This window comes from Helicobacter sp. 13S00401-1 (genome assembly GCF_002272925.1).
Lineage (GTDB): Bacteria > Campylobacterota > Campylobacteria > Campylobacterales > Helicobacteraceae > Helicobacter_I.
On record NZ_MLAR01000005.1, the window covers coordinates 1 to 57671 of the forward strand.

Here is a 57671-nt window from a genome sequence, read left to right on the forward strand (position 1 = left end):
GCTTATAACACTTAATATTTTTTTAGATTCTTTAATTATTTAATTTTTTTAGTTTTTAATTCTTCTTTCTTTTTTAATACTTTTTAGTATTTTAGTTATTAACAAGCTTTGGGCTTTTTGGTTGTACTAAGTTTTAGATTCTTCTCTAAAGTTTTATGTTTTTTAGTTTTTCCTTGAATCTTTTTAATACTTTTTAATCTTAAAACTTATTTTTTATCGTTTACCTCTCTTTTTTAATTTTTCTAATTCTTTTTAGACTTATTGATTTTTTGATTTTTAGTATGATTAATACACCTTTTATTTTCATCCCCTCTTAATATTTTCATGCTCAATCCTGTCAACTTTGTGACAAAAATATTCAATGTAACTTATGAGTAGCTGATGCTTATATTAGTTTATTTAAAGATATTTTTAAAGCCTAATGACCTTTGTGCGTGTCTGCGCTTTTGATTTATTTTTTTTTTTTTGGACAAACTCTGCCATTTGCCACTAAGGGCAGAAGTCTAAGGTATGGATTTTTGGTATTTTATATAAGTTCTTTTCGAAGATATAGGCAAAAGAAATGCAGTAGAAAAAACAAAGGAGAGGGCAGAAGAGTATTATAGATATGCACTAGAGTTTGCAAAGAAGAATGATTTAAGATAGCGTTTTAAGTGTGATATCCATGATAATAATGGGCTAGATGCCTATGCTGGCCATGTTGCAATAGTTAGTAAATAAACTAGAAAAGTAAAATAATAAATAGTCTCCTTAGTTTTTATAGAGATAAAGTTTTAAAACCACATATTGCGTTTTAGTTTATTTGTAGAATTTATAGCCGACTTTCAACAAATATATAAAATGCATCTAGTGGGCAAGTGTGATGGCTCTATAAGAAATGAAAAACTAAGAGAGTGCACGCGTAATAAGGGCTACAAATATACAGTTTCTTTTGTAAAAAACCACTATAAATTTATGGAAGTAAAAAGTTTAGGTGAGTATATTTTTTACCTTGCCATTTTTTGAGCAGAGGTAGGCACGAAAGGCATTTTTGTTTAGTTTAGATGAGTGTATCCCGCATGATATTATAACCAAGCACTATGAAGAGGCATATACACTTAGGAATGACATCTTTATATCTATGTGTTTTATGAGCATGATGGTTTTAGAGGCTGGGGAAATATATCTAGAGGGATGTTTGAGGCTAGATGGTAGTAAGTTTTTTAAATGTAGTGAAGAAGAAGCGTTAGAGCATCTAACAAAAATCGTAATGGAGTATTATAAGGATTGTGATGGTGCTTTGGATTTTTATGGGAAGATTCTAAAGTATTTTATTTTTATCAGCTATCATGAGTATGAGATAAGCACAAATACTAAAGCGCTAGAGTGTAAAGAAAATGTCTATAAGTGTATACTTCATACAACGCAAACAACTAGACTGGAACTTTTAGAATCTTATTAATAGAATCAAAAGTGAAACGATGCCGTAAGACAAAAGTAGCCATAAGCTATTATGGCATTTTTAGATTATACATCTATATCCCCACACCTGGGAAAGCTATGCAAACTAAAGGAAACAAGAGCATGAAAAATGGGAGGATCAGGACGATAGGGCTTTCAGCGAGCATAACCCTTATCTAAAACAGTAGCGTAACAATATATCTAGGACCAAATAAGAGTCCCCTAAATTCTTATGTGTTATACTACCATCATAAATATATGTACTTCCTAAGGCGTTATAAGAGTCCCCTAAATTCTTATGTGTTATACTCTAGTAGGATTTAAGTTACTTAAGTTTTCAGTTATAAGAGTCCCCTAAATTCTTATGTGTTATACTCTTCTAACTATGTGTTCACCACTTTGAAAAGTTATAAGAGTCCCCTAAATTCTTATGTGTTATACTCTTAAAAAGACATCGCCATACTTGGTAATTGTTATAAGAGTCCCCTAAATTCTTATGTGTTATACTCTAGTAGCACTGAAGTAGATGCTAAATTAGGTTATAAGAGTCCCCTAAATTCTTATGTGTTATACTGAAAAAAATATCAAAGAAAATGTTCCCGTAGTTATAAGAGTCCCCTAAATTCTTATGTGTTATACTCTGGTTAAATTTAGGCATATATTGAACATAGTTATAAGAGTCCCCTAAATTCTTATGTGTTATACTATTAGATAGGTTTAGAGCTCTATTTTAGGGCCTTAAAAGTAAGTTTTGAAAACTTAAGACAATATTAATCATTTATATTGTAGTATTTCAGCTGATAGGGATTCAGAGGACTCTTATAATAAGACTAGGATGCACGTCCTAGTTGTACACACCGGTTAACTCTGTTAACTGTGGCTTCCAAAAGCCGAGATTTTACAAAAGTCTTGTCTTGCGGATATTTAATATTTTTTTTGTGCAGGCGCGCACCGTTTACATTTGTCCAAATTAACGATTAGGTCTCATAGAAGCACATCTAAAAATTTCTTTCAACAGTAAAAAATTCATAGCAATCTCAATATTAAAAAATCACTACAATACCAATATGTTTAATGCATCATAAAAACTATGATATATGGTTGAGAAAGGGGACTCTTATAACATAAATAAATTTAAATCTATTGGGAGTGGGATTATACTCCATAAATAGTCAAAAATCATTTATATAATAAAGTTTTACCTACACTTTTAATTTATCTTTAAAACTTAGAAGTCAAATAAACTTCTACCTAAATCTATCTTTTCGCTGCGTTTTTTAGGAGCTCCTATAAGTATGTGCATATTTTCATACTGTCTATCAGTTATCTCTAGCATCTTAACGTTTCCATTCTTTGGTAGGGCAGTTTTTATCTTAGCGCATAGTCTTTTTGAAGATTCCACACCTTTTATAATCCTACTATAAACAGAAAACTGAATCATTAAAAATCCAAGTCTAAGCAAGTGTGCCCTAAACTTAGATGCCTCGCTCCTTTCTTCGCTAGTTGTAACTGGCAAATCAAACATAACCAAAACCCTCATTAATATTTCTCCATTCACAAAGTTCTCCAATAGTCTTTTTATAAGAATAAGAATTAAATCTTATAACTATATTTTTAGAGTATAATAAATAAATTTATATATAATACTTAATTAATAAAAACAAAATTAATACATAAGGTTCAAGCATGGGTAAGGATAACGTAAAGACCAAAAAAGTACTAGGACTTGATATAGGGACAGAATCTATTGGTTATGCCATAGTTGAGATTCATGAAAGCACAAAGAAAGATAAAGAAAGAGAAAGAGAGTGTAAAGAAAAAAGCCACATAGTGTTGTCTGGCGTTAGGCTTTTTGATAAACTAAGTGAAGATAGGTTTAGCGTACCTTTAAGTGCTGTGCGCAGAGCCAATAAAAGTAATCGCAATCGCTTTGTTCGCCGCCATAAACGTATGCAAGAGATGGAATCTATCTTTAGAGATATAGGTTTTTTAAACTCAGACTATGACCATGATAGTTTCTTTATAAACTTCCTTGGAAAGATAAGAAAGACAAGGGATAACAAAACGCTAGTTCCATATAACCTACGCGAACTTGGAATCAAAGAAAGGCTGGAAAAAGATGAAATCTTTGCCATTATGTATCATATATGCAGGCACAGAGGCTATCGTTCAGGTCCAGTGTTAGAGGAATCTAAAAAAAAGAAAGACACAGATAAAGAAGGCAGTAAAACTAAGATCATAAATGCTAAGAAACATATGGGGGATTCTACATTTGGAGCGTACTTAGTAAAAAAGGCTGCAGAAGTAGAAACGCAACCTGCTTATAAAAAATATAGAAATGTATCAATGGCAGATAAGGATATGATAGAAGATGAAGTGAGGAAGATTCTGCAAAAACAAGCAGAGTTTTACAAAGAGCTAGATTCTAACTTTATAGACAAGGTAGTAGATATTATAAACTATAAAGCCCCAGCCCTAAGTACAGAACAGCTTATAAAGATGCTAGGCAAGTGTACTTTTGAGAAAGATGAACTCCGTGCACCTAAACATGCCTTAACTACTATACTTAGCGTCCTCTTGCAAAAGTTAAATAATCTTAAGTTTGATGATAAAAGTCTTAGCACAGAACACTTAAGTATCCTAACAAGTCTCTTTTTTGAAAAAGGATGTCAGCTAACCTATAAAGACTTAAGGGATGTCTTAATATTGCAAGCTAAGTTTAAGGATATAAACTATGCACAAAAATGCCAAGAGTTTATAAAAAAAGGCTTAGAAGGGTGCAAGCTTAGTGATGAAAGCACTATTAAAACATTCCCTGCCTTACGCTATCAACTAGCTAGTAGTATAAATGATGAAACAAACTTTATATCCTTGCTTGAAAGCAGCCTTGATAAAAATGGAAATATTCCAGATTATAAAAAGTTTTATAGCAAGATTAAAAAAGATTATGAAGCTATAGAAAAAAATGAAATTTTTTATAAGCAAGATAAGATAAAAAAGATTTTAGAACATTACTCTGTAAATGATTTAGCTTCAGCTTTAGGTAATAGAGAATATGTAGATTCTATAGTTGAAATCTTTAGCATACAAAAAGACTATGTGACTTTTCAAGAAAAGTTACAAAAAGAGTTAGATAGCCAAGGTAGACTAGAGCTAGAAGAAAGCCTTATAGGTCTTTTTGAAAGTGGCATATTAGGCACCTCTAACCTAAGTCTAAAAGCCCTAAAAAATATAGAGCCCTTTTTATTGCAAGGGCAAAAGTATATAGAAGCTTGCCAGAGTGCAGGCTATAAACTCCAAGATAACACTAAAAAATATAAACACTTACCAACTATAACAAAGGCTCAAAAAGAAAACCTTATCTTTGCAACTAATCCAAAACTTAGAAAGATAGCCAATCAAGTAGTGATACTAATAAATACTATCCTTAAAAAGCGCCATAAATTTGACTATGTGCATATAGAGCTAGCACGCGACTTGCCAAAAACTGAAGAGGAAAAAAGAAGAGAGATAGAGCAAAATAAGTTTTTTAAAAATGAAAATGAAAATGCAAAACAGCTTGTAGATAAAAACGCAAGTAAAAAAACTTGGCTAAAAGCAAGACTGCTTTTAAATCAAGACTATCAGTGTCCATACTGTAAAGATGAAAACGGAAATCCAAAAAAGCTAAATAAGCACGAACTTGATAGCTATGAGATAGATCATATTATCCCTTACTCCATAAGTTTTGATAATAGCTTTTCAAATAAGATTCTAGTCCATAGAGATTGTAATCAAAAAAAGGGCAACAGGATACCTATGCTTATGTTTACTAATGATGAAGACAAAGAAGCATATATAAGCGGGGTTAAAATATTGCACCTACAAAAGACAAAAGAGGCAAACTTGCTTATCACAAAAGAAGAGCTTGAGACTAAACTTGAAGATAGCTTAAAAAGTGGGCGTGTGTTAAGTGATACAAGATATGCAGGCAAGTTTATAAAAAACTATATAGAGCGCCATCTTCAGTTTGAAGGCAACTGTAGTGATCTTACAGATAAAAATGAAGATGGCACAACACGCCAAAGGGTGTATGTTCGTAATGGCAACACAACCACTATCATGCGTAATCTTTGGCATATAGGAACGCAAGAAAAAAATGAAGATTCTGTTAGCATAGAGCGTTATAAAAAAGATAGAAAACTTCATACTCACCACGCAGAAGATGCCATAATCATAGCTTGTACCACTCAAAGCATCATACAAAAGGTATCAAACGAAGCAATCAAGCATGAAAGTGACTTTACTAACGGAGAAGAAGCTAAGTCTAAAAACGCCAAGATAGAAAAAGCACTTTTAAAAGCACTGCATAATAGCGAACCTATCTTAAACATGAAAGAAAAAGTGCGTCAAAACTTACAAGAAATCTTCCCAAGCCGCAAGGTAGATAGACTAAAAGAGCACGGCGATACTCACGAAGAGACTATAAACTCAATACGTTATAAAAAAGATGGAAGGTATCTTAAAGTAACTAAAGATATGTTTCAACAACTTAAGATAAATCCTATACCAACATTATCTATACCTCTTGAAAGCCTAAATATAGAATCTTTAGAACTTTTATATGGTAAAGATGATAATAATAAGAAGCTATATAGTTTACTAAAAGAGTTTTTACAAAATGAAAAGAAAAAAGATTGTCCAGCATATAAAAAACTACTAAAGATTTTTCAAAAAAAAGAGGAAGTTGAGCTTTTAAAGTGTGAGATAGTCATAAAAGATCTAAGTAAGTACAGTGCAGAAAATCTAGTGGTGATAAAAAGAGTTTTACTTAGAGATCTACTATCAAAGCTAGATATAAAAGGCGAAAAAGATAAAAGTAAAATCAAACAAAACATAAATGAAACTTTGGAATCTCTAGTCCAAAAAGATAGTGGAGCTAAGTATCTATATAACTTGCTAGTAACTTATATTATAAGAGATGAAGGAGATGAAAACTCTACTAGTTTTAAACCTTTACTAGATTACTTCCATAAAAAAAATAAGGTAGAGCTTTTAGAGTGCAAGATAAGTATAGAAGATAAAGGAACTGATAATAATATAGTTAATAAACTATTTGTGCGTGATGGCGTGGCCAATAAGGGATCACAACAAAAATTTCTTCTTTATAAAACCAAAAAAGATACTTTTCATATAGGTGTAGTGTATTTCTCAGACAAGATTAAAGATGATAAAACTGCTAAAGTTCAAATAGTCGCAAAAATACCTTACGATAAAAGAGATATGAGCAATAAGATAGATGAGAGTGGAAACCTAGTTTATAAATACGTAGATACACTTTATAAAAATGATCTTATATATTATGAAATTAAAGAGGATAATAAAACAAAAGAGTATGTATATTACCTAAGTGGCATCGACATAACAAATGCACAAGTCAATCTTATACATCCAATAATACATCAAAAATTAGCATTAGTAAAAGGTGGTAAATTAACAGAGCAGATAGAACAAAAAACACCAACTATAGGCGGCTTACAAGCTAAGATAGTTAGACTTGAAAAATTGCAAGTTGATGTTTTGGGAAAGGTTTATAGAAGAAATAAAGAAGGCAGATACGTCTATTTCCCTAAAGCTAAGAAAATCATGCTAAGAGACTTAAGAGAGTATGGAGAGGAGCAAGCAAAGCTTATAAGATCTTACAAAGCAAAGGAGTGATAAGTGGCAACTTTAAACGTCTATGTAAGTACAGATACTATACTAAGCATAAAACATGGGAATCTTTTACTCTGTGATAAAGATAAGCTAAAAGAAGAAGTTAGTCTGCCTTTAGACTTGTTGTCATCTGTAGTTATAGATTCTTATAATAGTGTGCTTACTAAGCACGTTTTAGTCTCCTTAGCGCAAAATAACGTGCTTTTAGTGCTTTGTGATAGCACGCACATGCCAACTTCTATCTTACTTCCCTTTCAAACACATAGCACAGCTTCTTTGCACATACGCAAGCAGGTAAAGATGCGTCAAAAACAGTTAGGACTTTTGTGGCAAGAGATAATCAAAGCAAAGATTACAAACTCTGCAAACTTTCTGCATTTAAAACAAAAAGAAAGCTATAAGATCTTAAAGACCATTGCTTCAAAAGTCTTGCCAGATGATAAAGGTAACAAGGAAGCAGTTGCCGCAAAGGAATACTTCAAAGCACTTTTTGGGGCTAGGTTTAACAGACGAGATGAAAACCCAGCCAACATTATGCTTAACTATACCTATGCACTGCTTCGTGCAAAGTGTGCGAGAGTTTGTGCTGCTAAGGGTTTGCTTCCTAGTCTTGGCATACACCATAACTCTTTTTTAAATAGCTTTAATCTTGCTGATGATTTTTTAGAAGTTTTTAGGGCTTTTGTGGATGCCTATGTTACTAACTATCTTGAAGTTTGTGGAGTTGCTAATAGCATAGAAAGTCAAGAGTTTATACTAAGCCCAAGTGATAAAAAGCATCTACTTAGAATCTTTGATCACAAAATCTGTGTGGATGATAAATATTATTTGATAGATACTGCAATAGAGCAAAGTATAGGGTCTTACTTACAAGTTATCTTAGGAGAGAGGGAACATCTGCAACTACCTGTGTTAGATGAAAGATATATAAAAAATATAGCTAGTTAGTGATAGGTTGATGAACAAAAAGCGTGTCTATATGAAAAATGTTTTATATATTTCTTAAGACAAGACCCAGAAGATCTTGGCTTTAAGAAAACCGTGGTAAATCCACGTGTGTACGACTTAAGACTTTAAAATCTTAAGTCTTATTATAAGAGTCCCCTGAAATCCTACCTTCAGAGATTTGAAGTATAGCATTTTAAAGTTTAAAACTTTTTTAAGCTCTAAAAATATGCTTTTAAATCCCTATATTACGGGCCCAATCCCATCACGTATTATAACATGTAGGATTTTAGGGGACTCTTATAACATTTAAGTACTCTAAAAACTACTAGTATAAATTATAACATGTAGGATTTTAGGGGACTCTTATAACGCGTTTGAGTGGTGCGGCAAATCCTTTGGAATTATAACATGTAGGATTTTAGGGGACTCTTATAACCTTACTAGCTATATCAAATCCAAAAATTGAATTATAACATGTAGGATTTTAGGGGACTCTTATAACAAAACAATCTAATAACGGAATTATTGCAATATTATAACATGTAGGATTTTAGGGGACTCTTATAACAAAAAATATAGCTGAGTTTGCAAAAATTGAATTATAACATGTAGGATTTTAGGGGACTCTTATAACTAGCTGATATTTCAGTTAACGGCAATGATTATTATAACATGTAGGATTTTAGGGGACTCTTATAACTGTTTTTATTTGCGTCTTTGCTGAAACGCGATTATAACATGTAGGATTTTAGGGGACTCTTATAACCTCTAATAAGCTTAGCCCTACTTTAATAGAATTATAACATGTAGGATTTTAGGGGACTCTTATAACTGGATTTACGAGTGGCTTTTATATCAAGTGGATTATAACATGTAGGATTTTAGGGGACTCTTATAACTAAATCACTAGCCATAAATACACGTTTGTATTATAACATGTAGGATTTTAGGGGACTCTTATAACACGAGATAGCTAAAAAGCTTTATGATGCTAATTATAACATGTAGGATTTTAGGGGACTCTTATAACTTTTATTCTTATGCAGCAAAGAAAAGCATAATTATAACATGTAGGATTTTAGGGGACTCTTATAACATAAAAGTGAAGCACCCAAAGTAGAGACTGATTATAACATGTAGGATTTTAGGGGACTCTTATAACTTTTTTGTTTTTTAAATTCATAAACTATTAATTATAACATGTAGGATTTTAGGGGACTCTTATAACACAAGAACAAACTGAAGAAGAGACAATAAGATTATAACATGTAGGATTTTAGGGGACTCTTATAACTGTTGCTAGTACTCCAACGATTGCAGGGCGATTATAACATGTAGGATTTTAGGGGACTCTTATAACTAAAGATAATGAAACAGCTTTAAAGTACTTATTATAACATGTAGGATTTTAGGGGACTCTTATAACAAATAATTTCTAAGAGTTTCATCTGTTATGATTATAACATGTAGGATTTTAGGGGACTCTTATAACTTGGTGTTCCAATAGCCATAATATTTTTGTATTATAACATGTAGGATTTTAGGGGACTCTTATAACCCTATATTCCTTGCCTGATGATGAGGTAGGATTATAACATGTAGGATTTTAGGGGACTCTTATAACCAGAAAAAATCATAAAAGATTATCAAGATAGAATTATAACATGTAGGATTTTAGGGGACTCTTATAACCCATAAAGTGTATGTTTTATAGCTTGCCTCATTATAACATGTAGGATTTTAGGGGACTCTTATAACTTGTTTCCTTCTAAAGTTAGTATCTTTACAATTATAACATGTAGGATTTTAGGGGACTCTTATAACTAGTTGATAGGGCTAGGATAGTTAAAGACTATTATAACATGTAGGATTTTAGGGGACTCTTATAACTCTATAACTTCTAGACTAAAGTTTTCTACTATTATAACATGTAGGATTTTAGGGGACTCTTATAACCATTCAAAAAGCACAGTTGACTTATAGACTATTATAACATGTAGGATTTTAGGGGACTCTTATAACTCTATAGGCCTAAGAGAGTATGACTACGAGATTATAACATGTAGGATTTTAGGGGACTCTTATAACTTTAAAGCGAAAGATTAAAGGCTAGGCACAATTATAACATGTAGGATTTTAGGGGACTCTTATAACCAAAAACCACTACTTCATTTGGGTAGCAAGATTATAACATGTAGGATTTTAGGGGACTCTTATAACTATTGAAAGTATAGGTTTAGACATATTTTAATTATAACATGTAGGATTTTAGGGGACTCTTATAACGTAAGACATTATTAGCAACTAAGCGCCTATATTATAACATGTAGGATTTTAGGGGACTCTTATAACCCAAAAGCTCCCCAAAACAACAAACCACTAAATTATAACATGTAGGATTTTAGGGGACTCTTATAACAGAAATTACCAAGTACGGCGATGTCTTTTTATTATAACATGTAGGATTTTAGGGGACTCTTATAACTAAATCGCTAGCCATAAAAACACTTTTTTTATTATAACATGTAGGATTTTAGGGGACTCTTATAACCTCCTTCAATGAGCCTTTATAATGCCCTTGATTATAACATGTAGGATTTTAGGGGACTCTTATAACCGCAAGTATCTAAAGTATCTAATATCATCTATTATAACATGTAGGATTTTAGGGGACTCTTATAACAAATAACCACTAAACCCATTTTGCAATCTAATTATAACATGTAGGATTTTAGGGGACTCTTATAACACCTTTGTTCATATCGAACAACCTAATCTAATTATAACATGTAGGATTTTAGGGGACTCTTATAACTAACATAAATCCATTTGTAAAATTTTTAGAATTATAACATGTAGGATTTTAGGGGACTCTTATAACTAAGTTTTGAATTTGGGCTCTTGCTTGCTTTATTATAACATGTAGGATTTTAGGGGACTCTTATAACCATAGCATAAGCTATATCTCGCTCGCCTATATTATAACATGTAGGATTTTAGGGGACTCTTATAACTAAAAAAACTGGGATAAGTGTAGGTGAGGCATTATAACATGTAGGATTTTAGGGGACTCTTATAACTCCCTTAAGCGGTCGTTTATATAAATAGTTATTATAACATGTAGGATTTTAGGGGACTCTTATAACAAAAGAGGATAGATTATAACTACTTTAGAATTATAACATGTAGGATTTTAGGGGACTCTTATAACTCTTTTAAAAGATGTCTTATCCTACTATCAATTATACCATGTAGGATTTTGGGAGAATCTTATAAGCTTTGCTACACTCACTAGCTTATCTTCCCTATACCAGTTCCAAGACCTTGAGGAGTAGTAACGCTTGTATTTACAACGCCTGCAGTTGTGATGTGTTCTATAAAAGCTTCGGCTAAACTTTTTATAAAAACTTCATTTTCTTTTGTTCTTTTAAAGCCTTGGGCCTCTATCTTTAGTAAAACCAATTCTTTTAATGCGCTCGCACTTAACATCTTTACCCTTATGTTGTTTTTTTAGTTATAAAGATTTAAGGGATAAAAAGATTCTGAAGTATAAATATATCGTTACAAGGGTGTCCTAGACCCTTGGTAACAAAACTAACTATAAGGCTTGAAGATGAAAATCTTAAAACTTATGTGAATACGTTTTTAAGTATAGTAGCATCTATAGTTACTATTATAGCATTTTTTCTAAACGTTCTCTAAGATAACCCCCTAGCTTTTGCTAGGGCGGCTTAGAGAAAAGTTTATTTAAAAGGATAGATATGCAAGATGTGGGATACATAAAAGAAGTTTGTATGAGATTAGACATAACTCAAAAAGAGCTAGCGCTTAAAATAGGTGTTTCACAAAGCATTATAGGGCAGTGGAGCAGAGGTGCTACGCCTTTGCCTAGGATGGGCTATAAAAATGTTTGATTTGCTTTTAAAAGAGCAAGAGCTAGAAAGGCTAAAAGACACTAACTTTAAAGGCTAATTTAATATGAATTAGGCTTTTTACCTACTTCATATCCCCTAAACTAAGGCTTTTAATCCTAACTTAAAGCTTTTTTGCACATAAACCAAGTGATAAGCAGTATATTTATAATGTAAACCTCTCTTATAAAGGCAGCATAAATGGATATTAGTTTGTCTTGTGGGGGACTTATTGATACTAGTAGGGATACAAACATAATGGGGTTTTTAAGAATTACAGGTATGCATACAACCTTAAAAAAAGCTATCACTTTTAAAATGAACTTCTTACCTTAAGCCCTCTTAAAAACATCAATTTAGCATCTAAATGCTTCTTACTTTTTTACATACTTATCAACCATATTTAATACTTCATCAAGCTTTTTAGACTTCTCATAGTAAAGCAAAAAGGGCTCTACCCAGCTAGCTACACCCCTAGTACTCCAGTTTGCTACAGAGTGATAGTGCATATTTACCAGTTTTGCAAAGTCCTCTTTACTTAAATTTAATTCTTTTAATTTATTTGAAAACATTTCATAAGTCATAACATAGCCTTTTTTAATATTTTAAGTATATTAACATAGTTATTTTTAATATTTTATTAATAGAAGTCTTGACTTATGTACGTAATTTATGTATAATATTTTTATGTTTTTAATTAATAGTTAAAAACAAATTCAACATGGAGCAGAAGCGATGGAACTAATTACCTCAATAATTAACCTAGTTTCAGCGATTATCACATTACTCAGTGCGATAATCCTGATAAAAAAGAAATAGCAAAAAAGCTAGCGTAGATTACCACGCTAGCCCACAGCTTTTCTTTTTTACCAAAGCTTCTATTAATATTTTACTACAAGGAGTTAAAAAATGTTAGAACTAGCGCAAAGTATTTTGATATTAGCCTTATGTGTACAAGTGCTTTATCTTAGTATAAAGATAAAAAAACTAGATAAGCACTAGCTCCATAGTCCTTCAACCCACTCTTTACCGCTAGTAGGTAAAAGATGGGCGTAACGCATAGTCTTTTTTATGTCTTTATGATTTAGTAGCTTTTGGATTATCTGTATAGGTGTGCCTTTTATGGCTAAGTGACTAGCAAAGGTGTGGCGCAAGCCTCTTTGTTTGGAATCTAAAATATTTTTTTTAATTAAGTTTTAGTTTTATGTTGTTACAATTTTAATATAACGCATAGGCATTTATAGGGGATTCTTATTGCACAAAGATTAAAGGCGTATAGGTCTTAACTTTAAGCATAAGGATTAATCTTGCCAGAAGAACATAAAAGCAATAAAAAAGATGAAACATCTACTACTAATCTAGTCGATAAAGAAAAGACATCACAAGCTTTAAAAAAACAAAGTCCTATCTTTGTCTCTATTATCATCCCAGTTTTTAATGTAGAAAACTATATAGCGCGCTGCTTAGAATCTTGTATAAATCAAACCTTAAAAGATATAGAGATAGTAGTAGTAGATGACTGCTCATCTGATAACTCTATGGACATAGCCACAAGCTACTCCACTAAAGACGCACGTATAAAGTTAGTGCGTAATGTAAAAAATCTTGGTACTTTTCACGCACGTTTAGAAGGTATAAAGCAAGCAAGTGGAAGGTATATGACATTTGTAGATGCTGATGACTATATAGATCTAAAAACTTGTGAAGTTTTAAAAGCAAAGATTTTAGATTCCATAAGTAAAGATGGCGTAGTAGTTGATGTTGCATTTTTTGGGATGGAGTATGACCCTAAGACTTGGAAGAAGGTCTCTCCAAAAATACCAGCACACACTAGATATAAAGATGATGTATTAAAAGCAGTATTTTTAGACTATAGCACTCCTCCTTGGCAGATATGTGCTAAGTTTTTTAGAAGTAGTTTTTTAAAAGATGCTTTGGTTTACATGGAAGATGTGCCTAGATTAAAGATGGCAGAAGATGTGCTAGCAACTTTTATGCTTTTATCTTTGGCTAAAAAAAGTATAGGGATAAAAGAAAGATTTTATATTTATTGTGAAAGCTCTAGTTCTATAACTAGGAAAAAGGACGCAGTAAGTACGCTAACTAGGATAGAAGACTTGAAGGCAGTTATAAAAGAGTTTAATAAACTAGATTCTATACTTCCACTAAGTGCTAATAAGTACTTTTTGGAATCTAGTGCAAGATCACAAAATATACTTAAAGCAGTCATAGAGTTAGAGTATAGATATGATATAAGGAAAAGCAAATCTTTTTCTCCTTACTTAAAAGCTTGCTTTAAGTCTTTAAAGTACTATGTGAAGTGGCAAACTTTCATGCGTATGGCCTTATATATCATAAGCCTTGGCAAGGTTGCTTTATAAGCCAGTAATTACTCACACATCAAATACTTCTAAGTTTTTAGAATCTCTGCTTTTAGAATCTTTACCCTTAGAGTCTTTCCCCCTAGAATCCTTACTTTTAGAATCTTGCCCTGGTAAGGCGCAAAAAGATTCCACTATACAATCTTTTATAATGAAGTAGTTTGTGCCATCTTTATAGCTATAGTCTATCTTTAGGTCTTGTGCATCAAGTGTGTTTTTAATGATATACATTCCTAGTCCAAAGCCTTTTGAGTTTGGATTTTTCTTTTCTTTAAAGTAGGGCTTAAAGTACTCATTTAAGCTCATCTTCAAAGGCTCGCCTAGGTTGGAGATGATTAGATCACACTTTGAGCTTTGAACTTTTACTTTGCCATTTGTGCTGTATTTGATAGCATTATCAAGTAAGTTTTTTACGCTTAGTGCAAAAAGCTCAAAGTCTGCTTTTACAAGGTCACTACTTTCTACTAGCTCTATAGGATCATTAAGAGCATCTATTAAAAGCATCTTTTTTACAAAGTTTATTAGATCAACTAATAAAAACTCGCTTTTATTTAGGTTATAGCTTTTGCTAGCTAGCTCTTCTACTCGTGCAAACTCATCTATAAGCTGATTAAGCCTCTCAAAGACTTTACAAAGCCTTTCTTTTTGCTTTTGGTCTTCTAGCATCTCAGCAGTTATCCTACCTACTGTGATGGGAGTTTTAAGCTCATGCATTATGCTACGTAAGAAAAGTTCGCGAGATTGATTAAGTGCTTTTATCCTACCTACTGCCATGTTAAAGCTTAGGGCAAGTTGGCCTATCTCATCTTTTTGATAAAGGCTCATATCTACTTCTTTTAAAGTTCCACCTTTTGAGGCCCGCACTATATCGTGTCTTAAGATTCTTAAAGGAAGTAGTCTTTTTACTAGTAAAAAGTAGGTTAAAAGAAGGGCTAAGACGCCTATAAGCGTTATGATTTGATATCTAGACCAGGAAAAATGCGTGGAATCTTTATACACAAAGATATCCCTATGAGTTTGTATCAAGATGTAGATGTCATTATAAACTTGTAAGATTTTTACACTTGCGCGCCTATCAAGAGAGTAGGGCATAACTGAAGGAAGTTCAAGTTTCATCTTATCTCTTATATCTTTTATCTCTACAAAGTTAATATTTTTAAGATAAGCCCTTATCTCATCTATGCTGGCGTCATACTTTAAAAGACGGTTTATTGAGGCTGCTATGTTGTTATACTGCCTTAGGCTTTCAACTTCTGGTTGGACGTGGGCATAAAAGTAAGAAAAGGTTAAAAAAAGCACTAAGGCCACTAGGAATAAAACATTAATGGTGAAAAATATAGAGTGTCTCAAAACTAGCCTTTTTTAGTTACTTTTGCTTTAGTGTTTGGCTTGCTATCTTGTTTAGTATGTTGTATGTTAACTTCTATGTTGTCTTGTAGTCTATCTTGACCACTTACAACTACTAAGTCGCCACTTTTTACATTGCCTTGTACTACAGCTATCTTTTCTTGCAAAGAAAGCAAGTTTACATTAACTGCCCTTGATCTGCCATTTTGCACTATAAAGATTACAGTTCTTCCTTGATACTCTACTACACTATCTCTTGGCACAAGATAGCCTTTAACTAGCCCTTCAGTATTAAGCCTAACCTCTACTGCCATGCCATCTAAAAAGTTTGGCCTATAAGGCAAGGAGATGTGTATAGGAAAGGTGCGAGAAAGCTCATCAGCCTTTGGTATAAGGGCTGTTATTCTACCTACATAGTGTTTATTATCTATATCCATATTAACTTTAGAGCCCATCCTTTGAAACTTGGCTATATCGCTAGGCACATAAACTATAACTTCTATATGAGAAGTATTTAGTATCAAAGCTACAGGGTCTCCTACTTTTAGCCACTGGCCTATGTTAGTTAGCCTATTTATCACTATGCCATCAAATGGGGCTTTTATATCCATCTGGGTTAACTCTTCTTTAGAAAGGTCATAGTCAGCTTGAAGACTAGCTATATTTGCCATCTTAGCTTTTAACTCAAACTCTAAGTTTTCATACTGCTGAAGTGCTATAGCATCTTCATCTAGTAAGTTTTTATAACGTGCTACTTCATTTATAATCTTTTGGGCTTGAAACTTTGCTTCTTCAATCTTTGCTTCTTTGACTTCTAGTTCTTTTTGAAGCACATCAGTATTAAGACTTACTAAAATTTGCCCCTTCTTAACTCTTTGGCCAACATTAAACCTTAAAGCTTGTACTACTCCTTGCCTTTGAGAGGCAACTTGTGAGCTTTCTTTATAGTTTATAGTCCCTATAAAAACGCTTTGCTTTTCTAGGGAGCCTTCTTTTATGGGAGTAGTTTTTACTAGAACTGGCCTTGCAAGACCAAAGCTAAATAATAATAGTGCTAAGAAAAATACTTTCATGACGCCTTATGTTCTTTAAGTTAATTTCAATTTTTTGCTTGCAAGAAGTTTAGCTTTTTTTTGCTAAACTTAACGCCCCTAGGAGTAGCAAGCAATCGCTATTTATATAGAGGAAAGTCCGAGCTACAAAGACTTAGGATTCCATTTAACAAATGGCTAGTGTAAACTAAGGGAAAGTGCAACAGAAATATACCGCTTTTATAGAATCTAGATTCTATAAAAGTAAGGGTGAAAAGGCAGGGTAAGAGCCTACCGATTTATAAGCAATTATAAATGCCATGTAAACCCAATCCGTAGCAAGAATAGCAGGTTAAATAAGTCTTAATATTAAAGCTATTCGCTAAAGCTTTATCGTGAGATAAAGAAAAAGATAAATGATTGCTTAGTACAGAACTCGGCTTATAGCTACTCCTAGGGCCTTATAAAATCTAGATTCTATAAAGTTAATCTATCTTTAAAACCGCTAAAAATGCCTCTTGAGGTATGTCTACTTTACCTATAGCTTTAAGTCTTTTTTTACCTTCTTTTTGTTTTTCTAAAAGTTTTCTTTTACGCGTTATATCCCCACCATAGCATTTAGCTGTGACATTTTTACCCATAGATTTTACTGTCTCTCTAGCTATGACTTTATTGCCTATGCTTGCTTGTATGGCCACTTCAAAAAGTTGTCTAGGGATGATTTCTTTCATGGCTGATACTAGATTTCTTCCCTTCTCATAAGCTTTAGATTCTTCGATTATCACGCTTAGGGCATCTACTACTTCTCCAGCTACTCTAATATCAAGCTTTATAAGATTGCCAACTTTATAATCTAGTTCTTCATAATCAAAACTAGCATAGCCTTTAGTATGGCTTTTTAGCTTGTCATAAAAGTCCATTATTATCTCATTGCTTGGGAGGTCATAAGTTAGCATAACGCGGGTTTGATTAAGATAACTCATATTAACTTGCACACCTCTTTTAGAGCTAAGCAGTGAGATGACATTACCTAAAAACTCACTAGGTGTTATGATAGTAGCCCTAACATAAGGCTCTTTTATATAGGCTATAGTATTTGGTGCAGGGAGTTCATAGGGGTTACTTATAAATATAGTTTCGCCATTAGTTAGTCCTACTTCATAAACAACTGAAGGCGCACTTGCTATAAGCTCTAAGTTAAACTCGCGCTCTAGCCTTTCTTTAACCACTTCCATGTGCAAAAGCCCTAAAAAGCCTACCCTAAAGCCAAAGCCTAAAGCCACTGAAGATTCTGGTTCAAAAACTAGGGCGCTATCATTAAGGCGTAACTTTTTAAGTGCCTCTCTTAAGTCTTCAAATCTATCTGTATCGATTGGATAAATGCCAGCAAAAACAAAAGGTTTAGCAGGCTTAAAACCTTCAATGACAGTTTTAGTAGGATTAGCAGCATCAGTTATAGTATCTCCCACTGCTAAGGAATCTAAAGTCTTAAGACCAAGATTTAAGATACCTATCTCGCCAGCTTGCAAGCTTTTAGCATTTTCTTTATAAAGTGGGTGAGGGTAGGTTAAAGATAGCACTTCATGGCTTTCTTTAGAGTTTACAAGCATAACTCTTTGCCCTTTGCTAATCTCTCCTTCAAAAACACGCACTAGCGCAAGGGCGCCTAGATAGTTATCAAACCACGAGTCATAAATCAAAGCCTTTAAAGGTGCCTCTTTTGGACTAGCCTTAGGAGGTGGTATAAGCTCAACTATAGCTTTTAAAAGCTCTGGTATCCCTCTGCCATCTTTTGCACTAACTAGTACTGCGTTAGAACAGTCTATGCCTAAAGTAGATTCTATATCTTCTATGACAGCTTCTGGATTGCTAGCTGGCAGGTCTATCTTATTAATGACTGGGATAATCTCAAGGTTATTTTCTATGGCTATGTAGACATTAGCTATAGTTTGGGCTTGCACGCCTTGACTTGCATCCACTACTAGCAAAACGCCTTCACAAGACTTTAAAGAGCGAGAGACTTCATAGCTAAAGTCAACGTGCCCTGGAGTATCTATAAGGTTTAAAATATATTTTGTACCTTCTAACTCATAGTTTAAGCGCACAGACTGGGCCTTTATGGTTATACCTCTTTCTTTTTCTATATCCATAGTGTCCATAACTTGTGAAGTCATCTCACGGCTTGATATGCTGCCGCAAGTGCTTATTAGACAGTCTGCTATGGTGCTTTTACCGTGATCTATATGGGCTATGATAGAAAAGTTGCGTATATTCATTAAAAGGGCTTCCTTTATATGTGAAAGTTGCTTGTGATTCAAAGCTAGTGTATCAAAGTAACGCTTTTATAAAGCTAAATGGTAGAATCTAACTTACTTTTACTAAAGACATATAAGGATAAAAAATGGAAAAACAATACGTAGTAGCCATCGTTGGAGCAAGTGGCGCAGTTGGGTTAGAGCTTTTAAAGCTTTTAGATTCTGAACATTTTCCCATCTCAAAGCTAGTTTTGCTAGCAAGTAGCAAAAGTGCAGGCAAAAAGTTAAAGTTTAAAGGCAAGGACTTAGAGATAAAAGAAACTACAGAATCTATCTTTGCAAAAGAAGGTGTAGAGATAGCCTTTTTCTCAGCAGGTGGTAGTGTAAGTGAAAAGTATGCAAAACACGCCGCAGATGCTGGAGCTTTAGTTATAGATAACACTAGTTTTTTTAGGATGAATCCTGATGTGCCTTTAGTAGTCCCTGAAGTTAACCCTCAAGATATCTTTGAATACGAAAGTAGGATAATAGCTAATCCAAACTGTTCAACCATACAAATGGTGCATATTTTAAATCCACTTCATAAAGCCTTTGGTATAAGACGTGTTGATGTAAGCACTTATCAAGCTGTAAGTGGGGCTGGACTAAAAGGCATGGAAGAGTTGCTTAATCAAACTAAAGAGTACTTAGAAGGTAAAACTAAGCTAACTCCTAGTGCTTTTAAACACCAAATAGCTTTTAACCTCATCCCCCACATAGATGTATTTTTAGATAATAGCTACACAAAAGAAGAGATGAAGATGGTTAATGAGACTAAAAAGATCATGCACTCTAACTTTGAAGTAAGCGCAACTTGCGTGCGTGTGCCAGTGCTTAGAAGCCACAGTGAAAGTATCACCATTAAGTTTGATCAAGTTGTAGATGCAGATGATGCAAGAGAGATTTTATCTAAGGCTGAAAATGTAGTAGTTATAGATGAGATACAAAAAGATTCCTACCCTATGCCTACTATCTCTACTGATACTGACTTTACTTATGTTGGTCGTATCCGCCAAGATGTAAGCGATAAAACTATTATCCATCTTTTCTGTGTGGCTGATCAAATAAGAGTGGGTGCTGCTACTAATGCCCTTCGTATAGCACAAAAATACATAGCTAAAAATATATAGCTAAGATTTTGTATTTTAAGTAGCTATTACATCTAGAGATAAGTTTTTCACACTAGATAACTAGTGTGAATCTAAACTATAAAAATGTTCTAAAAAGACCTTATTAGCCCTTCCTTCAAACTTTCTTACACCTAAGTCTTGCAAGGCTAGCTCTATGGCGTTTACAACAAAACTTGCTTCATTAACTGGCACATAACCCATGTGATTAATCCTGCAAACCTTGCCTTTTAGTCTATCTTGCCCATTTGCCAAAATAATTTTGTACTTTTTAGCTAGAAGTTTTATTATCTCATTAGCATCATCGCTTTTAAAAACTGTCATACAGTTAGCACTTACTTTTGGGTAAAGCTCTAAATCTATAGATTCTAAAGCTTTCTTAGTAGCTTGAGAAAGCTTTAAAGTATGATGATAGATAGAATCTAAACTCACTCCATAAGTATCAAAATAGGCTTTAAGACCTACTATAAGAGAGGTTGCTGCAGTGAAGGCTGTTGTGTTATCTTCTTGGGATTTTATCTCTTTAGCTAGGTTAAAGTAGTAGTGCTTAGAGTTTGTTAGTGCGTAGTTTTTAGCCTTTTTGCTTAGCCCTAAAAGTGCAAGACCTGGTGGTAGCATAAAGGCTTTTTGCGAGCCTCCTATTAAAACATCTATGTTGGTAGTATCTATCTTTTCTACACCTAGGGCAGTTATGGCATCAACTATTACAAATATATTTTTATTAATGCTTTTTACAAAAGCAGCTATTTCTTTATAAGGGTGTTCTAGTCCACCTGAAGATTCACAGATCTGGAAACTTATAGAATCCATATCTGGGTACATATCTAATGCTTCTTTTATGGAGTTTAGGCTTGCTGGAGTATCCCATTCATTAGTTATCTCAATATGGGGGATATTAAAGGCTTTTGCTATTAAAGAAAAACGCTCTCCAAACTTTCCACTATTAATAGTTAAAAGACCTTTTTTACAAAAGGTGTTAAGAGCTGCTTGCATGGCCCCTGTGCCACTGCTTGTTAGCATGACAACTGTTTCCATTCCACACATGGCTTTTAAGGATGCTTTTACACTGCCAAAGATGGCCTCAAACTCCTTTGTGCGGTGGTGCATAGTTGGCTGTGCCATGGCCAAACGAAGTGCTTCTGGTGTAGGAGTAGGGCCGGGTGTAAAAAGTAATGTAGAAGAAAAATCTATAAAAGCCATTCAATTGCTCCTGTATAAAAATGTAGTATTATTTTACATAGACAAACATAAAAGTTTGTGAAAATATTTATAAGGATTTTTTATGGCCATAGGTTTATTTTTCGGAAGTGATAATGGTACAACTACAGATGTGTGCAACAAAGTAGCTAAAGAGCTAGGCGATGTACAACTATTTGACGTGGCTAATGCTACAAAAGAGCAATTAGAAGGTTTTGATAAGCTAATACTAGCTAGTTCAACTTGGGGTGATGGTGAGTTACAAAGCGACTGGGAAAGCTTCGCTGAGACTTTAAAAGGTGTAGACTTCAGCAAAAAAACAGTTGCTTTAATAGGGCTTGGAGATTCTGATAGTTATAGCGATACATTTTGTGATGCGCTAGCTGATCTTAAAGCTGTAGCAAAGGGCGCTAAGTTCATAGGTGAGACTTCAACTGATGGTTATGAGTTTGAAAGCTCAAAAGCTGTAGAAAATGGTAAGTTTGTAGGTCTTGCTATTGATGAAGTTAATCAAGATGATTTAACAGATGAGAGAATTAAAAATTGGGTAGCAGAGATAAAAGGTAAATTCTAATCTTTAAAGGCCAAGATTTAAGATAGATCACAAGCTTATAGACACTTAAAGAGCTTGCTTTTTAAGTGTCTTGAGTAAGCTTTTATAGCATTTCTTTTATAGCTTTTTATATCTTTAAGCATTTAGTTTCATTCTTTAACTATCAAAAAACTTTACTTTTTATAACAAGCTGCTTACTTAAAATGTTTGTTCATGCTTGCAATTTAAGTTCATTTAGTTTGTGAAGTAAAGTTTAAATTACTTATATTTTTTATTTTGCCTTGTTGGAATCTACCTCTTTTTTATGCTTTCTTTTTATTTAAATTTAAAAAGTTTAAGTATTTTTTACTTTTTATAGCCTATATTTGATTCTAAGTGGGACTTATATTATCTAGATCTTCTAGAAAAGTGCTTCTATTTTTTCATAAATTTAAAAACACATATTGTAAATATAATTTTATGTTATATTTTCATCCTATATTAAAAACCAAAAGAAGATAGATGAACAACAGACGAGATATTTTAAAGTTAGCCTTAAGCCTACCTTTAATAAGCCCTTTACTTGCTACCTCAAAAAGCAGCACTATTTCAGTGAATGGCTTAAAAAAAGGCTTAAAGTTTGGCTTTTTACCTATAGCAGATCACTTACTTATCTCCGCACAAGGCTACTTTACTAACCCAGGCTACAACCTAGTGCCTATAAAGTTTAGTGCTTGGAGTGATTTAGCAGAAGCCTTTAAGGCTAAGGCCATAGATCTAGCTTTTATCTTAGCACCCATAGCTTTAGAGCTTCGCGCACAAAAAACGCCTATAAAGGCTTTAGCAAGGGCGCATAGTGATGGATCATCTTTAAATGTAAGATTAGATTCTAAGATAAGCAACTTTAGTGAGTTAAAAGGCGCTAGGATAGCAGTACCTTCACGTTTTTCATCCCAGTACTTTTTATTAGATAGGATTTTGCACTCTCAAGGTCTTAGTCTAAAAGATATAAAGCCTATAGATATGTCGCCTCCTGAGATGCAAGCAGCCCTTTTTCATAAAAGCATAGATGCTTTTATCGTTGCTGAGCCTTTTGGCGTTATAAGTAATCTTAGAGGCATTTCAAGAACTCTAGTCTATAGTAAGGATGTTTACCCAAACCATAGCTGCTGTTTGCTTTGTGCTAGGAGTGAGATATTAGATAGCACACTTTTAGAATCTTTAAAAGTAGCGCTTTTAAAAGCTAGGATGCATCTTTTGCCAAACAAGATAGGACAAAAAGATTCTATTATAAATCTAGTGCTTGATAAGCATTTAACACGCTTTGATGACTTAGCATTAAAGAAGGAGCATTTAGTAGAGCTTAAAGACTTTATAGTTAGAGAAAAGCTTTCTCGCAATATTAAGAACTTAAATATAGATGACTTTATGGAGGATATCATATGAAGATAAGGCTATTAAGCATACTAGTTATTATCATTTTTGGAGGCATATGGCAGGCCTTTAGTAGTGATATCATACCAAGCCCTTGGCAGGTAGCTATATTTTTAAAAGATTCTATATTAGATGGGAGCTTGCTTAATAATATAGAATCTAGTCTTATACGCTATGTTATAGGCTTTGTGGTAGGTAGCCTTATAGCTATAATCTTAGCTTTTATCATCTCTAGTTCTAAGACGCTAAGCAAAGCACTAGACCCACTTATACAAATCCTTCGTCCTATATCACCTATAGCATGGTTTCCTATCATAGTTATAGTCTTTGGTATAGGTGACTTGCCTACTATTTTTATCATAGCCTATGCCATCTTCTTCCCTATGTTGCTACTTACCTTAACTAGCATTTATCAGATAGATAAGATCTATTATGATGCTAGTAAGAATTTTGGTGCTAGTGTAGTTAGCCGTTTCATAAATGTGACTTTACCAGGAAGTTTTATAGGTATATCAAGTGCTTTAAAAATGAGTGCCTCTTTAGCTTGGATAAACCTAGTAGTAGGTGAGATGGTAGGTGCTCAAAGTGGTCTAGGCTATATGATAATAGATCAAAGAAACCTACTTCAAACTGATGGGATAATAGCTGCTATGGTGGTTATAGGTCTTATAGGCTACTGCTTACATCTTATTTTTGAAAAAGTAGAGAGGGTTATAAAGATAAGGCTAGGAGCTGTGGTTTGATAGAGATAACTAATCTTAAAAAAAGCTATAACAAGCATTTAATTTTAGATTCCATAAATTTGCATATTAAAAAAGGTGAGTTTATAACTTTGCTAGGTGAAAGTGGTTGTGGTAAGACTACACTTTTAAATATTATCTGTGGTTTTACTGGCTTTAGCTCTGGAAGCATACGTATAGATGAAGCCTTTTATAATAAGCCTAACAAAGAAGGAGAGATCTTTACTCCTATAGCAAAAGATAGGATAAAGATCTTTCAAGACTATGCACTTTTGCCTTGGAAAAGTGCTTTAGATAATGTAGTTTTTGCCTTAAAGGCTAACAACTTCCCTAATCCTACTAAAACTGCTTTAGAGTACTTAGAGATAGTTGGGTTAAAAGATCATGTTAAAAAGTTCCCGCGTGAGTTAAGCGGTGGACAAGCCCAAAGAGTTAGTATAGCTAGGGCTTTGGCACTAAGTCCTAAGATCTTACTTTTAGATGAGCCCTTTTCAGCTTTGGATAATTTTATAAGAGTTAACTTGCAAGTATTTTTACAAAAGATGGTACAAAAAACAGCTATGACTGCTATTTTTGTAACTCACGATATACAAGAGGCTATAACCTTGGGGGATAAGATAGTAGTTATGAGTGGGGGGCATATAGATAGCATTATAGAAAATAAGATTAAGCCTGCAAGGGATACTAAAGACTTTATAGACTTAAAGCATAGAATTGAAAGTTTACTTCAAGGCGGTAAGTCTATGTTTTATGATATTTAAGATTTTTCTATCTTTTTTGTGCCTTCATCTGACCTAGCATGGACATAAAGTCAGATGCGCCTTTTTTGCCACTAAACTGCTTAGCCATCTTTGCTGCCATGTCAAACTGCTTTAAAGCCCTATTTATATCGCTTACTTCTAGGCCACTTCCTTTAGCTATGCGTTTTCTCCTTGAGCCATTTAGTATGCTAGGATCAAGGCGTTCTTTTTTAGTCATAGAGTTCACCATGCATTTTATGTTTTTTATCTCTTCACTGTTATCAAAGTCCATGTTTTTTAACCCACTTGCCACATTCCCAAGTCCAGGTATCATGCCCATGATAGAACTCATAGAGCCAATTTTCTTGACATTTTCTATCTGAGCTATAAAGTCTTCAATAGTAAAGTTTCCTTTTTTAATCTTTTTTTGTATATCTTTTACTTCTTTATCACTCATAACTGAAGCGGTTTTTTCAGCCAAAGTTTGTATATCTCCAGCGCCCATAAGACGAGAGATTATCCTATCTGGTAAGAAGACTTCTAAGTCTGGGAGTTTTTCACCAACCCCTATGAAGCGTAAAGGAACTCCTATCTGATAGGCAATTGAAAGGGCTATCCCACCTTTGCTATCACTATCAAACTTAGTTAAGATAACACCAGTTATGCCAACTTTTTGATTAAAAGTATCAGCACTCCTTACGCCATCTTGCCCACTTAAAGAATCTGCTACATAAAAGATATCATGAGGTTTAACTAGCTTTTTTATAGAATCTAACTCATCCATCAAAGCTTCATCAATGGCTAACCTTCCAGCGGTATCAAAGATTAAAACATCATAGTTTTTACCTAACTTTAAAGCCTCTTTTGCTACTTCTAAAGGCTTTTTACTTTCACTATTAAAAACATCTACTTCTATGCTTTCTCCTAGTGTTTTTAGCTGGGTAACTGCTGCTAGTCTTTGTAAGTCACAAGGCACTAAAAGTACTTTTTTGTTTTTACCTTTTAGATAGAGGGCAAGTTTGGCTGAAGTTGTAGTTTTACCACTTCCTTGAAGCCCTGTCATTAAAACGCAAGTTGGTGGCACACTAGAGTAAGAAAAACCGTAGTTTAGATTAGTCTTAAGTATAGATTCTAGACTTAGTGATAGGGCTTTTAAAAAGTTCTCTTTACCTATAGGATTAGTTTTAAAATAGTCTTTAGTCTGAGATAATATCTCTTTAGTGGTCTTATGATAAACGTCATTTTTAAGTAGAGTTTTCTTTAGCTCATCAAGGGCCTTGTCTAAGGCTTTAGAATCATCACTAAAACGTATCTTGTTTAAGACTGTTCTAAAACCGCTTCCTAGGGTGTCAAACATACTCAGTCCTTTACTAATTGTAGTTGTAATTTTTAATTATAACTTAAGCAAATACTAAAAACATAAGTTTAGGATAAAATAAAGTCTAAGTTTATAACTACCTATTTTTTTCTCAAGGTTTCAATGATGACTAAAATAACAAACTATGAAAACGAATTAAAAACTAAAAACTTAAAAGTTACGCCGCAAAGAGTAGCCATACTAAAAGAGATAGAAAGTAGTGGTCATATATCCATAGAGGACATATATGATAGGATTAAAAAAACTTACCCCTCAATCTCGCTTGCTACGGTTTATAAAAACATCAACACCATGCAAGATGCCCACATCTTAAGAAGCGTCAAAGCCCCTTCACAAAAACAAAAGTTTGAGCTTTGTGATGATAAGCACGTACATGTATCTTGTCAAAAGTGCGGAAGGCTTGAAGATGTAAGGCTAGATATGAGTGAAGTTATGAAAACATGTGCTAATGAAACAGGTTATGACATCTATGATGTAAGTACTATTTTTATAGGTATATGCCCTGAGTGTAAAAAAGAACTACCTTAAATTCTAACCTTTAAACCTACATCTAATATAAAGGAAGATTATGAAGTATGCACTTTTAAGTGTAAGCGATAAAACAGGCATCACAGAGTTTGCAAAAGGGCTAGTAGCTAAAGGCTTTAAGATTCTGAGCACTGGTGGCACAAGAAAGGCTTTAAATGCTTCAAATATAGAATCTATAGAAGTTTCTAACTTCACTAAAAGCCCAGAGATTTTTGATGGAAGGGTTAAAACACTGCATCCAAACATCGCTGGAGGTATACTTTATAGAAGAGATAATGAAAAAGATTTAAAAGTTGCAAGCGAGCTTGATATCAAAGATATAGCCTTAGTTTGCGTTAATCTTTACCCCTTTAAAGCCACTACCAAAAAAACTACTGATTTAAATGAGATTATAGAAAACATAGATATAGGCGGGCCTAGTCTCTTGCGCGCTGGAGCTAAAAACTATAAGCACGTTTATGTAGTTTGTGATTTTAAAGACTACTCTAAAGTTTTAGAAGCACTTAGCAAGGATGAAAAAGAGCAAGCTAGTCTAAGATCTAAGCTTATGTTAAAGGCTTTTACTCACACTGCAGATTATGACTGCGCTATAGCTTCATTCATGCAAGGGCAGTTTGGAAGTGAAGACTTACCAGAAACTTTACTTTTAAGTGCAACTAAGGCTTATGACCTAAACTACGGAGAGAATCCTCATCAAAAAGCAGCCCTCTATACTCAAGAAGTGTCAAATGACTTTGCAAGCTCTTTAAAAGCCCTAAAAGGCAACCCAAGTTTTAATAACATAGGCGATATAAACGCTGCTTTAAAGATAGCTTCTTACTTTTTAGATTCTAAAATCGCTGTAATCATTAAGCATGCTAATCCTTGTGGGGTAAGCTTAAAAAACACTCACCTAGAAAGCTTTAAAGAGGCTTTAAAGTGTGATAGTATAAGTGCTTATGGAGGAGTTTTGGCAATAAATGGCGAGCTTAGTTTAGACCTAGCTAAAGAGATTAATAAAGGCTATATGGAAGTTATAGTTGCTAAAAGTTTTTCACAAGAGGCCTTAGATCTTTTTAACACTAAAAAACGTATCAAACTTTTTACCTATGACTTTAAACTCCCTACTCCAAGACTAGATATTAGAATCTTACAAGGAGGCGTGTTAGTTCAAGAGGCTGATTATATAAAAGATAGCGAGATAGAAGATGCTAGATTAGTTAGCAAGACCTCTTTACCAAAGTCGCGCTTTTTAGATCTAAAACTAGCCTATGTCATAGCTGGTCTTACTAAGTCTAACTCTATAGCTTATGTTAAAGATGCCTCTTTGGTCGCCATAGGTATGGGGAACACTAGCCGCGTAGATGCCGCATTTAACGCAGTTAAAAAAGCAAGCGATATGGGACTAGATATAAAAGGAAGCGTTATGGCAAGTGAGGCGTTTTTGCCTTTTAAAGATTCTGTAGAGATAGCAAGCAAAAATGGCGTAGTAGCTATAGTACAACCTGGTGGCAGCATAAGGGATGAAGAAGTTATAGAATGTGCTAATGCTAATAACATAGCCCTTTACTTCACAGGAGTAAGACACTTTTTGCATTAAGGTTTATATAACCAGATCTTATTAGAGTAAGATTTTGGTTATTATAGTTTTTATAATACGTAAATACGAACTCCTATTTTTATATTTAGTAATAAAAATTTATCCTGCTTTATCTTCCATCTTTTTTTCCTTCCATTCCCCCAAAATCTTTTTTGCTCTAATTTTTATATCTTCAATGATATTATTCGACTCGATATTTTCATCTATTAAAGGACTTTTTGTTTGTTCGGGATAGATTCCATATTCTCTTAACTCGCTTATTACTCTTTCTACAGCCTTTTCTTTATCGAGATAGTATTCACTTCCTCTTAGACGTATAAATTTAAACTTTGTCACTCTTTCTATAATGCTTTGTCTTTCCATGTCTTGCAATATTTGCTCTTCCCCGCTGTGATACTCTTCTCCATCGCATTCTATAGCAACTTTTTTGTTTTCAAAACACGCGACCATATCTATCCTATAGGCCCCAACTTTAAATTGCTGCACAACATTAAAGCCTTTTTCCACAAGAGATAAACAAACCTCTTTTTCAAACACAGAATCTGACTTCTTTTTGATTTGTTCTATTTTTTTAGAATAATTGTTTGGATTTTGAACGTGCTCAATTAAATGTCTTCTTATATCATCCTCTTTCAAATCTTTGATTGGATCTAATGAGTGGATTAACCATAATTGATCTTTAGCCCTACTTACAGCAACGTTGTAGCGTTGTTTGTCCTCTTTTGTGTCATAGCGTATTATTCTAAGTTGTTTATCTTTATCTTTTTCTCTACTATGCACCATTGATAAAAATATAACATCTCTTTCATCTCCTTGAAAGTTAGAAGGTTCCCCAAAAGAAACCTTATGCTTTTCTAGCTGTAAATCATCTTCTACCATGTCTAGTAGAATTGTTTTGATGTGTTCTGATTGTGAGTTTCCAAGTAAAGATATAACTCCAAAGGTAGAGTTCTTATATTCTTTTCTTTCCATGCAAGCTGCTATTAAGCTGGCTATGGCTTCAGCCTCAACTGTGTTTAATTTTTCATTTTCCCTATATCCATCAACTCTGTGCTCTATTACTGATGGTTGTAATTTTGAACTGCTTACATCTCTTAGAGGTAGTATCTCTCCATTATAAGACAAGGTGTTGCTAAAATTAATAATATCTGGAACACACCTAAAATGCTCTCTTAATGTCAATGTTCTAAATGCAATTTTGGCTAGATCGTATAGTGATGTACTTGCTTCATAAAAAAGGGAATTGTCAATCTTTCCTTCCAAATGTGTTTTGATAAGGTTGTTTACTTCACCCATATTTCTTCTCATAGCACTTGGACTTACTTGTTCATCATCTCCAACTATTATTATTTTTTTTGCAAGGTATACTATAGCAAGAGAGGTGATATCTGCTTGACTTGCTTCATCTACTATGACAATATCAAATTTATCTCCATTCATAGAGAACATTTCTAATGCCTTAGACATCGGCATAATCCATGCTGGTATAGCCTTTTGGCACTTAAGCATTTTTCTTTTTAGTTCATTTAAATATTTTGAATTATTTTTGCTACCACCTTTTCCAATCTTTTTAACAGTTGCAGCAAAAGCGTTTAAAGCTGTTCGTATTTCCATATCTTTTTCTATAGCATTAGCTAAGAAAAACCAGGCTTTATATTCGCAAAGTTCTGATGTTTGCTTTTTAAGTTCAGCTTCTAGTGTGATGACATCTTTTTGTAGTTGCTCATAAGGTTGTGAATGCAAGTTTTTAATTATGTTTTTAAACTGTTTTAACTTCCAAGCTTCATTTATATTAACAGGAATATAGCCTTCTCCATATATACCAACTCTATTTCTAATAGATTCTTCCCATTTAGGTGCGTATGGTTTTAGTTTATTAAGTAAGTAGTCTCGCTTTTGCTTTAGGGTAGTTTTATTGTATATGATACAAATCTCATCAAATGTTTTTTTATATTTTTCTATATCTAGCTTGTCTATTGCATCTGCTAAGTCCTTATAAAACTTTGATCTTATCCCATCTTCTTTTAATACTTCAATCTTGCAAAGTTGCATTTTTTGCTTTATTAAGATGATTTCATGACAAGACTTAAGCAACTGCAAATATCTTGGCAAGATATTTATGGAGAAATCTAAAATTTTTTTTATCGCAACTACTTCAGAATCTAACTCTTCGCTTTTTATGGTTTCTTCTAGGATAAAACCAATATCTTTTAGATGCTTTTCAAACTCCATATAATCTTTTTCATGCCAAGCTAAATATTTCTCTATAGTGGGTATAAATTTTTGTGCACGATTTTCTGGTTCTTCATCTAGCTCAAAAAACTTCTTTGCTCCATGAAGACCTATTAAGTTGTCCCATTGCCTAGCCACATCTAACCTTTTTTTATTAAGCTTGATTGTATTTATAGCAAGAAGACAGTCTTTTGGGCTTTCTATTCCAGCACCATTTATCCTAACTTTTTCTTTTATAGTTTTTAAGTCACTATTAAAAAAAGTATTAATAATGCTTAGCTTACCTTTTTGCTCTACTATAGATTTCATTTTTTCTAGTGAAGCTAAGATTTTTTGTTCTTGATTTTTATCAAATGTAGAAATTTTCTGATTATTTTGATAGAAATCTACATTCTTCCCAATTCTATCTTTTGCAAAGGATGCAGAAAACTCATATGTATGACTTATAAGCTCTATTAATTCCATCCAACCTTGCTTATATCCACCACCTTTTTTGCCATCTGCTGCAATATATACCATCCAGTCATCAAATTTATTAAACTTCACCATAAAGTCTTGCAGTTTTTCAATGTTTTTTATATTTGCATTAGCAATAAGAGGCACATAACTTCCATCTATCCTTCTTATTTTTATAGATATTGCATCTTGTGTATCTTCTACAAGTAGTTCTATTTTTGATGAAGTTAGAAACTCTTGTATTTGAGAAATCTTTTCTTCCTCTTTACAGACTAAATTTACAAGGCCTTCAAAATCACTGGTATTTATAAAATTACTGGGATTATTTAGGTTTAAATTTAGCTCACACTCTTCAGCTTTAGATATTTCAGTATTGCTTTTATACAATACTTCAAGCTCTTCATTTGTCATAGGAAGCAAGGAGGATTCTTTTATAGTGCCAGGAATATATGATAGTTTATCTTTGTTTTCAGATATAAATTTAGCAATCTCAACCGGAGAGTAGCCATTTCCATTATAAGAAATTGACTTGTATTCTTCATTCATAAGCTGAAAGATTTTATGTCTTATTTTGTTTAAATTAGAGGTTGTTTCTTTGCGTATTTCTTCTGCATTTTTTATCTCTTTATCAATTCTGTCTAGATTACTGCTCTCTAAATATTGATTGATTTGTTTTATTGACTTAATCATATCAGCATTACCATCATCCAAAGCAGATATACATAAAGGCTGTAAATTATTTGGAATTTTTTCTTTTAAAACTTTTAAAGCCTTCAAGGTAGAACTTGTAACTAAAACTCTTTTCCCTTGGGCCAAGAAGTGCCCCAATAAATTAGCAATAGTATGACTTTTGCCAGTTCCTGGAGGACCTTGAACTAATATAGCGTCATGGTTTTCTATCCTCTTTGCAATATGTAGTTGTTCTTTATTAGAGTCTTTAGAAAACAAGATTTCAACACACTCTCCACTAGTCTCAGATAACCTCTCATCTATAGATAGCTCCTTATGCTCTTCTTTGACGTAGGAATCTCTACTTCCAATTAATGTCTGCAGACAAGATGGAATCTCTCCGCCATGCTCTATATCTTTTATGATCTCTTCAATTGATTTTGACAAGCCATCATTTTTACTGCGAATATGAAATACTGGATTTATGATTATAAATATTTTGTCATCGCCCTCATTAGGAAGATCTTCATTAAAATTTATAAATCTCCCATTTGGCGATAATTTATTAATAAAAGATTTAAGAAAGCCATAAGTGTCCCCTACATCAAGGGGGTGATAAGTCTTTTCTTTAATATCATTTTCAGCTTTACTTATGGCAAGTTTATTTATATCATGTAAGTCATTAAATAAAGAAGCCTTAAATTCACATGGCGCATCTCCACCATAAATTCTTATAATGTTTTTTGTAGAGTCAAACTCTGTGTAAACTTTTGCTGACAGGATTGGATAGTTTATTTCTTTATTATCTAGACTTTTTATAAAACCATTGGAAACAACAAGCTCATATATGTCTGAATGATCGCTTAAAAGTATATGTAATTCATGTAGTTTCTTAAAAAGATGTCTAGTTTTTTCTATACTTTTTTGTTTTTCTTGCCAGAATCTTCTTTTTTTAATCCAATCATTATATAAAAAAACTCTTTTTTCAGAATCGTGAAATTGTTCATCCTTATCATGATTATTAAAGATATCATTTTTTAACTCAGTAATTTCTTTGATGCTTGCCTCATGTTTATATTTATCCCAATCATTATTTAGCCAACTTTGGATTTCTGCTGGAGGAGTTGGACATTTTTCAAACTCAGGCTTTTTTACTGCAAGAAATTCTTCCTTAGTATTCCAGTCCTCATTTTCATGCTCTTCATTATAATTTTTGTATGAAAATAATATATTTTCTTTGTCATCAGGGATATCTTTTATCCTACTATGGAATGTGGCCCAGCCATCACTTTTTTCTAAATCTACAACTTTTTTGATTCCCAAACTATGGAATTTAGAAAGAAATTGATATAAACATAATGCCGTGTCTTTGTAGGGTAGATTTTTATTTTCTTGTGACTGTGAGCTCAAACTACGTCCTTTGATTTCTATCAATTTTAACATAAACATATTCTATGACTAAAATGTCTTTCGGTTTCATAGGTTTGGTATGAAATAGTAAAACTTGGTAACAAAAAGTTATCTTTTATACAATTACTCTCTCCAATACGTACTAAAATACCATCAATTTTAATTATCAAAAAGGAGCTATCCATGAAAACTGTGATAATAGCAACGGATTCCTTTAAAGGTAGCCTTTCTAGTCTTGAAGCCACCAAGGCTATCATGCAAGGGCTTTTACAAAACTCAAAATTTAATGAGTATGACTTTGTGTTTTTACCTATAGCAGATGGGGGAGAAGGTAGTCTTGATGCTTTAGTTAAAAAAGAACAACAAAAAGATATAACAGTTAGTGGACCACTTAGCAAACTTGTAAAAGCTAGACTTGGCTTTATAGATAATAAAGTCAAAGAGTATGATGATAATGGTGATTTAGTAGAAAAAAAAGAAGAAGCTAAAGAAGGAGAAAAGGAAGAAAAGATAGCTGTTATAGAAAGTGCTGAGGCTTGTGGTCTTACTCTTTTAAAGAGTGAAGAAAAAAACCCTATGCTTACTACGACTTATGGTGTTGGAGAGATGATAGCTTACGCACTTAAAGAAGGGGCAACTTCTATACTTTTAACTATAGGTGGAACTGCTAGTAATGATGGAGGAGCTGGCATGCTTGCTGCCTTAGGTGCTAAGTTTTATGATAATGACGATAAAGAGTTTATCCCAACTGGTGGCACGCTAATAGACATAAAAAAGATAGATATTAGTAGTTTAAATCCCCTCCTTAAAACTACCAAGATCGAGATAGCTTGCGATGTTACTAATCCACTCTTAGGAAGCACTGGGGCAACTTATATCTTTTCTCCTCAAAAAGGTGCTACTAAAGAAATGCTTCCTCTTTTGGAATCTGGCATGGAACACTACGCACATAAACTAGCCATAACTGCTGGAGTAAATATCAAAGCTATAGATATAACTGGAAGTGGTGCTGGTGGAGGCCTACCTGCTTCTTTGCTTGCTTTTTGTAAAGCAGAGTTAAGATCTGGTATAGACTGCGTGCTTGATGCACTAAACTTTGATAGTTTGCTTAAAGACGCAAAGCTAATTATAACAGGAGAAGGCTGTTTAGATACTCAAAGTATAAATGGCAAAGCTGTATCTGGAGTGGCTAGGAGGGCTAAGGCTAAAGGCGTGCCAGTTGTTGTGTTAGCTGGGTCTCATAAGGAGTTAGAAGAGAGTGTTTTACGATCACTTGGCATAGTTGGTTTTAGTACCATTATAGATATAGCTAAAGATCAAAGTGATGCTATGGCTAATGCTGCTAAGTATCTAAGCGTGCTTGCTAAAAAACTTTAATATTTGTTTATAGAGGAGGGGGATAAGTAAAATTATTTTTACTTTATATTTGGTTTTTTAAAAAAAGTACCATAAAAGATATAGAAGCGCTTACTTTTTTTGGCTTATATATATTTTGAGTAAAAAAAATCTTGCATAGATAATAGAATCCACCTAACAGTAAAAACTGTAAATCTTATGGCTAAGGAATCACTAAATATGAGTATCTCAAGAAGAAGTATATTAAAAGTAGCTTCACTTTTTGCACTTGTACCACTAGCACCAAAACTACTAAGTGCCACTGAAGCAGACATGGCAAAACACGCAAGCAAGATGGGCGAAGTCATGAGTAAAGCTAGTGAGATGAAGTATGTAACTAGTTTAGTAAAAAATGGCGAAGTTATAACTGGAGCGCACTGGGGGATCTTAAAAGCCAGTATAAAAAATGGCAAAGTTGTATCTTCAAGTGCCGCTTTAAAAGGCGTGCCTAATCCACTTCAAACTGTTACAGCTGATCTAATCTATACTAAGTCACGTATCAAATATCCTATGGTAAGAAAGTCCTACCTAGAAGACCCACATAACAATAAACCTGAGCTTAGAGGCAAAGATGAGTGGGTGCGCGTGCCTTATGAAAAAGCTATCAAGCTAATATCTAGTGCTTTAAAAGAAACTAGGGCTAATAAAGGGGCAAAAGGAGTTTTTGCAGGAAGCTATGGCTGGAAAAGTAGTGGAAATATGCATAACTCTATAACTTTACTAAAACGTTTTATGGCTATGAGTGGAGGGTTTGTAGATACTACTGAGACTTACTCAACTGCAGCTATAAGAGTTATCATGCCTTATGTTGTTGGCGGACTTCAAATCTATGATGCACAAACTACTTACCCAGTGATACTAAGTGATTCTAAAGTAGTAGTTATTTGGGGAGCTAACCCTATTAATACCTTAAAGATAGCTTGGACTATAAGTGATGGCAGTGGACTAGAGTTTTTTAATAAACTAAAAGCTAGTGGCAAAAAGATAATCTGCATAGACCCTATAGGAAGTGAAACTGTTAGATTCTTTCAAGGGGTTAAAAACTCAGAGTGGATAACTCCAAGACCTAATACAGATGTTGCTTTAATGCTTGGAATCATGCACACGATGTACACTACTAAAAAGTACGATAAAAAGTTTGTTGATACTTATACAACTGGTTTTGATAAGTTTTTAGACTATATGTTAGGTAAAACTGATGGTGTAGTTAAAGATGCTGCTTGGGCTAACTCTATAAGTAAAGTTGATGTTAAAACTATTAAGTATCTTGCAAAAGTTATGTTTGAAAATAGAACTATGATAATGGCAGGCTGGGGTATGCAAAGGGCCCATCACGGTGAACAACCTCACTGGATGCTAGTAACCCTAGCTTCTATGATAGGGCAGATCGGCCTTCCAGGTGGAGGCTATGGTTTTAGTTATCACTATGGTAATAATGGTAGCCCTAGAGCAAAGGCCGCGGTAGTAGGTGGTATGGATATGGGTAAAAATGGGAATCCTTCAAATGCCCACTTCCCAGTAGCGCGCATCGCAGATGCCCTTTTGCATCCAGGCAAAACTATAGACTATAAAGGCACAAAAGTAACCTATCCAGATATAGAGCTAGTCTACTGGGTAGGTGGGAATCCTTTCCATCATCATCAAGATATAAATAATCTACTTAAAGCGTGGCAAAAACCTAAGGCTGTTATAGTTCATGATCCTTACTGGACTGCAACTGCAAGGCATGCAGATATCGTTATGCCTATAAGTACTCAGTATGAGAGGGATGATATATCTATGAGTGGTGAGTACTCAAACATTAATATAGTGCCTATGAAAGCTTTAGTAGAAAGACAATATGAAGCTAAAGATGACTATGAAGTTTTTAGCGACCTAGCTAAAGAAGCTGGTATCTATGAAGAATACACTGAAGGTAAAACTCCAGCACAGTGGATAGAAGAGTTTTATAATGAAGCTTTAAAACAAGCTAAGGCTGAACATATAAATATGCCTGATTTTAAAACCTTTTGGAAGGCAAACAAACCTATAACCTTTGAAGTGCCAGAAGAAGCAAAAAACTTTGTTATAAGTGCAGACTTTAGAGAAGATCCTATCTTAAACGCCCTAGGAACTCCAAGTGGTAGGATAGAGATTTATTCAGAAACTATTGCTAAGTATAACTATGATGACTGCAGGGCCTATCCATCATGGTTTGAACCTGCTGAATGGCTAGGTATGAAAGATAAACCTGCAGAGTTTCATATGATAAGCTCTCATCCAGAGTATAGACTTCATTCTCAGCTTGATAACACTTCTTTAAAAGCAAAGTACAACATAGCAGGTCGTGAGCCTATATGGATAAATGAAGAAGATGCTAAAAGAAAAGGCATAAAAACTGGTGATGTAGTAAGAGTGTTTAACGCAAGAGGTGAAGTACTAGCAGGTGCTTATGTCACTAAGAATATGAGAAAAGGAGTGGTTAATCTAAGTGAGGGTGCTTGGTATAACCCAGATTCTAAAGGGCTTTGTAAAAATGGCTGTGCTAATGTTTTAACACTTGATATACCTACTTCAAAGCTAGCTGATGGAAACTGCGCGCATACCGCACTAGTTAATGTTGAAAAGTATAAAGGAAAGGTGCCACAAGTAGATATCTTTGAAGAGCCAAAAAATATGAAGGTTTAAATCTATCTTTGCTTTTTTACTACTACAAAAGCTACAAAAGTAGCCTTTGTAGTAGACTAGTTTTTTGAAGTAATCTAAAAGATTAAAATATAGCAAGCTTGGAAGTGTTAAAGCATCCGTATAGTATAAGCAGGATTGCCATTTCTGCAAGTTTGATTAGATATCCATCCCAACACTTTCTTTTTCACATTGCTTATTATTTATTTGTGTGTTTTCTTTAACCAAAAAGGGGTTTAACCCCTCCCCGCTCCCCTTAACCCCGAAAAAGGCTCTTTTTCGGCAATCAAGGGGAGGGCCTCGCTGTTTCCGTTTCTAGCAAAAATCGTGCGGTCGCACTACTGCTCCCTTTTCTCACGATTTTTACACCACGAAACGGGCGAGCTAACGGGCACGTTTTAATGGAATAGTTATGCCTATATACTTTTTATTTTTAAGGAAGCTTCGTTTTCAAGGAAGCTAGAGCTTTCAAGGAAGCTTCGCTTTGGTTAGAAAAAACACACAAATAAATAATAAGCAATGTGAAAAAGAAAGTGTTGGAATAAAGATTTAGTTAATAGCACAAAGAGATTAGAACTGTCTATATAAAAGGATTATATTAATAACTATAGTTTCTTAGCAGTTTATATTAGTAGTTAGTAATATCTTATGTTAAGCCTTTTATAAAAAGACTTAACATGCCATAAAGCTTTTTTAGTTTTAGAATCTTGTCCCCATAGTAAACTCAAAGTAGCTAGGGTAGTCAGTTAGGAAGTTTTGATTCTGTCTTATTTTGGCAGCTCCTGGGTAAGAAAAGACTGAAGTTCCGTTATACCAAAGGAAAGGGAAGACTAAAACTATAGGGCCCATAGGAGATACCCACTCTATAGCTGCTCCTGCAGCACCTCTAGGCAAGAGTGAAGTAGGACCGCTAAAGGTTCCAAAGTCTTGGAAGTTAGCTCTGTTGCGTGAACCTTGATAGGTTAAGAAACCATAGTCTACATAAAGGCTAAGTCTCATCTTAGCACTAGGTATAAGACCATAGCTTAGCTCTGCTGAGTTAGTAAAGATTCCATCTCCACCTGTACGTAAGCCTAGCCCATCAGTTGGGGAGATAGAGTAGCTATAAAACCCTCTTATAGTTCCAACTCCACCCATGTAGAAGGTGTCATTTAGCGAAAAGAAGTCATTTTTAGAGTATCTAAAAAGATAACCTGCTTGTACTTTGTATCTAGCTATCAAGTCTATATGTAAAAGTTTTGATAAGTCATAGTAGAAGGCGTTTTTAGTATAAAGTTTTACATACTTGACATCTCCTCCAAGACCTGCAAACTGAGCAGATACTGAAGCACTTATACCATTTTTAGGGAAGTAGTAGTCATCAGTGTTATCAAAGTTTAGGCTAGGGGTAACTGAGCTTTTTATAGGGGCATTTGCTCCACTATAGTCTCTATTCCATATACCGTGTATAGGTATGTCAAGAGTACCCAGGATTCCATTATTTTGTCGTCCTAGACCAGTGAAAGGGTTGTAAGCACCTACTGTTTCTCTAGTACTAGCGTAGTATCTATTATATAAAGGCTGAGGATTGCCAAAGAGGTCTACAAAGCCATAAGTATTAGTCCTGTTTAAGTCATAGCCTATATTAAGTCTTAGGTTAGGAGTTAGTAGTCTTCCTACACCAAAGCCCCCACCTACAGTTTCTTGAGAGTAGACATAGCTTAAAGAGTTACTATAGTAGGCGTTAAAAGAGATGCTCCACTTAGAATCTAAGATTCTAGGGTTAGTTAAAGAGGCGTTAAAGTTTTGTTGAGTTAGACCTCTTAGCACGCTAGAGTTAAGCCCACTTCCTAGTAAGCCTACTTGCCCACCAAAGCTTACATTAGCCCCAACACCAGCTGAAAAACCACTACCAAAGAGGTTTCTTTCATTAACATTAGCATTAACCATAAGACCATAAAAACTTCCATAGCCCACACCAAAGACTAGCTCTCCTGTCCTACCTTCTGAGACATTAACTACTAGGTCTATTAGGTTATCAGTTACGCGTCTTGAATCTATACGCACTTTATCAAAGTAGCCCAGTCTTTTAAGGGCGTTTTCTGACTGAGTTATCTTAGTTAGCGAGTAGAGATCTCCAGGGGCTATTAATATTTCGCGGCGGATTATCCTATCTCCTGTTCTAGTATTACCAGTTATGACTACATCGTTTATATGTACTTTTTGTCCTACATCTATCCTAAAGTCAACTGTTACTTCTGCGGTTTTTGGGTCTTTTTTAAGATCTGGAGTTATAGCTACATAGGCATAGCCAAGATCAGCTATTTTATATTTTAAAGATTCTATATCTGTTCTTACGTTTTGTATATCAAAGATAGCACCTTTAACTGTTAAAAGTTTATCTCTAAGCTTTTTTTCACTTATGACATCTTTGCTTAGGTGAAACTCTACATCTTTAACTTTATACTGCACGCCTTCATGGACGTTATAGTAAAGCTTTGCTTTGTAGTTATCCATGTTAGCTTCTAAGAAAGGGGTTGAAACATGGGCGTCTAAGAAACCATGTCTCATATAGACATCTTGTATCCTAAGTGGGTCAACTTCAAGCTCATTTATGATAAGTTTTCCACTATTAAGCCCTGGGATAAAGCCTAGGAAGTCTCTTTGCTTGTTAGCACTTAGAGATTCTATAGTTCGTTTTTTTAGCTTCTTAGCACCGTTATAAGTGCTTTTATCTATGACTATGGTGTTACCACGGTTTACGTTAAGGACTATGGAGACTGCGTTTGCATTACTTAGTTTGTTAATATCAGCTTGTACTACTGTGCCATAGTAGCCTTTATACTCTAAGGCTTTTAAGATGACATCTTTTGCATTTTTTAGCTTAGTGTTATCAAAGGTATCACCTTTTTTGATACCTATTTGCCCATAAAGTGTATCTTTCTCACTTTGAGTTCCCCAGCCCTTTATCTCTATACTTGCTACACTTGGTTTTTCTTTAAAGTGAAAAGTTAGTACGCCATTATCAAAGGTGGCATAGACGTCATTGAAATAGCCTTGATTATAAAAATTTAGAACTGCCTTGTCTATGGCTGCTTTATCAAGCGTGCTTCCCTCTTTAATATTACTGATCTCAGAGGCTATATCAGAAGAGATATAACTTAAGCCATCATAGTTAATCTTAGAGATATCAGCTGCTAATGCAAACTGAAAGAGAAGTAAGAAAGCCAGTGCTATAAATTTTAACATTACTATTAATCCTTGGTTAAATGAAAGAAAACAAACATTATACTAGATTAAAAATAGTAAAATACACAAAAATAACCCAGGTATGTTAATGACTAATCTTATATCACTTTACGCAATTTTTGTCTATTCACTAGCCTTAGGCCTTATCTTTCTTAAAATACCCTTTAAACTAAGAATCTATACTAGGCTAGCTATCTTTGTTCTTATACTTATAGTTGCAAATATCAGTATAGAAGGCGTGAGCATAGCTAAGTTTATGTATAGCATCTTTGATATGCCAAGTATCTTTTTACTAGTAGTTTGTATCTTAAGTTTAGTTAGGACTTTTATAAAAACTACGCCCCTATCTATATCTTATCGTGGGTTTATAAGCGTTTTTGTGGTGTGGATACTGCTTTTTTTAAACACTTTAGGCTTCTTTAATATAGGCTTTGGTGTGTATAATGACCAAATCCTAGTTACAGCTTTTATCATAGCCATACTTTACTTAATAGATACAAATCTTGGAATCTTACTTTTAATAAGCTTTTTCCTAACGCTTATCTTGCCTTTTCATATAGAGATACTAAATGGTTTTATAGGTAGTTTTGTGGCACTTTTTGGCTTCCTTGTACAAGGGAAAAAGACTAACTATGAAAGTTTGCATAAAGCGCTTTTAAGACCTAATGTAACTAAAAGTTAGGAAGTATTACTTAACTAGTTAAGTAATACTTTTCTCTATGATAGATTTTAAAGCTAGGGAAGAATTTTTGAAATAGCGTTTTGCTTTTTTCTTGCGTTGTTAGATCGCTAATGATAAAAGGCTTAAGTTTACTAAAAACTACCACTCAAAGATAGTTTTTACTTTCTTGCACTCAAGGTACTTAAAGTTTTTGATGCCTTCTTTTGTCTCTATACTAAAGCCATCTTCATTACTATCAACCAAGATTCCTTCAAAGGTAGTTTTATCTGGTAGTTTTACGCTTAACTTTTCGCCCTTACTTAGTCTAAAGTGATTAGGCTCGCTTAGGATTCTTTCTATACCTGGTGAGCTAACTTCTAGGTAGTAGTTTTCTTTATCAGCTAACTTTACATCTAGTAAAGGTGAGATAAGGTTACTCATAAAAGTACAAAACTCTAAGTCTACACCGCCTTCTTTATGAAAAGAGATTCTAAGTATGAGATTCCCATCTTCTTTTATAAAACTTGCGTCATAGAGTTCTGCGCCATTTGCAAGGGCTAGGGCTGAGAGTTCATCTTCTAGGCTTTTATCTATCATTTATCATCATCCTTGTGTGCTTTTTCTTCTTCTTGGTGGATTTGCTTGAAAATCTCATCTAGTCTATTTTGAGTTCCTAAAGAATCATCTATGATGAAGTTTAGTTTAGGTGGGGCATACCAGCCAGTGACATTTAAGATGTACTCTTTTAGTATGTTTCTAGCTTTTTTTAAGGCATGTAAGGTTTCTTTTGGATCTTCTATGCCAAGTTTATCAAGATAGATTTTCACATCTTGCTTGCCTCTTGAGACTTCAACTTTTGTGATAGTTAGTGAGTTTATACGTGTATCACTAAGGCCAGCTAGGGCTATACTTAGTGACTCTTGTAAAAAAGATTCTTGTTTTTGTCTAATAATGTCATTTTTTTGCATGTCCATCCTTAAAACTAAAGAGTGTTTTATGCCTTTGGCTGCCTTTTTAAGTTTGTAATACCTGCCCTTTTATAGGGCTTTAAGTCTTAAAGCTCTCTTTTTTTAGCTATCTGCTTGTAAGTTTCTATAACATCTTCTGCTTTTAAGTCGTTAAATCCTTCTAGCATGATCCCACATTCAAAGCCTTTTTTAACTTCTCTTACATCATCTTTAAAGCGTTTTAAAGAGGCTATTTTGCCTTCATGAACCACTGTACCATTTCTTATAACTCTTGCGTGGAGATTTTTTTCTATCACGCCTTCATTAACCATACATCCTGCTATAACACCAACTTTTGCCACTGTAAAAAGCTCTCTTATAACAGCTTCTCCAGTTATCTCTTCTTCCATTAAAGGAGACATCATACCGCCTATTAGCAGTTTGACTTCATCTAATAAATCATAGATTATAGAGTAAGTTTTAAGTGTAACACCTAGGTTTTTGGCTTCATTTTTTATCTCATTACTTGCTTTAATATTGAAACCTAAGATGATGCAGTTAGTACTAGCACTTGCTAGGTTTACATCTGAAAGAGTGATACTTCCTACTCCTACACTTATGACATTTATTTGAACTTCATCATTACTTAGTGCAAGAAGGGAGTTTTTAAGTGCTTCAAGGCTTCCTTGAGTATCAGCCCTTAAGATGATAGGTAGGCTTTTTAGATTCTCTTGGGCTACCATGGTGCTTAACTCATCAAAGGTTACTTTTGTAGTTTTACTTAAGGCTTTTTGTCTTAGGTAAGCACTTCGTTTCATAGCTTGCTCACGGGCTTCACTATCAGTGTCTGTGTAGTAGAGGGCAGATCCAGCTAGTGGGACTTCATTTAACCCAGTGATTTGTGCTATCTCGCTAGGGTGAAGTTCTGTAAGTTCATTACCTAAGTCATCTTGCATGGATCTAATCTTTCCATAAGCAGTATCAGCAACCACACTCATGCCAACTTTTAAGATTCCTTGTTGGACTATAATAGTTGCTACAGATCCTTTGCCTTTTTGTTGCGAACCTTCTAAGACTACAGCTTTTGGTCTAGCTTTTTGACTAGCTTTTAACTCTAAAAGCTCAGCTTGTATAAGTATGGTTTCAAGTAGCAAATCTATACCTTCGCCACTTTTTGCACTTAGCGGGATAAAGTCATAGTTACCGCCCCAGTCACTTGGAGTAAAACCAAGTTCTGCACACTCTGATTTTAGTTTGTCTGGATTAGCGTTTTCTTTATCCATCTTGTTCATGGCGATGATTATTTGTACATTTGCGTTTTTAGCGTGATTTAGCGCTTCTATGCTTTGTTGTTTTACTCCATCATCAGCAGCTATAACTATGATAGCTATGTCAGTAACTTGCGCGCCCCTACTTCTCATCTGTGCAAAGGCTTCATGCCCTGGAGTATCTATAAAGCTTATTTTTTTGCCATTTTTTTCTACCATATAAGCACCGATGTGCTGGGTTATACCGCCAGCTTCTTTACTTGCTATACGTGAGTTTCTTATCTTATCAAGTAAAGAAGTTTTACCATGGTCTACGTGACCCATGATAGTTACTACTGGTGGTCTTTCTACTAAGTCTTGATCGTTTATAACTTCTTCTAAGACTTCATTTCCAACTGATTGGATTTTTACATTTATACCAAACTCATTAGCTAGTATCTCTATAGTATCTCTATCTAAAAAGTCGTTTTTCAATACTTTTAACCCAAGGTTAAAAAGTACTCCTAAGACTTTATTTAGTTCTATGCCCGCTTTATCAGCAAACTCATACACTCTTACATCTTCTGGTATGAGAATCTCTTTTAGGTTGTTTGCTTCATTTTTTTGATTATTTTTATCCATGCCCTTGTTTCTGCTCTTTCTACTAGATCTCTTAATCGATCCTTCTTGCATGTAAGGACTGTAGCGGTTAAGTCTTATCTTATCATTAACTGCTTTTCTTACTTTTTCTATCTCATCTTCGTTTTTTGGCTCTTGCTCTCTTAAGTCTAAAAGCACAACCTCTTCTTCATCATCATCATAACTGCCAAATCCAAGCTCACGGTCAAGCTCAAGATACTGGGCGTGGTGGTGGGCTGACTTAGCTGGAGCTTTTGAGATATCTTTTTTCTTTTCTTTTCTAGGCTTGCTAGTTTCATTACTTGCTAGCTTTATCTTAGCTAGGGTTTCATTAGCATTAGCAAGATCTATTTTTGGTTTTTTATCATTTCTTGGTGCTACTTCTTCAGTTTGATTTTTACTTACTACTCTTACTCTTCCATAAGTTTTTCTTACGTCTTGTTCTACTGGTCTTGGAAGGGCGTTACTTTCAAGTCTAGTATTGTTAAGATCATTTTTTATCTCTTGTATGGCTTGTTTTATCTCTGGCTTATTTAGATTGATGATAGGAAGATCTTTTTTAGTGTCATTTCTTGCATCTTGATTTTTCATATCTTGTAAGCTTGAAATCTCATCTTTAAAGTCTGTTTTTGTAGGGGTTTGCTTAGTTTCTACTTTAGGAGTGCTTACTATCCTTATCTTATCTTTAGTTGGAGTTAGCTTTACTTCTTTTTCTAAGTCTTTAGTGTTTGTTTGACTTGGGGGTGTAGTTTTAGATTCTAAACTTTCTTGCGCACTAGCTTCAGGGGTTAAAGTTTTATCTTGTAACGCAGTTTGCATAAACTCTTCTTTATCATTTTGTGTTTTAGCTTTAGTTGTCTTAGAAGTACTATCTTCTGACTCTTCTAAACTACTGGCTTCTTTTTTAGAATCTGTATTTGAAATAGTTTCTTTTTTAGATTCCTTATGAGGCTTACTAGTTGCGTGAGTATCTACACCTTTAGTTATGTAGTCATAAAGCCTTTGGGCTTCTTCGTCATTTACTGTGCTCATCGCCCCTTTTATATTTAAACCTAACTCTTTGGCTTTGGTTACAACTATGTTAGGTTTTTTTCCTAAATCTGCTGCTATTTCACTTATTTTTGCCATTCTTATGTCTCCTTAATACAACACTACTATTAGCAAGTTTTGTCAATGTATTTCTAATATCTGATCGCTTAGAGCATTCATCACAAATATAAAAACTTCTTCCTATCCCACTAAAGAAAACTACTTCCTTGTTGCTAACTTGTAATCTAAAAAGTCTACTTTGTGGTAGTCTTTTTCGACACTTAACACACATTCGGACACTGTTTTTTGAAGCAGGTTTACTAAGAGCTTCTTGCTCTTGGAGGGCACTAACTAGCGCATTTATATCCTTTAAGGTAGTTATCAAATTAAAACTTTTCTATCTTTACGCCATCATTATCAAAGGCGAGATCAAGAACTTTGTATTTTGAGAATCTTTCTTGAAGCTTAGTAGCTATCTTATTGGCATCATCTTCATAGCAAAGACTAAAGATACTAGAACCACTACCAGAAAGAGTTGCCATAAGCGAGCCTGCATCATAAGATGCATTTATGATATCAAAAAGTATGGGCATATCGCGCATCCTTTGATCTTGATGCATTCTATCAAGGGCTGCTTCTTTTAGCATATCCCACCTTTCTTCAGCAAAGGCAAAGCTAAGCAAGCTTGCATGAGATAGATTAAAGACGCAGTCTTGGGTGTTGTAGGCTTTAGGAAGTATATTTCTTGAGTACTTGGTGTTCATAGCCTTAGGTGGTATGACCATGACAGCCCTTACTGAACTAGGCATATTTTTTCTTAAAGTTACTACAGTGTTATGGTTTTTATGGTGTTTTACTACGCTTACATTAAACCCACCAAAGACAGCTGGAGTGATGTTGTCAGGATGGTTTTCGTAGTTTAAGGCTATGTTTAAGATCTCTTGTTTGTTTGGAATCTTATTAGCAAGCTTATAAGCGCTAAATATAGCACCAACTATTAAAGCACTTGAGCTTCCAAGTCCTCTTGATATGGGTATGAAGTTATTAAAGTTGAAGTCATACTGCAAGCTAGGATCACCTATCTTTTTAGTGACTTCTTTGAAGATTCTGACAAACATGTTGTCGTTTAAAAACTTAGCTCTATTACTGCCTTCACCATTAATTTGTATACTTTGGGTTGATGAGGGAGTAATTGTAAAAAAGTTTCTAAAATTCAAAGAAAGCCCTAGGCTATCAAAGCCCGGGCCTAAGTTTGCACTTGTAGCTGGTACAGAAAAGTTCAATCTTTCTCCTTAATAGATCACACTATTAATTGTTGTATTTTGCAGATGTTTGAAGTATAGCAAGACTTGGCTTAAATAGCGCATGTTTTAGCACTTTCTAATGGCTAAGTAATCTAGTTATATCATTTAGCGTTCCAATAATCATCAAAGCCGCCAAAACAACTAAACTTAAAGTTATCAAAACTCTTGCTATTAGGGCATTCACACTTCTTCTAAAGATCCACTCATAAGCATTAAAAACTATCTGTCCGCCATCTAGCATAGGTAGTGGAAGTAGGTTTAAGATTCCAAGATTTATAGAGATTAAAGCTATTATGTTTATAAATATGACTACGTTTTGTTCTAAGGCCTTAGTGCTAAGCTCAGCTATACCTATAACACCACTTACTTCTTTTATGCCAGCTAGACTAGTTATCATCTTTTGAAGGCTAGCTACTATTAAGTAGGCATAGGTTTTAAAAAGCTTGCCAGCATCCATAAAGGCTTGGGTTATAGTTGGGCTTTTATACTCTAGGGCTTGGGTTACTCCTAAAAGAAGGCGAGAGTTTTGCTTTTTTAACTCTACTTTTAGATTTAAGATTTTCTCATCTCTTTTTACTACTAGGTCTGCTGTAGTTAGTGACTTAGTAGAGTTTAAAATAGTTGAGATATCTTTAAAGTGGCTTACATCTTGCCCATCTACTTTTAAGATCAAATCTTTTGGTTTTAAGACTTTAGCACTAGGAAAACTAGGGTCAACCTTTCCAACTTCAGGTTTATCTAGTGGGCGGGCTATATCATGGAAAGAGATGATTAAAAGCAGTATAAAAGCTATCAAAAAGTTAAAAAATGCTCCAGCAAAAAGTATAGCTATCCTGGCTAGTGGGTGCTTAGTATCAAGACTATCAGTTTTAAAAAAGTCTCTTTTAATCTTTCTATAATCTAAAACTTTTTGCCTCTCAGTTTTTGGGCTTTCTAGTTTTTGTTTTTCTTCTGCTAGCTCTTCTTTTTCACCCTTTAGTTTTACATAGCCTCCAAGAGGGATAGTAGAGATGGCATACTGTGTGCCTTTGAAGTTATAAGTTAGTATCTTTTTGCCAAAGCCTATGCTAAAGACAAGAATTTTTACTCTAAAGATTTTGGCTACTAAAAAGTGGCCTAGCTCGTGGAAGAAGATTAAAAAACCTAGAGCTATGATGGAGATGATTAGATTCATTTAAGTGCTTTATAGTATTTAATGGCGTAATCAAGCCCTGAATAAAGAGTGATAATAACAGCTATCCATAAAAGTATATTCCCACCTGGGAAGTAATCAGCTAGCAAAAAGGCTATGGCTAAGATTTGGAATCCTGTTTTATACTTGCCAAGGTTTGAAGCAGCAACTTTTTCTTTTCCCATAGCAGCAACTACTCTAAGTCCAGTTATAAAAAACTCTCTACTTAAGATTATAAATATAGCCCAGGTATTAGCCCGGTGAAGATATAAAAGTCCAACAAAAGCAGCTAGTATTAACATCTTATCAGCTAGTGGGTCAAAGACTTCACCAAAGGCAGTTTTAAGATTAAACCTTCTAGCTATATAGCCATCAAAGAAATCAGTAATAGAAGCTATACAAAAAATAAGGCAAGAAAAGTAGTTAAGCCAAGTTTTATCTACATATGAAGGCACAAAACTATTCCAGTGAAGTATCAAAGCTAGCAGTAATATTGCTAGTATCATCCTAGAGACAGTTAAAATATTTGGGATATTTCTCATTTTTTAAACTCGCTTGGCAGGGAAGTCATTAAGGTATAACATGTAATTGTTAAAAATTATATCCTAATGTTTTGTGATAAAATTAAGTCCGCTTAATTTAAACGACTATATTCAAAAAAGGGCCCTAATAGGTGGTTTTATGCAAAAACACATTACAGTTAATCTACCTATAAGTGAAGAAGAAAGCAAGAGGCGTGTGCCTAATGCATTTGATAAAAAGATACTTGGTGAATATGTAGAAGATAAAGATGAAAACGAGATAAAAAAGTATAAGTTTTTAATATCTTTAAAAAAACTTTGGAGGCTTACTAATAGACGAGATAAGCTTCAGTTAATAGGTATTTTCTTACTTACTATCTTTTTATCCATAATGGAAACCTTTGGCATAAGCGTTATCATGCCTTTTATAACTCTAGCTGCTAGCCCTCAAAGAATCTTAACTAATAAATATGCCCACGCAGTTTATGAGTTTTTTGACTTTAGTTCTACTACTCACTTTATGGTAACTTTTAGTGTGATACTAATCTTGTTTTACATTTTTAGGGCTGCTTATCATGTTATGTACTCTTATGTGACTAATACTTTTTCTTTTAGGAAGTATCACAACTTTGCCTTACGTTTATTTGGCAAGTCTTTAGAGCTTACTTATCTAAAATTTACCTTTACTAATAAAGATAGGCTTAGGCAAGTAGTAACTGGAGAAGCACAAAACACAGCAAGCTTTTTGCAAGCAGTTTTAAGTTTTTTAAGTGATATATTAACCGCACTTTTTCTTTACTCCCTACTACTTGTTACAAACTGGAAGATGACTTTAATACTAACTTTAATCCTTGCTGTAAAAGTTTTAATCATCTCTAAAGTTCTAAATAAGATAATAGTAGATCAAGGTCAAAAAAGAACAAAGTACGATCAAACCTTTCTTGGTCTTTTAAGTAGGAGTTTTGGTAACTTTAAGCTAACTAAACTACGTGGTAATCAAGATGAGCTTTATCAGATATTTAGCGAAACATCTTTAAAAAGAGGGAAAAGTTCTATCCTTGTAAGTACTCTAAGTGTTACGCCTAGGATGCTTTTAGAAACAGTAGGTTTTTCTTTGCTTATAGCCTCAGTTGCTTATATACTTATAAGATACAACGATGCTTCAGCAGTGCTACCTATAATTAGTATGTATGCTTTAGCCCTATATAGACTTTTACCTATCATAACTAACCTTTTAAGTAAGTATCAAAGCATGCTATATCAACAAAACTCTGTGAATATAGTATATGAAGCACTACATGAAGTAGGAGAAGAAAAGGGTTATGAGCCAGTAGAATTTGAAAAAGATATAGAGCTAAAAGATGTAGATTTTTCTTATATAGTCGATAAACCAGTTTTACAAAAGATAAATCTAACTATTAAAAAAGGACAAAAAGTAGCCTTTGTAGGTCCAAGTGGTGCTGGAAAAAGTACTTTAGTAGACTTAATCATAGGTGTATATCACCCTAAAGGTGGTAATGTCTGCATAGATGGCAAGCCTTTAACACCAGCTAATCTAGATAGTTGGAGGCGCAAAGTTGGTTATATACCTCAGCAGATCTTTTTATATGATGGGACTGTTGCTGCAAATATAGCATTTGGTGAAGTTGAAGATGAAGATAAGATAATAGAGGCTTGTAAAAAAGCTAACATCTATGACTTTTTAGTAGAGCATAAAGGCATAAAAACTACAGTTGGAGATGGGGGAGTTAGGCTAAGTGGTGGGCAGTTACAGCGTATAGGTATAGCGCGCGCACTTTATAATGACCCAGAAATCTTAGTTTTAGATGAAGCAACTTCAGCCCTTGATAATGACACTGAAGCTAGGATTATGGAAGAGATATATAAAAGCTCAGAAAATAAGACTTTATTAGTAATAGCCCATAGACTTAGCACTATAGAAAGATGTGATACTAGGGTTGAGGTTAAAGCTTGTAAATCTTCTTAAAAAAGATTTTTTAGAATAAGTAAAAAGAAGATTTTCTTAATAGACTTAGAATCTCTAGATTCTAAGTATTAGGATTATAAGTTAAGATTTAGTTTTACTTAAAGTCTTTAAGTAGTAGCTTTTCTGTATCCATAGTGCCTATGCCCTTATCAAGTATATCTCTTGCTATGGCTTGGGCTTTATCTAAAGAGTGCATGTTAGCAGTTCCGCACTGATAGATATTTAGCTCAGGTATATCTGCTTTTGAAGCAACTTTTAAAACATCATTCATAGAATCTTCCCAGGCTTGCCTTACATCTTCTAAGTTAGGATGGCCTATAACACTCATATAAAAGCCAGTTCTACAACCCATAGGTGAGATATCAATGATCTCTACATCGCCTTGATTTAGATGGTTTCTCATAAAACCAGCAAAAAGATGCTCTAGTGTGTGTATACCTTCTTCATCAAGTATTTCTTTATTAGGCTTGCAAAATCTTAGATCAAATACACATATGGCATCTCCATGAGGAGTAGTCATAGTCTTAGCTAGTCTCACAGCAGGAGCAGGCATGATGGTATGATCAACTTTAAAGCTATCAAGTAGTGGCATTTTTAATCCTTTTAATTATGGTTTAATACTATATGAACTTAAGTATATCAAAGTTATAATAAAGCGAAAGTTTTATAAGTTTTAAAAGGATAGTTACATGAAAAAAAGTATATTTGTAGGGTGCGCTTCGTTGTTGTTTTTACTTACAGCCTGTGCTACTAAAACTGTAGATTTGCCAGAGTCAACTTGTAATACTTTGCATGATGTAAGCTCTTTTGATATCACAAAAGATGCTAGTTCTAATGATAGTATCCCAGACTATCTAGTAGAAGATGCTATAGATAATGCCTTGGATAATGCTTGCTTTAATGTCGATAAGTCAGCTTTTCACAATGAAGATAACAAAAAGCTTAGGACTGTTTATAAGATAGTAGAAGATGATAAATCAACTGAGGGTCTTTTAAAAGATACTCAAACTAAGACCTTAAAAATAACTGTTACTTCAAGCCTTCAAACTATTAAAAAACAAAACAATGAGATGACAAAAAGCACTAAGTACAACACTCAAACTGTTATACAAAAAATAGATGCTAATCAGCTAGCTGGGATTGGGCAAAAGGCAAGTTTACAAAACTCAGACATTATGAATGCCCTTCAAGGAGCTATACAAACATCTATAAACACTATATTGAGTAATGAGGATAAGTAAGTGAAGCCTATTTTGTATGCAGTGATTTTATCAGTTATGCTTGTAGCTTGTGCTAGCAAGCCTAAGGCTAGCGGGATGGATGGGGTGTTTAAACAAACGCAGTGCAGTATGTCTTGTGTGGATGGTAAGTGCAAGAATATATGTGTAGACACAACAGGTACTTTTAAGTAGCCACTCATTTGTTATATAAGAGAGGTTTATGGCTAAGACTAAGGGCGTAAAAAGTATATTTGAATGCCAAAACTGTGGGTTTAATAGCACTAAGTGGCTAGGCAAGTGCCCAAGTTGTAATAGCTGGGATAGTCTAGTAGAGATAAGAGATAGCACTAAGCTAGAGTATATAAGTAGCACTAGTGCATCTTCACTAGAAGTAACATTAGCTGAAAAGATAACAGATATAAAAGAAGAGGGCTTTCACGCCTTTAGTTCTTTTCAATCAGAGCTAGATTTAGTCTTAGGCGGTGGCATCTTAAGAGGTGGGCTTTATCTAATAGGTGGAAGTCCCGGAGTTGGCAAGTCAACTTTGCTTTTAAAGATGGCAGGAGACTTAGCTAAGCATGGCAAAAAAGTCCTTTATGTAAGTGGCGAAGAAAGCCCTCACCAGATAAAAAAAAGGGCCGTGCGTTGTGATGCTTTAAGTGAGAATCTTTTTTTACTTAGCCAGATAGAATTAGAGCAGATAAAGCTAACTTTACTTAGTGAAGACTATGAAGTTTGCATAATAGATTCCATACAAACACTTTACTCGCCTAATCTAAGCGCAGCCCCAGGCTCAGTTTCTCAAGTTAGAGAGATAACTTTTGAGCTTATGCGTTTAACTAAGACTAAAAACTTAGCCACTTTTATAATAGGTCATATAACTAAAGATGGCACCATAGCAGGGCCTCGCGTGCTAGAACACATGGTAGATAGCGTGCTTTACTTTGAAGGTGATAAAAACAGTCAGATTAAAATCTTGCGCTCTTTTAAAAATCGCTTTGGCTCTACCTCAGATATAGGAATCTTTGAGATGACGCAAAGTGGTTTAGTCTCTGCCAAAGATGCCAACAAGCAGTTTTTTCATCAAAAAAAAGACTTGCCAGGAAGTGCTGCAACTGTGATTATGGAAGGGAGTAGGGCACTAGTAGTTGAGATACAAGCCTTAGTTAGTGCTAATGAGTACGGAGTGCCAAAACGCCTTGCTAATGGCTTTGATAGCAACCGTTTAAACATGCTTTTAGCCCTTTTAGAAAAAAAGCTTCAAATCGGCCTTGGTCACTATGATGTCTTTGTTAATGTCGCAGGGGGCATAAAGATAAGTCAAACTAGCGCAGACTTAGCACTGATAGCTTGCATACTTTCTAGCTTTAAAAACAGAAGCCTTAAACATAGCTCAGCTTTTTTGGGCGAAGTAAGCTTAGTTGGAGATATAAGGGCTGTGCCTAATATTGAGATAATCTTAAAAGAGCTAGCCTCTTTTGGTTTTAAAAATGTCTTACTGCCCTATGTGCCACCGGGTATAAAAACTTCTTTAAACTGTATAGAAGTAACAGAAGTTGCCCAGATCATAGACTGGATGTAACAGATAAATATATAAAGTATAAAATTTTATCTTATGCTATATATCTAAGTTAAATATGGCTACTATGTAACTTTTATATATATTTTCAAGCTAGGCTTTTCTAAAAATAAGGCCAGATTATTGATAAATATAGATAAATATTAAGAAAAATTTACATTATTTAAGTTTAGTTAATTTTTGGGCTTAGTTTTTGAATATACTTTCCCCAACTTTAACGTTAAGGAGTTTTAATGAAATACGACAAGAGTAATGAAAAAAGCCCTCTAAATAGAAGAGAGGCTATAAACACAGGTGCAAAGATAGCAGCCCTTGGCGCTCTTGGTGCAGTAGCAGTAGGAACATCAGTAAATGCAGAACAAAGCGATATGGATAAATATAAAGATCCTAGTAAGTACGCCTTGCCTCGTGTTCCTATGAAATTTGATAAAAAAAGACTTGCACTAGTAGTTATAGACCCTCAAGTTGACTTTTTAAGTCCTAAAGGTGTAGGTTGGGGTGCATTTGGTGCTAGTTTGAAAGAGCAAAATACAGTTGAGCATCTACTTTCACTTTTTAAAGGTGCAAAGGCTGCTGATATCATCGTAGCTGTTTCTCCACACTTCTATTATCCAACCGATCATAAGTGGGAGTTTGGTGGACCAGGTGAACATTTTATGCATAATACTGGCATGTTTGATAGAAAAGGTGCTTTTACTATGGAAGGCTTTGAAGGTAGTGGGGCTGACTTTATGCCTGAGTTTAAACCTTATATTTTAGATAATAAAACTATCATAGCTAGCCCTCATAAAATCTTTGGGAATCAAACTAATGATCTTGCTTTGCAACTAAGAAAAAGAGGTGTAAGTCAGATACTGCTTTGTGGAATGGCTGCTAACTTATGTGTAGAATCTCACTTAAGAAACTTGCAAGAAGAAGGTTTTGAAGTAGCAGTTATAAAAGATGCTACAGCTGGAGCTAAATTACCTGAAGGTGATGGCTACTTAGCAGCACTTATTAATTATAGATATCTAGCAAGTGAAGTTTTAACCACTAAGCAAGCTTTAAAGATACTAGCCTAGTTATTAAAGAATAAAAACTATACTTAATTAAATGGCTGTTAATAGAATCTAAAATCTTTTAGATTCTATACTTTAAAAACTAAGGCTACTTTTAAGTAGTCCTTAGTCTAAGCCCTAGCTAGCTTTTTAATAACTATCTTTTTTTATCAAATCTACTATCTGGTTTAAGATAACCTTCATTAATTAGCAACTTTACTATCTCTGAAAAAACTGGTGCCGCAGTTTGGGCAGCGTAGTACTCTTCATTAGAGTGAGAGCCAAAAGTAACTACACCTATAGTGTAGGTATTAGTATCATCTTTAGCGTAGCCAAAAAATGAGCTTACATAAAGGTTGCCATATCTCCCCCCTTTAGTTTCTCTAGCAGTACCTGTTTTACCACCTACCATAACTCCAGCTACATTTGCACGCCTTCCTGTGCCCTTAGTTACCACTTCATGGAGTAGTTCTTCCATGCCATTAGCTATCTTTGTAGTTAGTACTCTTTTTGGTTCTTCAGGTTTTGCTCTAAACTTTTCTCCATTGGGTGCTATAAAGTACTTAGTGATGATAGGCTTTACTAGCAAGCCTCCATTACTAAAGCTAGCATAGGCTCTAAGTAGCTGCATAAAAGTTACTCTTAATCCATAGCCATAGCTAACAGTTGCCTTATAAACTTCGCGGTTAAGCAAGCTTACACTAGGTAAGATTCCATTTTGCTCATATGGAAGATCTATGCCAGTTATGCTATCTAAATCAAAGTTTTTAAATATATCAGTCATCTGTTGGCCAGTAAGGTTTTGAGTTAGTTTCATCATACCTATATTGCTTGATCTAATTAGTATCTCTTTAGTTTTTGCTTTTGCAAGTGGGCTAGAATCTCTTATAGTGTAGCCCCTTAGATTATAAACTCCATTATTTAGGTCTATAACCCTATTAGGATCTAATAGCCCATGCTCCCATAGATAGGAGTAAATCATAGGCTTTATAGTACTCCCTGGTTCATAAGAGGTTTCAACTGCTGAGCTATTTAGTGAAGGGTAGTCTTCTTTTCTGATTAAGTTAGGATTAAAAGTATTAGATGAAGCAAGTGTTAACATCTCTCCAGTTTTAGGATTCATGATGCCTGCTACCATCTCGCGTGACTTATACTTTTCATTAGCCTCTTTTAAAAGCTTTTCTATTCTTATTTGCAAGTTTAGAGGTATGCTTAAAACTATATTAAAGCCATCTTCTCTTGAGATGCTTTCAGAGCTTTTATTTAGTATGATGTTATCGCCTATATCACGTCTTCCAGTTATCCTGCCATCTCTTTTTGAGCTTAAGATTCCATCTCTATAGTTTTCTATACCTTTTACACCTTCAACGCGGGTTATACGGCCAGATTCTATCTTCCTTACATAACCTACTGTTGGTTCTATGGCGTTTTTTAGAGGATAGATTCTATTTATCCCGCTATCTTGTATATCAAGCCCCATCTTTTGTACTAGCTTGCCTTTGGCATCAGTGTATTCTTGAAAAACATCTAAGCCTATAAATTTAATATTTAAAAGTCTTAAATTAGCGGCAGTAGTAGCTGGCACAGAGTAGCTTATAGTCACGTAACCTTTTTTCTTAAGTGCGTTTAAGATGTCTGCTTTTTTAAGATTCCCATAGATTGATAAAAGGTTTACAAAGAGGTCTTTTTTGGCAGGATTTATAGACCTTGGATTTATACTTATCTTATAAAGCTTAGAGCTATTAGCAAGGATGTAGCCATCGCTACTATAAATTGAGCCTCTATTTGCAACATCTACTTTACTAATAACTACAGCTGGAATCTTTCTAGGGATCACGCTTTTAGCAAGCACTGCTAGTATAAAAACTATAAAACAAACAAGCAAGATGCTTACTAGTCCTAAAAGCCTAGTTGCCCTAAAAAACTTTTCAACATTTTCATGCTCTCTGGTTGCAACTACTCCATGATTGCTATAAGTTTTTTTTAGATTATAAGGGCTTATCTTGTTAGATGAGAGGGCTTTGCTAGACTTAGGTTTAGTAGGGCTTACTTTTTTATGTCTTATGTAGCTACTTTCTAGAGGCTTAGAATCTAAAGGCTTTTCTTTGCTTTTTTGGTTTAGTTGGGTAGTTTGGTTATGATTTAGATTCTGTGTTTTGATTTGATTACTAGTTTGTCTAGGAGCTTCTTCTTTGTTTGGTATTTTGGGGATGTTAGTGTTTTGTATTTTATTAGGATAAAGACTTGAGTTTTCTGCCTTTTGTCTTACTGCTTTTTGTAGCCTTTCTCTTTCTTCTTTCTCTTCTCTTTGTGCTAAAGCATCTCTTTCATAAAAACTAAAAGATGTAGTGTTTTGAGTGTTGTTAAGTGAGTTTTGTGTAGCAGTGGTGCTTCTTCCTGCATCTTCCCCTTCAGGGTAGATGTTTGAAGATGATTTGTCATTATTTATATTAGTTTTTGTAGATAAGTCTTTTTTCTGCAAGTAAAGCCTACTCTAAGCTTAAACTTGCGTTCTTAGTATCTCTTTATAGGCACTAATTGCTTTATTGCGCACTTCTAGCATCAACTTCATACTAGTTTCTGCCTTGCCTATAGCTATGGCTGCTTGGTGCAAATCTTTGATCTGACCACTAGCCATATCTGCTAAGGCCTTATCAGAAGCCTCTTGAGATACATTTAGCTCATCTAAAGACTTTTTAAGCAGTGTTGAAAAGTTAGCACCACCTTCTTTAACGCCACTTGGAGCGTCTGTGAGAGATATATCGCTAAGCTTTGGAACGCTTATGTTGTTAATCTGCGCCATTTTTGTCCTCCTTGGATAAAACTCTAGCCGTGGAACATCGCTATAGCGTTGCTTGCCATGCTCTTAGCACTTTGAAAAGCAGCTACATTTGCTTGATATGCCCTTGTAGCTTCTATAAGATCGGCCATTTCTACAACTGGATTAATATTTGGGTAAGCAACATATCCTGCTGAGTTTGCATCTGGGTTGGAAGGGTCGTATTTCATAATAGGTGCTTTATCATCACGTACTATTTTATCCACATAAACGCCAGTTATAGGTGGTTCTGGCTTTTTATCAAAGTCTCCTTCATCTAGTGGGTCTTCATAGCCTATTAAGTCATTATCTTTAGATAGCTTTTGGTTTAACATTTTATTAAAGTCAAAAGATTTAAGTATAACTTCTTGTCTCCTATAAGGTCCGCCTTCATCTGTTCTTGTAGTTTGGGCGTTAGCTATGTTAGAAGATATTACATTTACTCTAAATCTTTGAGCTGAAAGCCCATAACCGCTGATATCAAAAGTACTTAAAAACATGGCTTAGTCCTTATAGGTTTTTACTAGAATCTAGTGCATAGGCAAATATACCCTTATGCATTTTTAGTGCTGTAGTTAGTGCTTGATACATCATGGAGTTTTTAGAAAGCTCTGTTGTTTCAACATCTAAGTCTACGCTGTTACCGTCATTCCTAGCTAAGTGGCCATCTCTAAAAAATATGGAAGCCTTATCTGAAGAGTTGATATTGCCACTTAGGTGTCTACTTGAAGTTTCTGCTAGTTTTAAAGTCTTGTCACTACTTCCACCATCAAAAATCTCTTTTTCTTTTTGGGCTAGCATGGTCTCAAAGTCTACATCTTTTGGTCTATAGTAAGGTGTGTCTATGTTAGCAATGTTGCTTGCTATTAAGTCTTGTCTTAAAGATCTATAATCTAGTGCTTGATAGACTAGTTTATAGGCCTTTGAAGTATCAAAACTTGGTCCTAGAGTGCTATATATACTCATTTGAAGTCTCCTTAAAAACCTAAGCGGCCAACCTAAAAGTTATAGATTTAAAGCAAATTTGATGCCAACTTTTTATAGCATCTAGTTTTAACTAACTATATATTACAAGATATTTGTGTAAACTGCTAGCACATCATCATCATCTTCTATCTTATCTAGTAGTTTTTCTACTATTTCTAAGTTTTCTTCA

43 protein-coding genes, 1 other RNA gene and 2 CRISPR repeat arrays (1 of these 46 running past the window's edge) are annotated in these 57671 nt (G+C 34.2%); of the genes, 21 read left to right on the forward strand and 23 right to left on the reverse strand.

Annotated features, from left to right (window positions below):
* Window positions 1-1030: 1030 nt before the first annotated feature.
* Window positions 1031-1441 carry a hypothetical protein gene (locus BKH43_RS03835; protein ID WP_095228757.1) on the forward strand — a complete coding sequence of 137 codons (411 nt, stop codon included), beginning with the start codon at window positions 1031-1033 and terminating at the stop codon, window positions 1439-1441.
* A gap of 207 nt (window positions 1442-1648) precedes the next feature.
* A CRISPR array of direct repeats spans window positions 1649-2146; the repeat unit is 36 nt; unit sequence GTTATAAGAGTCCCCTAAATTCTTATGTGTTATACT.
* A gap of 522 nt (window positions 2147-2668) precedes the next feature.
* On the opposite strand, the gene cas2 is transcribed toward BKH43_RS03835, so the two are convergent.
* Window positions 2669-2998 carry a CRISPR-associated endonuclease Cas2 gene (cas2, locus tag BKH43_RS03840; protein WP_095228759.1) on the reverse strand — a complete coding sequence of 110 codons (330 nt, stop codon included), beginning with the start codon at window positions 2996-2998 and terminating at the stop codon, window positions 2669-2671.
* 128 nt (window positions 2999-3126) lie between these two features.
* On the opposite strand from cas2, the gene cas9 reads away from it, so the two are divergent.
* On the forward strand, window positions 3127-7137 hold the full coding sequence (gene cas9, locus BKH43_RS03845) for a type II CRISPR RNA-guided endonuclease Cas9 (RefSeq protein WP_095228761.1): 4011 nt from the start codon (window positions 3127-3129) through the stop codon (window positions 7135-7137).
* 3 nt (window positions 7138-7140) lie between these two features.
* A complete protein-coding gene (cas1, locus tag BKH43_RS03850) occupies window positions 7141-8082 on the forward strand; it encodes a type II CRISPR-associated endonuclease Cas1 (RefSeq protein ID WP_095228763.1) in 942 nt (313 codons plus the stop codon).
* Window positions 8083-8350: 268 nt separating this feature from the next.
* A CRISPR array of direct repeats spans window positions 8351-11359; the repeat unit is 36 nt; unit sequence ATTATAACATGTAGGATTTTAGGGGACTCTTATAAC.
* Window positions 11360-11373: 14 nt separating this feature from the next.
* Here the strand turns inward: cas1 and BKH43_RS03855 are convergent.
* Entirely contained in the window at window positions 11374-11571 is a 198-nt protein-coding gene (locus tag BKH43_RS03855) for a hypothetical protein (protein WP_095228765.1), read from the reverse strand.
* 272 nt (window positions 11572-11843) lie between these two features.
* Here BKH43_RS03855 and BKH43_RS03860 point away from each other — a divergent pair, with 272 nt between their 5' ends.
* A complete protein-coding gene (locus BKH43_RS03860) occupies window positions 11844-11996 on the forward strand; it encodes a helix-turn-helix transcriptional regulator (RefSeq protein ID WP_095228767.1) in 153 nt (50 codons plus the stop codon).
* A gap of 371 nt (window positions 11997-12367) precedes the next feature.
* Here BKH43_RS03860 and BKH43_RS03865 read toward each other — a convergent pair whose 3' ends face one another.
* Window positions 12368-12577 (reverse strand): hypothetical protein, encoded by a 210-nt coding sequence (locus tag BKH43_RS03865; protein WP_095228769.1) that lies wholly within the window; start codon window positions 12575-12577, stop codon window positions 12368-12370.
* Between the two features lie 414 nt (window positions 12578-12991).
* Window positions 12992-13147 (reverse strand): tyrosine-type recombinase/integrase, encoded by a 156-nt coding sequence (locus BKH43_RS03870; RefSeq protein ID WP_216358491.1) that lies wholly within the window; start codon window positions 13145-13147, stop codon window positions 12992-12994.
* A 153-nt stretch (window positions 13148-13300) separates the two neighbouring features.
* Here BKH43_RS03870 and BKH43_RS03875 point away from each other — a divergent pair, with 153 nt between their 5' ends.
* A complete protein-coding gene (locus BKH43_RS03875) occupies window positions 13301-14374 on the forward strand; it encodes a glycosyltransferase family 2 protein (RefSeq protein ID WP_172402302.1) in 1074 nt (357 codons plus the stop codon).
* Window positions 14375-14386: 12 nt separating this feature from the next.
* Here BKH43_RS03875 and BKH43_RS03880 read toward each other — a convergent pair whose 3' ends face one another.
* The gene (locus BKH43_RS03880; protein WP_095228775.1) at window positions 14387-15724 is read right to left on the reverse strand and encodes an ArsS family sensor histidine kinase; all 1338 of its coding nucleotides are present in this window, start codon (window positions 15722-15724) and stop codon (window positions 14387-14389) included.
* A 2-nt stretch (window positions 15725-15726) separates the two neighbouring features.
* A complete protein-coding gene (locus BKH43_RS03885; RefSeq protein ID WP_095228777.1) occupies window positions 15727-16794 on the reverse strand; it encodes an efflux RND transporter periplasmic adaptor subunit in 1068 nt (355 codons plus the stop codon).
* Between the two features lie 79 nt (window positions 16795-16873).
* On the opposite strand from BKH43_RS03885, the gene rnpB reads away from it, so the two are divergent.
* Window positions 16874-17212: RNase P RNA component class A (gene rnpB / locus BKH43_RS03890), an RNA gene on the forward strand.
* 25 nt (window positions 17213-17237) lie between these two features.
* Here the strand turns inward: rnpB and lepA are convergent.
* The gene (gene lepA, locus BKH43_RS03895; protein WP_095228779.1) at window positions 17238-19028 is read right to left on the reverse strand and encodes a translation elongation factor 4; all 1791 of its coding nucleotides are present in this window, start codon (window positions 19026-19028) and stop codon (window positions 17238-17240) included.
* A 125-nt stretch (window positions 19029-19153) separates the two neighbouring features.
* Between lepA and BKH43_RS03900 the strand changes: the two genes are divergently transcribed.
* Window positions 19154-20176, forward strand: a complete 1023-nt coding sequence (locus BKH43_RS03900; protein WP_095228781.1) for an aspartate-semialdehyde dehydrogenase — start codon at window positions 19154-19156, stop codon at window positions 20174-20176.
* A 60-nt stretch (window positions 20177-20236) separates the two neighbouring features.
* Here BKH43_RS03900 and BKH43_RS03905 read toward each other — a convergent pair whose 3' ends face one another.
* Window positions 20237-21373, reverse strand: a complete 1137-nt coding sequence (locus BKH43_RS03905) for an aminotransferase class V-fold PLP-dependent enzyme (RefSeq protein ID WP_095228783.1) — start codon at window positions 21371-21373, stop codon at window positions 20237-20239.
* Window positions 21374-21455: 82 nt separating this feature from the next.
* On the opposite strand from BKH43_RS03905, the gene BKH43_RS03910 reads away from it, so the two are divergent.
* From BKH43_RS03910 to BKH43_RS03925, 4 genes are all read left to right on the forward strand, one after another.
* Entirely contained in the window at window positions 21456-21944 is a 489-nt protein-coding gene (locus tag BKH43_RS03910; protein WP_095228785.1) for a flavodoxin, read from the forward strand.
* A 480-nt stretch (window positions 21945-22424) separates the two neighbouring features.
* On the forward strand, window positions 22425-23348 hold the full coding sequence (locus BKH43_RS03915; RefSeq protein ID WP_095228787.1) for an ABC transporter substrate-binding protein: 924 nt from the start codon (window positions 22425-22427) through the stop codon (window positions 23346-23348).
* Window positions 23345-24079, forward strand: a complete 735-nt coding sequence (locus BKH43_RS03920) for an ABC transporter permease (RefSeq protein ID WP_095228789.1) — start codon at window positions 23345-23347, stop codon at window positions 24077-24079. The genes BKH43_RS03915 and BKH43_RS03920 overlap by 4 nt, the downstream gene beginning before the upstream one ends.
* A complete protein-coding gene (locus BKH43_RS03925; RefSeq protein WP_095228791.1) occupies window positions 24076-24837 on the forward strand; it encodes an ABC transporter ATP-binding protein in 762 nt (253 codons plus the stop codon). Before BKH43_RS03920 ends, BKH43_RS03925 begins: the two co-directional genes overlap by 4 nt.
* Before the next feature lie 7 nt (window positions 24838-24844).
* Here the strand turns inward: BKH43_RS03925 and BKH43_RS03930 are convergent, their stop codons facing one another.
* On the reverse strand, window positions 24845-26173 hold the full coding sequence (locus tag BKH43_RS03930) for a signal recognition particle receptor subunit alpha (protein WP_095228793.1): 1329 nt from the start codon (window positions 26171-26173) through the stop codon (window positions 24845-24847).
* A gap of 126 nt (window positions 26174-26299) precedes the next feature.
* Between BKH43_RS03930 and BKH43_RS03935 the strand changes: the two genes are divergently transcribed.
* Window positions 26300-26722 (forward strand): Fur family transcriptional regulator, encoded by a 423-nt coding sequence (locus BKH43_RS03935; RefSeq protein ID WP_095228795.1) that lies wholly within the window; start codon window positions 26300-26302, stop codon window positions 26720-26722.
* 40 nt (window positions 26723-26762) lie between these two features.
* On the forward strand, window positions 26763-28301 hold the full coding sequence (gene purH, locus BKH43_RS03940; protein ID WP_095228797.1) for a bifunctional phosphoribosylaminoimidazolecarboxamide formyltransferase/IMP cyclohydrolase: 1539 nt from the start codon (window positions 26763-26765) through the stop codon (window positions 28299-28301).
* Window positions 28302-28400: 99 nt separating this feature from the next.
* Here purH and BKH43_RS03945 read toward each other — a convergent pair whose 3' ends face one another.
* Window positions 28401-33068 carry an AAA domain-containing protein gene (locus BKH43_RS03945; RefSeq protein ID WP_172402303.1) on the reverse strand — a complete coding sequence of 1556 codons (4668 nt, stop codon included), beginning with the start codon at window positions 33066-33068 and terminating at the stop codon, window positions 28401-28403.
* Window positions 33069-33251: 183 nt separating this feature from the next.
* Between BKH43_RS03945 and BKH43_RS03950 the strand changes: the two genes are divergently transcribed.
* On the forward strand, window positions 33252-34445 hold the full coding sequence (locus BKH43_RS03950; RefSeq protein WP_095228800.1) for a glycerate kinase: 1194 nt from the start codon (window positions 33252-33254) through the stop codon (window positions 34443-34445).
* Window positions 34446-34643: 198 nt separating this feature from the next.
* Entirely contained in the window at window positions 34644-37130 is a 2487-nt protein-coding gene (locus tag BKH43_RS03955; protein WP_095228802.1) for a molybdopterin guanine dinucleotide-containing S/N-oxide reductase, read from the forward strand.
* A 696-nt stretch (window positions 37131-37826) separates the two neighbouring features.
* On the opposite strand, the gene bamA is transcribed toward BKH43_RS03955, so the two are convergent.
* Complete coding sequence (gene bamA, locus BKH43_RS03960; protein ID WP_095228804.1) at window positions 37827-40355, reverse strand: outer membrane protein assembly factor BamA; 2529 nt, start codon at window positions 40353-40355, stop codon at window positions 37827-37829.
* Window positions 40356-40443: 88 nt separating this feature from the next.
* Here bamA and BKH43_RS03965 point away from each other — a divergent pair, with 88 nt between their 5' ends.
* Window positions 40444-41037 (forward strand): hypothetical protein, encoded by a 594-nt coding sequence (locus tag BKH43_RS03965; RefSeq protein WP_095228806.1) that lies wholly within the window; start codon window positions 40444-40446, stop codon window positions 41035-41037.
* 138 nt (window positions 41038-41175) lie between these two features.
* Here the strand turns inward: BKH43_RS03965 and BKH43_RS03970 are convergent, their stop codons facing one another.
* The 6 genes from BKH43_RS03970 to pgsA all read right to left on the reverse strand — a co-directional run bounded on the left by BKH43_RS03970 (window position 41176) and on the right by pgsA (window position 47895).
* Entirely contained in the window at window positions 41176-41613 is a 438-nt protein-coding gene (locus tag BKH43_RS03970; RefSeq protein ID WP_095228809.1) for a ribosome maturation factor, read from the reverse strand.
* Window positions 41610-41984: a 30S ribosome-binding factor RbfA gene (rbfA, locus tag BKH43_RS03975; RefSeq protein ID WP_172402304.1), complete on the reverse strand. Its 375-nt coding sequence runs from the start codon at window positions 41982-41984 to the stop codon at window positions 41610-41612. The genes BKH43_RS03970 and rbfA overlap by 4 nt, the downstream gene beginning before the upstream one ends.
* Before the next feature lie 86 nt (window positions 41985-42070).
* The gene (gene infB, locus BKH43_RS03980; RefSeq protein WP_095228813.1) at window positions 42071-44977 is read right to left on the reverse strand and encodes a translation initiation factor IF-2; all 2907 of its coding nucleotides are present in this window, start codon (window positions 44975-44977) and stop codon (window positions 42071-42073) included.
* Between the two features lie 287 nt (window positions 44978-45264).
* Window positions 45265-46161: a homoserine kinase gene (gene thrB, locus BKH43_RS03990; RefSeq protein WP_095228815.1), complete on the reverse strand. Its 897-nt coding sequence runs from the start codon at window positions 46159-46161 to the stop codon at window positions 45265-45267.
* Window positions 46162-46258: 97 nt separating this feature from the next.
* The gene (locus BKH43_RS03995; protein WP_095228818.1) at window positions 46259-47356 is read right to left on the reverse strand and encodes a site-2 protease family protein; all 1098 of its coding nucleotides are present in this window, start codon (window positions 47354-47356) and stop codon (window positions 46259-46261) included.
* Complete coding sequence (pgsA, locus tag BKH43_RS04000) at window positions 47353-47895, reverse strand: CDP-diacylglycerol--glycerol-3-phosphate 3-phosphatidyltransferase (protein WP_095228820.1); 543 nt, start codon at window positions 47893-47895, stop codon at window positions 47353-47355. Before pgsA ends, BKH43_RS03995 begins: the two co-directional genes overlap by 4 nt.
* Before the next feature lie 139 nt (window positions 47896-48034).
* Between pgsA and BKH43_RS04005 the strand changes: the two genes are divergently transcribed.
* Window positions 48035-49861 (forward strand): ABC transporter ATP-binding protein, encoded by a 1827-nt coding sequence (locus BKH43_RS04005; RefSeq protein WP_095228822.1) that lies wholly within the window; start codon window positions 48035-48037, stop codon window positions 49859-49861.
* A 94-nt stretch (window positions 49862-49955) separates the two neighbouring features.
* On the opposite strand, the gene luxS is transcribed toward BKH43_RS04005, so the two are convergent.
* Window positions 49956-50453, reverse strand: coding sequence for an S-ribosylhomocysteine lyase (luxS, locus tag BKH43_RS04010; protein WP_095228824.1), 498 nt, complete (start codon window positions 50451-50453; stop codon window positions 49956-49958).
* 97 nt (window positions 50454-50550) lie between these two features.
* Here luxS and BKH43_RS04015 point away from each other — a divergent pair, with 97 nt between their 5' ends.
* The 4 genes from BKH43_RS04015 (at window position 50551) to BKH43_RS04025 (ending at window position 53721) form a co-directional block, all read left to right on the forward strand.
* A complete protein-coding gene (locus tag BKH43_RS04015) occupies window positions 50551-51102 on the forward strand; it encodes a hypothetical protein (RefSeq protein WP_095228826.1) in 552 nt (183 codons plus the stop codon).
* On the forward strand, window positions 51103-51273 hold the full coding sequence (locus BKH43_RS08475; protein ID WP_172402305.1) for a hypothetical protein: 171 nt from the start codon (window positions 51103-51105) through the stop codon (window positions 51271-51273).
* Window positions 51274-51301: 28 nt separating this feature from the next.
* Window positions 51302-52663, forward strand: a complete 1362-nt coding sequence (gene radA, locus BKH43_RS04020) for a DNA repair protein RadA (RefSeq protein WP_095228828.1) — start codon at window positions 51302-51304, stop codon at window positions 52661-52663.
* A gap of 230 nt (window positions 52664-52893) precedes the next feature.
* The gene (locus BKH43_RS04025) at window positions 52894-53721 is read left to right on the forward strand and encodes a cysteine hydrolase (RefSeq protein ID WP_095228830.1); all 828 of its coding nucleotides are present in this window, start codon (window positions 52894-52896) and stop codon (window positions 53719-53721) included.
* A 133-nt stretch (window positions 53722-53854) separates the two neighbouring features.
* Here BKH43_RS04025 and BKH43_RS04030 read toward each other — a convergent pair whose 3' ends face one another.
* The 5 genes from BKH43_RS04030 to BKH43_RS04050 form a co-directional block, all read right to left on the reverse strand.
* On the reverse strand, window positions 53855-56179 hold the full coding sequence (locus BKH43_RS04030) for a penicillin-binding protein 2 (protein WP_253248040.1): 2325 nt from the start codon (window positions 56177-56179) through the stop codon (window positions 53855-53857).
* An 18-nt stretch (window positions 56180-56197) separates the two neighbouring features.
* Window positions 56198-56500 (reverse strand): flagellar hook-basal body complex protein FliE, encoded by a 303-nt coding sequence (gene fliE, locus BKH43_RS04035; RefSeq protein ID WP_095228832.1) that lies wholly within the window; start codon window positions 56498-56500, stop codon window positions 56198-56200.
* A gap of 23 nt (window positions 56501-56523) precedes the next feature.
* Window positions 56524-57015, reverse strand: coding sequence for a flagellar basal body rod protein FlgC (gene flgC / locus BKH43_RS04040; RefSeq protein ID WP_095228834.1), 492 nt, complete (start codon window positions 57013-57015; stop codon window positions 56524-56526).
* A 10-nt stretch (window positions 57016-57025) separates the two neighbouring features.
* Window positions 57026-57481 carry a flagellar basal body rod protein FlgB gene (gene flgB, locus BKH43_RS04045; protein ID WP_095228836.1) on the reverse strand — a complete coding sequence of 152 codons (456 nt, stop codon included), beginning with the start codon at window positions 57479-57481 and terminating at the stop codon, window positions 57026-57028.
* A 102-nt stretch (window positions 57482-57583) separates the two neighbouring features.
* On the reverse strand, window positions 57584-57671 hold the end of the coding sequence (locus BKH43_RS04050; RefSeq protein WP_095228838.1) for a YebC/PmpR family DNA-binding transcriptional regulator. The gene runs 629 nt beyond the window's last position; the window shows 88 of its 717 coding nt (coding positions 630-717); the start codon falls outside the window, past its right edge — the gene reads right to left on this strand; its stop codon occupies window positions 57584-57586.

Bases quoted from the DNA above. Each gene is read 5' to 3' on its own strand.
- cas9 (WP_095228761.1), top strand. From the start codon at position 3,127: ATGGGTAAGGATAACGTAAAGACCAAAAAAGTACTAGGACTTGATATA.
- BKH43_RS03855 (WP_095228765.1), bottom strand. From the start codon at position 11,571: ATGTTAAGTGCGAGCGCATTAAAAGAATTGGTTTTACTAAAGATAGAG.
- BKH43_RS03860 (WP_095228767.1), top strand. From the start codon at position 11,844: ATGCAAGATGTGGGATACATAAAAGAAGTTTGTATGAGATTAGACATA.
- BKH43_RS03865 (WP_095228769.1), bottom strand. From the start codon at position 12,577: ATGACTTATGAAATGTTTTCAAATAAATTAAAAGAATTAAATTTAAGT.
- BKH43_RS03885 (WP_095228777.1), bottom strand. From the start codon at position 16,794: ATGAAAGTATTTTTCTTAGCACTATTATTATTTAGCTTTGGTCTTGCA.
- lepA (WP_095228779.1), bottom strand. From the start codon at position 19,028: ATGAATATACGCAACTTTTCTATCATAGCCCATATAGATCACGGTAAA.
- BKH43_RS03900 (WP_095228781.1), top strand. From the start codon at position 19,154: ATGGAAAAACAATACGTAGTAGCCATCGTTGGAGCAAGTGGCGCAGTT.
- BKH43_RS03905 (WP_095228783.1), bottom strand. From the start codon at position 21,373: ATGGCTTTTATAGATTTTTCTTCTACATTACTTTTTACACCCGGCCCT.
- BKH43_RS03910 (WP_095228785.1), top strand. From the start codon at position 21,456: ATGGCCATAGGTTTATTTTTCGGAAGTGATAATGGTACAACTACAGAT.
- BKH43_RS03915 (WP_095228787.1), top strand. From the start codon at position 22,425: ATGAACAACAGACGAGATATTTTAAAGTTAGCCTTAAGCCTACCTTTA.
- BKH43_RS03920 (WP_095228789.1), top strand. From the start codon at position 23,345: ATGAAGATAAGGCTATTAAGCATACTAGTTATTATCATTTTTGGAGGC.
- BKH43_RS03930 (WP_095228793.1), bottom strand. From the start codon at position 26,173: ATGTTTGACACCCTAGGAAGCGGTTTTAGAACAGTCTTAAACAAGATA.
- BKH43_RS03935 (WP_095228795.1), top strand. From the start codon at position 26,300: ATGACTAAAATAACAAACTATGAAAACGAATTAAAAACTAAAAACTTA.
- purH (WP_095228797.1), top strand. From the start codon at position 26,763: ATGAAGTATGCACTTTTAAGTGTAAGCGATAAAACAGGCATCACAGAG.
- BKH43_RS03950 (WP_095228800.1), top strand. From the start codon at position 33,252: ATGAAAACTGTGATAATAGCAACGGATTCCTTTAAAGGTAGCCTTTCT.
- BKH43_RS03955 (WP_095228802.1), top strand. From the start codon at position 34,644: ATGAGTATCTCAAGAAGAAGTATATTAAAAGTAGCTTCACTTTTTGCA.
- bamA (WP_095228804.1), bottom strand. From the start codon at position 40,355: ATGTTAAAATTTATAGCACTGGCTTTCTTACTTCTCTTTCAGTTTGCA.
- BKH43_RS03965 (WP_095228806.1), top strand. From the start codon at position 40,444: ATGACTAATCTTATATCACTTTACGCAATTTTTGTCTATTCACTAGCC.
- BKH43_RS03970 (WP_095228809.1), bottom strand. From the start codon at position 41,613: ATGATAGATAAAAGCCTAGAAGATGAACTCTCAGCCCTAGCCCTTGCA.
- rbfA (WP_172402304.1), bottom strand. From the start codon at position 41,984: ATGCAAAAAAATGACATTATTAGACAAAAACAAGAATCTTTTTTACAA.
- infB (WP_095228813.1), bottom strand. From the start codon at position 44,977: ATGGCAAAAATAAGTGAAATAGCAGCAGATTTAGGAAAAAAACCTAAC.
- BKH43_RS03995 (WP_095228818.1), bottom strand. From the start codon at position 47,356: ATGAATCTAATCATCTCCATCATAGCTCTAGGTTTTTTAATCTTCTTC.
- pgsA (WP_095228820.1), bottom strand. From the start codon at position 47,895: ATGAGAAATATCCCAAATATTTTAACTGTCTCTAGGATGATACTAGCA.
- BKH43_RS04005 (WP_095228822.1), top strand. From the start codon at position 48,035: ATGCAAAAACACATTACAGTTAATCTACCTATAAGTGAAGAAGAAAGC.
- luxS (WP_095228824.1), bottom strand. From the start codon at position 50,453: ATGCCACTACTTGATAGCTTTAAAGTTGATCATACCATCATGCCTGCT.
- BKH43_RS04015 (WP_095228826.1), top strand. From the start codon at position 50,551: ATGAAAAAAAGTATATTTGTAGGGTGCGCTTCGTTGTTGTTTTTACTT.
- radA (WP_095228828.1), top strand. From the start codon at position 51,302: ATGGCTAAGACTAAGGGCGTAAAAAGTATATTTGAATGCCAAAACTGT.
- BKH43_RS04025 (WP_095228830.1), top strand. From the start codon at position 52,894: ATGAAATACGACAAGAGTAATGAAAAAAGCCCTCTAAATAGAAGAGAG.
- fliE (WP_095228832.1), bottom strand. From the start codon at position 56,500: ATGGCGCAGATTAACAACATAAGCGTTCCAAAGCTTAGCGATATATCT.
- flgC (WP_095228834.1), bottom strand. From the start codon at position 57,015: ATGTTTTTAAGTACTTTTGATATCAGCGGTTATGGGCTTTCAGCTCAA.
- flgB (WP_095228836.1), bottom strand. From the start codon at position 57,481: ATGAGTATATATAGCACTCTAGGACCAAGTTTTGATACTTCAAAGGCC.